Here is a 57671-nt window from a genome sequence, read left to right as displayed (position 1 = left end):
TGTGCCCTCGAGTGCACCGGACGCTGAAGGGGACGGAGTCTCGCGCGGCGAACGGGTCATCGCGACGCCCATTGGTGAACAGAGGGAGTCGCAGGGGTCCGCGGGCTGATTCCGCTCAAAGGAGGAGAGTGGAGGGGTGTATTGCACAACGCATTTCATAGCGGGCGCTATCATCGGGGTGGCCACGCCAAGCCCTGTTCTCGCGGCGGCGGCAGGGCTGGTGAGCCATGCCGTGCTGGATTATGTGCCTCACTCGGACTACAGCCGCGCGGTTCAGGGTGCGCTCGACGTCGCCTGCTCGCTCCTTGTAGCCCTCGGCCTTCTGGCTGCGGGCGCGGACGTGCGCGCGACAGCGGGCGGCTTGGGGGCCGTGCTGCCGGATCTGGAGGTCGCCGCGGCGTTTGTGTTCCCCGGAGCGTACACTCCGCACGGACGGCTCCGGCTCGTGTTTCCCAGTCACAGCGGGGTGATTAGGCACGGACGCCTCGCGCCCCCATGGGGCGTTCTCACCCAGGTGCTCGCGATCCTAGGCTTGACGGCGTTCTTTCTGCGTGCCCTCTAGCGTCGGTCTGCTATCGGGGACAGGCTGCGGAAGTGAGACAGGAGCTATAGAATCGCGTCGGAAGCGCGACGTCCGCCGCGGTGAGATGGGGCGATGCCACGACAAACGTGGACCACTGAGGTCAAGGGCGCCGCGGTCTGGAGGAGCGCGAGCTCGTCAACGATGCCACCGGGGCAGAAAACTCGCTTGACAAAGGGCGAAATAGGGTGATATCTTTATCGCGAGGGCTTAGCACTCAGGTGGTGCGAGTGCTAATGCGAAGGCTGACATAAGGAGGAAACCTGATGAGCTTCCAGCATGTCATGGACGCCAGAAAGAGGCGGATACTGGAAGCAGTCACCGACGATTACATCCATACTGCGGAACCGGTGGGGTCCCGCACGATCGCCCGTAGATACAACCTGGGCGTAAGCCCCGCCACCATCAGAAACGAGATGGCGGACCTGGAGGAGTCGGGCTACCTTGAACAGCCCCACACCTCCTCGGGGCGCATCCCCTCCGAGAAGGGATACCGTTTCTACGTTGACTTCATCATGAAGCAGAGGCCCGTGTCTGAAGAGGAGAGGGGGCGCATCAGGCGGGCTCTGGCCGAAAAGCGCCGAGAGATCAACCTCATCATAGAGGAGACGGCGAGGATTTTGGCGCATCTATCCAGGTACGCCGCCTTCGTGCTGTCCCCGATCTCGAAGGCCGGGGTGTTCAGACGCATCGAGATTCTTCCGGTGGACACGCGAAACGTCCTGGTCGTGCTGGTCACTGACCCAGGGTTCGTGCGTACACATCTCATCGCCACGGGGCATCCTCTGACCGGCGCCCAACTCGCTCGCATCGCTGAGTTCCTGAATTCGCGGCTGGTGAACCTTCCGCTCTCCCGTATCGGAACATCGCTCCTGCGCGAGATCAAAGCGGAGCTCGATGAGTACAACAGCTTCATCGACGCCACGATGGAGGCAATCGCTCAGTCCCTCGAAGACAATCGTGAGGAACAGGTATACGCCGATGGCCAGGTGAACCTCCTCGAACAGCCCGAGTTTCAGGACGTCTCGAAGGCCAGGACCGTGCTGGAGTTCCTCGCGGAAGAAGAGGCTCTCCACGGACTTCTCTCCGGCGCTGTGGGGGCCACGGGTGTAACGGTCACCATCGGCCGAGAGGCGGGGCATCCAAGCATGAATTCATGCAGCATGGTGAGCGCGCCATACGAAGTCCGGGGCATCCCCATGGGCGCGCTCGGGGTCGTCGGCCCGACCCGCATGCACTACTCGCGGGTGGTGGCGCTGGTCGAGTTCGTCGCGGAGAACCTTGGGGATGTCCTCACGAGAATCCTCGTCATGTGACGTATCCAGGTGGGTGCCGAGTGCCATCAGTGGCCTTCGACGCATGGGGTTAAGGCTAGCTTAGCCCCATGAAACTCTTTCAGGGAAAGAGGGGTTCTCTTGAGCGAACAGCGCACGACGAACGACACCGGCGGGAATGAGAGGATAGCTGCTCTCCTCTCGAATGCTTCCGCGCTTCGAGCGGTTGCGTCGGCGGTCGAGGGAACGATCGGTCCCAAAGGCCTCGACACCATGCTCGTTGATAGACTGGGGGACGTGGTCGTGACCAACGATGGGTGGACCATACTCGAGCGCATGGAGGCCACCCATCCCGCCGCGAGGATGCTCATCAACATCGCCCGGGCTCAGCATGAAGAGATAGGCGACGGCACGACCACCGCCACGATCATGGCTAGCGCCCTCGTGCAGGCCGGGCTTGACATGGTGGCCGACGGCGTCCCGGTGCCGCGTCTGATTGAGGGCGTGAGGATCGGGGCGAGGGCCGCCATTGAGGCGCTGGAGCGTTCCGCCCGACCGATTCAGGGGCTTTGCGATCCTTGGCTGGTACGCGTGGCGAACACCGCAGGCAGAGGTCATGAGGACATAGCTGCGCTGGCCGTGGAAGCCGCCAAGGTGGTTGGGTTGGATAACCTCCTTGACCCGGCGTTCAACCTTCGTGACGCAATAGTCGCGGAGGAGGGAGCGAGGAGCGAAGTGTTCAGGGGTGTGATCGTCAGGAAGGCGAGGCACAGCAGACACATGCCCGCAAGCGTGGCTCCGGCCAGGATCCTTGCGCTGGACGACGCGCTCGAGCCGGAGCGGGTAGATGAGGGCGCCCTCGCCACAGAACGGGGGATCGAGAAGCACTTCTCCCTGAAAGAGGGGTTCGAACGCAATCTGAGGCAGCTCGTAGAGTGCGGAATCAACGTCATCCTCGTAAGTGGCGGCCTTGCCGACATCGCAGAGGACATGCTCGTGGACGCGGGAGTCGTCGTCGTCACGCGGATGTCGTGGCGGGACCTGCGAAGGGCTGCGGAGCACACAGGCGCTCGCCTGGTGAAGCGCTCGTGGATCGCCCGGTCCTCAAGCGAGATGGAGAGGGTCCTAGGGGCGGCAGAGAGAGTCTTCGAGGACGAGAGGGTCTCGGAGGTCAGAATAGTCGGGGGTCGTGGGAGGCCGATGGCCACGATGGTCGTGGGTGCCTCCACGAGTGACGTAGTGGAGGAGCGTGAGCGGATAGCCCATGATGCCGTGTGCGCGGTTCAGGCGGCGGTAAGAGGTGGGATCGTCCCCGGTGGCGGAGCTGCCGAGATCGCTGCGGCGAGGTCTCTTGCCTCCGTTAGGCGAGAGGTGAAAGGCATGGCAGCCTACGGAGTGGATTGTGTGTTGGCTGCGCTGAAACGCCCCCTCGCTCAAATCGTACAAAACGCGGGGTACAACCCCCTCGAGAAAGTCGAGGAGGCCATAACGGCTCAGGCGGCGAGTGGGAACGACAGCCTCGCAGTAGACTGCGATACAGGCGCAGTAGCAGACATGTTGTCCCTCGGGGTGGTCGACCCTGCTCAAGTGAAGCTCAACGCCTTGAGAGCAGCGGCCGAAGTAGGAGAGGCCGTGCTCAGGATTGACAGGATAGTAAAAAAGAGAGAGGATCAGTCGGGTGAGGCGAAGGAGGCGGGGATGTGATCGGGGAGCCGTTTGAGACGGAGGGCCGCAAGCCCGACGACGCGACAGGCGGGGAGGAAGCCGCGAGAGGGTGCGACACGGGAGAGAACGGGGCTGCCCTCGAGGACTTGCTTCGACAGGAGACGGCGCTCAAAGAGAAGTTCCTTGCGGGCTGGCAACGGGCCCAGGCCGACCTGGAGAACTTCAAGAAGCGTGTCGCGCGGGAGCAGGCGGATCTCCGCGACGCGGTCGTGGAGTCCGTGGTGAGAGACATGCTTCCCGCTCTCGATAGCCTGGAGCGGGCAGTGAAACACGCTAAGACCAGCGCGGCTGACCAAAGCATAGCGCAAGGGCTGGACCTAGTCATGGGCAAGTTTCTGGAGTTTCTCAGCAGGCAGGGCATAAGGCCGATTCCTGCTGCGGGGGAGCAGTTTGACCCCATGAGGCACGAGGCGGTCTTGAGGGTGGCTACCGTTGAGGCCGAAGAGGGCACAGTCCTCGAGGAGATTCAGCGGGGATACGCGTCAGAGCGTCGGGTCGTGAGACCGGCGCTTGTCACGGTTGCGTGCCGCCCCGCCCTGGAGGGTCAAGAAGGCGCCGCGGCCGAGATCGGGACGGGTCCGGCCGAGGGCGATGGCCAGGCGGGAGACGCCGGACAGGCGGGCGAAGGACGGGACGCTCGCGTAGCGGGCGGAGATGACGACGACGCGAAAGGCGAACGGGCCTAGGCGGCTCGACCGGCCGTGCCTGCGGAAGCGCATGAGACGCGACTGCAGGGCATGCCGGAAAGGGGTGGGCTTTGCGCGAGGCAGCGCTTCATGGCTGGAGTGTGTTTGAATACTGCGAGATAGTGCGCGGATGAGGGGGTAAGACGATGTCACGAGTGGTAGGAATAGACCTCGGAACCACCAACTCAGTCATCGCCGTGATGGAGGGCGGCGAGGCCAAGGTGATCCCGAACGCTGAAGGTTCGAGGCTCACTCCCTCGGCTGTGGCCTTTTCCAAGACAGGGGAGAGGATGGTTGGCCAGGTGGCCAAGAGACAGGCCGTCGTCAATCCTGAGAGGACCATCCTGTCTATCAAGAGGAAGATGGGCACGACCTACAGGGTGAAGATAGACGACAAAGAGTACACCCCTCAAGAGGTATCCGCGATGATCCTCCGTAAGCTCAAGGAGGACGCCGAGGCGTACCTCGGAGAGAGGATCGAGAAAGCCGTCATAACAGTGCCTGCGTACTTCACGGACGCTCAACGCCAAGCGACTAAGGATGCCGGGAGAATCGCGGGTCTTGAGGTCCTTCGGATCATCAACGAGCCCACCGCGGCCGCACTGGCGTACGGGCTCGACAAAGGCCAGGACCACACGATCCTTGTGTTCGACCTGGGCGGCGGCACGTTCGACGTATCCATTCTGGAGCTTGGGGATGGCGTGTTCGAAGTGAAGGCCACCTCGGGGAACAACCTTCTTGGTGGGGACGACTTCGACAGGAAGATCGTGGACTACGTGGCCGACGAGTTCATGAAGCAACACGGTCTCGATCTCCGCAAGGACAGGGTAGCCCTCCAGCGGCTCACGGAGGCGGCAGAGAAGGCCAAGATAGAGCTGTCGGGTCTTCTAACCGCCAGTATCAACCTGCCGTTCATTGCGGCCGACGCGAGCGGCCAGCCTCTCCACCTCGACATGACGCTAACCAGGGCAAAACTCGAGGAGCTAACGCAGGACCTTGTCGAGAAGACTCTCGGTCCGACCCGGAGGGCTCTTGCGGACGCGGGGCTCGAGCCGAAAGACATTGACAAGGTCATCCTCGTTGGCGGCCAGACCAGAATGCCGGCGGTTCAGAGGGCGATCAAGGAGCTCATCGGCAAGGAGCCTCACAAGGGCGTGAACCCCGATGAGGTCGTGGCGCTGGGGGCGGCCATTCAGGCGGGCGTGTTGGCGGGCGAAGTGCACGACGTGCTGCTCCTGGACGTCACCCCGCTCTCCCTCGGCATCGAGACGCTCGGAGGAGTGTTCACGAAGCTGATCGAGCGCAACACCACCATACCAACAACCAAGAAACAGATATTCTCGACCGCGGCCGACAACCAGACCACCGTGGAGATCAACGTGCTGCAGGGCGAGCGACCCATGGCGGCCGACAACGTGTCCCTTGGCAAGTTCCAGCTCACGGGGATACCTCCCGCGCCTCGAGGGGTTCCACAGATCGAGGTGGCTTTCGACATAGACGTGAACGGCATCGTCCACGTGTCAGCCAAGGATCTGGGAACGGGCAGGGAGCAGAAAATCACCATCACTTCTTCCAGCGGCGTGTCGCGCGAGGACATCGAGCGGATGGTCAAGGAGGCGGAGTCGCACGCCGAGGAAGACAAGCGCAGGCGCGAAGAGGCGGAGCTCCGGAACGAGGCCGACTCGCTCGTATACACGTGTGAGAAGACTCTCAAGGAGCACAAGGACAAGATCTCGGCCGATCAGGCGAGCAAGGTCGAGAGGGCGAAAGAAGACCTGCGTTCCGCTCTGGCGGGAAAGGACATCGCCGCCATCAAGGCACGCAAGGATGAGCTTCTCGCAGCGCTCCACGAAGTGACGACCACCATGTACAGCCGTGCCCAGGCGGGGACGGGCTCCGCAGGCGACGGCGCTGGCGGCCGGGACACGACGGGGGCGGCGAGCGGCGGTCCCGAAGGGTCTTCACGGGCAAAGTCTGGCGGGCGAGATGACGTGATCGACGCCGAGTACAAAGAGGTCAAGGACGAGTAGGCCCCCATCTTGCGGCCCGGTTGCCGCATGCTCAGGGGTGTGAAAGTTGGCAAAGCGCGATTACTATGAAGTCTTGGGTGTGGACAGGAACGCAAGCCAGGAGGAGATCAAGAAGGCCTTCCGGAAGCTTGCGAGGAAGTACCACCCAGACATGAACAAAGAGGATCCGTCCGCTGAGGAGAAGTTCAAGGAGATCAACGAGGCGTACGAGGTGCTCTCCGACCCCGAAAAGCGCCGTCAGTACGACCAGTTCGGCCATGCCGCGGATGGGGCAGGCGCAGGACCGGGTGGAGGCATGGGCGGTTGGGATTTCGGAGACTTCGGCACCTCGTTCGACAGCATCTTCGACATGTTCTTCGGAGGCGGTTTCGGCGCACAGAGGGCCGCAAGACCGGGTCCGGAGAGAGGTGCCGACCTCCGATATGATCTCGAGATCTCCCTGGAGGAGGCCGCCTTCGGTCTGGAGAGGGACATCGAGGTGGTGCGGCTGGAGGCTTGCCCGACTTGCGGCGGCACCGGCGCCAAACCCGGGACCTCGCCCATCACGTGTCCGGTGTGTGGAGGCCGGGGCCAGACAGCCCAGGTGCGGACCACCGCGTTCGGAAGGTTCACGAGCATCACGACGTGCCCTCGGTGTGGAGGCGAAGGCAGGGTGATCGATTCGCCGTGCTCGGCGTGCCAGGGACGCGGCAGGGTACGCAAGCGCAAGAAGATAAGGGTGAAAGTCCCCGCAGGGGTCGACTCCGGGATGCGCGTGCGGGTGGCAGGCGAGGGAGAAGCGGGTCTACGGGGCGGGCCGCCAGGCGACCTGTTCGTGTTCATAACCGTGAGGCCTCATGAGGTATTCCAGCGAGACGGCAACGACATAGTGTGCGAGATACCCATAAGCATCTGGCAAGCAGCTCTCGGTGACGAGGTGGAGGTTCCCGCGCTCGAAGGCAGGGCCACGCTCCGCGTCCCTGAAGGGACTCAGACCGGCACGGCCTTCCGCTTGCGGGGGAAGGGTATTCCGGACGTGCGCGGCGGTTCACGCGGGGACCAATACGTGAGGGTGAGGGTGGTGACTCCCACGAGGCTCACGGAGAAAGAGAAAGAGCTCATCCGCGAGCTTTCCAAACTGCGCGGCGGCAATAGAGCCGATGACGAACCAAGAGGCTTCTTCCAGAAGGTCCGCGACGCCTGGGAGCGCCATGCGTGACCGAGAACGTCCGAGGTTCTTCGTGCCGGGGGTCGCCGTACCCGGATCCACGGTTGCAATAACAGGCCAGGACGCCCGCCACATTCTCCGCGTCCTGAGACTCGGGCCCGGCGATGAGATCGCTGCTGTTGACGGGGCCGGGATCGAGCACCGCGGGCTTATCGCGGCGGCCCGGGCCGATGAGGTGTTGGTGGTCTTGGCAGAGGGCAGCGACGTATGCCGCGAGCCCTCTGTATTCATTACCATCGTCCAGGGGCTGCCCAAAGGGGACAAGATGGACGAAGTCGTCAGGAAGAACACTGAGATCGGGGTCAGCCGCTTCGTCCCGGTGGTCACGGAGCGCACAGTGGCTCGGCCGGACCAGGCGGGAGCCGCGAAGCGGTTGGAGAGGTGGAGGCGGATCGCTCGCGAGGCCTCACGGCAGTCCGGGAGGCAGCGCGTGCCGGACGTCCTCGCCATAGAGAGCTTCCTAGACGCCGTCAGGCGGACGGCTTCCATGTCAGGGTCGGGAGAAGGTGCTCCCGGTAGTCGGCTTGTGCTGATGCCCTGGGAGCTGGAGAGATCGAGGGGCATCCGCGACGTTGTCAAGGGGTGTTCTCATGCCCGGGACATAGTGATCCTGATCGGGCCAGAGGGCGGGTTTTCTAGAGAGGAAGTCGCCCAGGCAGTGGAGTTGGGAGCAGTGACGTGTGGGCTCGGTCCGAGGATACTGAGGACGGAGACGGCGGGGCTCGTGGTCGCGTCCATCGTCCTGTACGAGGCCGGGGAGATGGGGTAATTGCCTTCGAGTGCACGAAAATGCGCCTTCTTCACCTTGGGGTGCAAGGTGAACCAGTGCGATACCGAAAGCCTGGCCACGCTCTTCCGGGAGCGCGGTTACGACATAGTGGACTTCGATTCTGCGGCGGACGTATACTGCATAAACACGTGCACCGTCACGAGCGCGAGTGAGAAGAAATCAAGGCAGGCCATCCGCCGGGCAAGGCGCCGGAATCCGTCGGCGGTGGTCGCCGTTGTTGGATGTTACGCGCAGGTAGCACCCGAGGAGGTCGCCGCCATACCTGGCGTGGACGTAGTGGCGGGGATTCTGGAGAGGGGACGACTCGTGGACCTGGTCGAGCGGGTCCTGGACGGAGGGGGACCCGTGGTCGAGGTAGGGCGGGGTCGCCCCAGCGGCCGCTTCGAGGAGCTTCCCGTCGCTGCGGGGGCGCGCGCCAGGACCCGCGCGTTCATCAAGGTCCAGGAGGGATGCGATGAGTTCTGCTCTTACTGTAGGGTCCCACACGCCCGTGGGGCGTCAAGGAGCCGCCGTCCGGAGTGTGTACTATCAGAGGTACGAAGGTTTGTGAACTCAGGCTACAAAGAGATCGTCCTGACCGGTATCCACCTGGGCGCGTACGGAAAGGACCTGGACCCGCTGGACACCGGTGACAGGCCGGGCCTCGCGTGGCTCGTGGAGCGCGTACACGAGGTGGAGGGTCTCGGTCGGGTGAGGCTGAGCTCGGTGGAGCCCCTTGACGTGGACGAGCCTCTGATAAGGGCCGTGGCCTCCCTCCCTAGGGTGGCGAAGCACTTCCACATACCTCTTCAGAGCGGCGACAACGAGGTCCTAGTCATGATGAACAGGAGATACCGGACGTCCGACTACGAGCGTGTAATAGCCCGGATTCGGGACGCGATCTCCCCCGTGGGGATCACTACCGATGTGATGGTCGGCTTTCCGGGCGAAACCGAGGAGAGGTTTGCGCGCTCGTTCGAGTTTGCGAGGCGCGTCGGATTTACGAAGATGCACGTGTTTGCGTACTCCCCCAGGCCTGGCACTCGCGCCGCGCGCATGACGCCTCAGGTGGACCACGCCACAAAACACGCACGAAGCGAGGCCATGATAGCGCTGGGTCGCGAGCTTGGGTTCAGGTTCCACAAGAGCCTGGTAGGACTACGTGAGGACGTCCTCGTGGAGGGTCGGGAGCGAGGCGATCGCGTCGTCGTGGAGGGTCTAGGAAGCACCTACGTGAGGATCCAGTTGCTAGAGGAGGCGACCCGCGCGAGCGAGATCGGGGACATCGTTCCCGTGACCGTCGTGGGTGCCTGTCCGGATGGGGTGACCGCGAGAAGACTTTCTCCACCTGTGGGCTCACAGGGAGGATCGGGGACGGTCAGGGAGAACTTATAACTGACGAGGGGGGGACTACGATGAGGACTGCCGACACCAAGGCTGGCCCGAGCGCGGGGGACGTGTACGGGGGGTGCCTGTTCTGCAGGATCGCGAGGCGCGAGATTCCGGCGGACGTGGTGTACGAAGACGACCGAACTCTTGCCTTCCGCGACATCAACCCTCAGGCGCCCATCCATGTGCTAGTCATTCCGAAGCGGCATGTAAGTGCCCTCGCCGACCTGCGCGAGGAGGACGAGGGCTTGGCAGGACATGTCCTGGTCGTTGCAGCGAAGCTCGCGTCGACTCTCGGGGCCGAGGGCGGCTTTCGCGTGGTCGGAAACTGCGGCGAGCTGGCGGGTCAGAGCGTCTTCCACATCCACTTCCACCTTCTCGGAGGCAGGAGGTTTGGGTGGCCTCCCGGATGAGTCGTCGGCAAGCGCAAACGCAGCTCGCGAGGCATGAGGTCGTGCCGAGCCGCGAACGGGCGCGGCGTGGCGACAGATGGCGGGGTGGCCGCGCAGACACGCGGGCGCACGCGCGCACTGTGCGGCGTTGACATGTGGTCGAGCGCTGGGGTATAATCGGGCGTAGATCTTCTCGGCAAGTGCCCGACTGGTCTCCGCCGCCACAAACGGCTGCGTTGAGTCGCAGCACCGTCGGGTAAACATCGTGGTTGCGGAGGGAGGGAGATCGGATGTCGGAAGTACGTGTAGGAAAAAACGAATCCCTCGATAGCGCGCTCCGCAGGTTCAAGCGGGAGTGCCAGAGGTCGGGAGTCTTCGCTGAACTAAGGAAGCACGAGCATTACGAGAAGCCGAGCGTGCGGAGGAAGAAGAAGTCGGAGGCTGCACGGAAGCGCAGGTTCCGTTACTAGGATTGGCATGGCGGGTGATGCCCGACGTCTTCCGTCGGGCATCACCCATTTCGGGCCGAAACTCAGGGTACTAAGCCAAAGTGGACTGAGGTGTCGCATGACGCGCGCACGCTACAAGACCGGTGCGATTCTTCTCGCCCTCACGTTGGCCGGAGTGCTCGTCCACGTGCCGACGGCACACGTGTGGCCGGGCAACCAGGCCCTCGCGCAGCAGGTCGAGGGCGGTTCGACCGTGTACGTGTTGAAGGTGCAAGGGCCCGTCGAGCCGGGCCTCGCGGCGTACATCAGGAGGGGGATCAGAGCCGCACAGGCTGCCGGGGCCGTTTGCGTGCTCATGGAAGTGGACACTTTCGGAGGGCGCGTCGACGCTGCCATCGAGATACGCGACATGGTCCTCGACCAGGAGGTGCCGTCAATATCCTTCGTAAAAGGAAGAGCGTGGTCTGCGGGCGCGCTCATCACGCTCGCTGCGGAGCGTATCGCGATGGCTCCGGGTGCCAGTATTGGCGCCGCCGAGACCGTCCCGAAGGACCCCAAAGCCATCTCCGCGCTCCGCGGCGAGTTCGAGGCAACCGCCCAGGCTAGGGGGCGTGACCCCCGAGTGGCCGCGGCCATGGTGGACGCTGACGTGGCCATTGAGGGCCTCACTGAGCCGGGCAAGGTCTTGACGCTTACCGCGCAGAAGGCGAGGGAACACGGCATCGCAGACGCGGTGGCAGCCAACAGGATCGAGGTCCTGCGGGAATTCGGGTTCCCCGGCGCGAGGATTGTGGAGGTGCGGCAAACCTCGGCCGAGAAAGTCGCGAGGTTCCTGACGGAGACCACGGTGAGCTCCATCCTCCTTACCTTGGGTTTTCTGGGCCTCCTCTTCGAGATGGCCTCCCCCGGTTGGGGAGTTCCAGGCACCGCGGGCGTGGTTGCCCTGGGACTCTTCTTCGGCGGCAGAATGATCGCGGGCATCGCTGGCTGGGAGGTTGTGGCCCTTTTCGTGCTCGGCTTCGTGCTTCTCCTGGTGGAGGCTTTTGTGGTGCCCGGGTTCGGGGTCGCGGGCTTCGCAGGGGCCGCCGCCACCCTTGCCTCGATCGTGTTGAGCTTCGGGGACTTCCGTCAGGCCTTGCTGGTCATCTCGCTCTCTTCGGCGATCTCTGCGGTGGTCGTGGCGGCGGCCTTTAGGTACCTGAGCGGATCACCGTTCATCGGGCGACTAGTGCTAAAGACGGTCCAGGGCGCGCGCGAAGGCTACATCACGGCGCCTGAGCGCGGCGCATACCTTGGACGCGTGGGAAGGGCGCTTACCGCACTGCGCCCCAGTGGCACCATAATCGTGGACGGCACCAGGCTTGACGCGGTGTCGGAGGGTGAGTTCATCGCGAAGGACGCTGCTGTGGAGGTAGTGGACATCGCAGGACCGCGCATCGTCGTGCGCGTTCACGAGGAGAGCGCAAAATCAGTTGGATAGAGGATTCGTGGATCATCACTGGAGTCTGTACCACAAGCTCAACCGGGAGGTAATGTGAATGGGAGCGGCATACGCCCTAATGATCCTGCCTGTCTTGGTAGTCGCAGGTTTGCTCGTTCTGCTAAACTTCGTGCCGGTCGGCCTGTGGGTGTCCGCGTGGGCAGCCGGGGTGCACGTGGGTATCTTCACTTTGGTGGGCATGAGGTTGCGACGCGTCCCACCCGGGCGGATCATCATGCCTCTCATCAAGGCGGTGAAGGCCGGCCTACAGGTGAGCGTGGACAAGCTGGAGGCGCACTTTCTAGCGGGTGGCAACGTCGATAGAGTGGTCGACGCTCTCATCGCAGCTCAGAGGGCGGAAATCAACTTGTCGTTCGAGCGGGCGTGTGCCATAGACTTAGCTGGTAGGAACGTCCTTGAGGCCGTACAGATGAGCGTGAACCCGAAAGTGATAGAGACGCCCGTGGTGGCCGCTGTAGCGAAGGACGGGATCGAACTCAAGGCCAAGGCGCGAGTGACGGTGCGCGCCAACATCGACAGGCTCGTAGGCGGAGCCGGCGAAGCCACGATAATAGCTCGGGTAGGGGAAGGCGTGGTCACGACTGTCGGATCGGCGGAAAGTCACAAGGAAGTCTTGGAGAACCCCGACAAGATATCCCGCACCGTGCTGAGCAAAGGCCTGGACGCCGGCACGGCGTTCGAGATACTGTCCATAGACATCGCCGACGTCGACGTCGGGAGGAACATCGGGGCGCAGCTCCAGATGGACCAGGCGGAAGCGGACAAGAACATAGCCCAGGCGAAAGCGGCGGAGCGGAGGTTTGCGGCACTCGCCCGCGAGCAGGAGATGAAGGCACAAGTGCAGGAGATGCGGGCGAGGGTGGTTCAGGCGGAGGCTGAGGTGCCAAAGGCGCTGGCGGAGGCGTTACGGTCGGGCAAGCTCGGAGTGCTGGACTATTACCAGCTCCAGAACGTTCTGGCGGACACGCGCATGAGGCAGTCGATAGCCAGCGTGAGCGAGCCGAAAGACGCAGTCGATTCGCGACCGGTGGAAGACGAGAAAGAGAAGTGATGACATGATGGACGCCTTCTTCGGGGTCCTGCTGTTGCTCTACGTGGTGGTCTCCGTCATAGGCGGTCTCGCGAGGGGCCGCCAGGGAGCGGCGAGGGGCGCGGGGGCTCCATGGCCGCAGATTCCGCCGGTTGAGGATCGGGAGGACATGACCGACGCTCTCGGGACGCCAGAGCGCCCTGCGGGATCATCCGAAGCCTGTCCTTCACCTCCTGCCCGCTCTGCGCCCGACATTGGGCAACCACCGTCCGGTGTGCGTGGAAAACCGGGGGAAGGCGGCCAAAGGATGGCGCGTCGGTGCGTTCCTGCCGAACGCCCGTCCGACGAAGGAACGAGCCTCGAATGGGCGGAGGAAGGAATTCGGGAGCGTGACGGCACGCGGTCGTACCTGGAGACCGCGTGGGGCGGGACCTCGCCGGAGCGCCGCCCCACGGAACGCCCCTCCACTACCCCGGCGGGCTCTTGCGGGGCACGGACGAGTAGTGCTGTGGAATCGGCTGGCCGGAGCTTCACCGCGCTGCTTACGTCGGAAGAGCTCGTCCGGGCGATAGTGCTCGCCGAGGTGCTCGGCCCTCCCCTTGCGCGCCGGCGCAGGGCGAGGCTGTAGGCCGCGAGGCAGGAGGTTTTGTCGTCTTCCCCGTGCCCCTGTTTTTCACGCTTCCATTGACTCCACGCGACCCCTCCCCCCTCAGGACTCGGTTGGCTATGACCGGCGATGTCAGCAGCAAGTTGCCTTGCCCGCGGGAATACAAATGAACTGTGCCAGCACCGCGGCAGTGTTCATGGTAACGAGTCTGAAACGCGCAGGACGTGGGAGAGGATGCGTGGGGGTGGCGTGAACGGCATGGCCGGCCGAGTGGAGGAAAAGCTCGCTGACTTCTTCGAGATCCCCAAGAACGTCCTTCTCGATATGCCCAAGCTGGTAGTAATGGGCAACGTGCAGCTTTGCGTGGAGAACCATCAGGGCCTCATCGAGTACTCTCAGGAACGCGTGAGAGTGGCCACTTCCCGCGGCGAGGTCTCTGTGGAAGGCCGAGACCTATCCATCAGCAGGATAACGAAAACAGAGCTGACCGTGGAAGGACGCATATACCGCGTGACACTGTGGGAATGACAGCCACTCGGCACGGGGGAGGGGTGGTTCGTGCTGCTCGCAGCCCTGTGGCCATACTTGAGGGGCTATGTTATAATCACAGTCAAGGGAAGAGCCCTCGAGAAGTTCGTGAACACGGCCCTGGCGCGTGGGATAGATCTCTGGGACATAACCAGGGTTGACGACCGCTCCCTCGTGGCAAGGGCCTATCTTCACGACCTTTCCTCTCTTGGGAAGGCTTTGCGCGAGACGGGGTGCCGAGGGAGGATCGAGGAAAAGATCGGCGTGCCCTTCCTCGTTCGGAGGCTTGCCAGGAGGAAGGGCCTCGTAGCCGGTCTGGTGCTTTTTTCCGTCACCCTTTACGTGGTCTCGTCGTTCGTATGGTTCGTGGACGTCTCTGGAGTCCAGAGGACCGATCCCGCGCTCGTGCTCGAGCTGGCAAAGAAGCACGGACTTCGTCCCGGCGCGTGGAAGAGATCCATCGACTCCAGGGAGGTTGCGAGGGGCATCCTGGCCGACCTTCCCAGCCTCGCGTGGGCAGCCGTCCACATCAAGGGGACCATGGCCAGCATCGAGGTGGCTGAGAAGACTCTGCCCGACGTGAGCCCGGGAGTGGTCGACGTCGTCGCGGCGGAAGACGCGCTTGTCACGAACTTGATAGTGCTATCCGGGGAGCCCCTGGTGAGTGAGGGTGACACGGTAGCCAAGGGCCAAGTGCTGATAGCAGGGCTCATTCGTGGCGCAGACGACCGGCACGGCGAAAGAGAAGCAGTTGAGGTCGTGAACGCTCGAGGCATCGTGGTGGGCAGAGTATGGCGAACCCATTCGGAGGAGCTCAGGCTGGTGCGGGAGGTGGCAAGCGCGACCGGCAGGGTGGCGACGACGCGCCGCTTCACGGTGGGTGCGCTCACATTGGTGGTCGGGCCGAAGGAGCCACCCTTCACCGACTATGAGGAGGAACGGAGTTCGTACCGGGTGCCCATCCGGGGCGGAGTGTGGAGTTCGTTCGGAGTGGACGTCACCACGTATCGCGAGATCGCTCGAAGGGTCGAGGTGCTGGACAGGGAGGCTGTGCTTTCCGAGACGCGCGCCAGAGCGCGAGGTGCCCTTGAGGCAAGGTTACCATCTGGCGCCAAGATCCTTGACGTGAGGGAGGACGTTAGGTACTCTCAAGGCGGAGCGATCGTTTTCACGATGACGATGGAGACCACAGAAGACATAGCTCTGGAGAGGAGGCAAGAGCGGGGAGTTGAACGTTCAGACGGCTCCTGAAAGACTACCACTCAGGGATGTGCACGAGGCCATGGCGCTGTTCGGAAAGCGCGATGAGACCCTTCGGCTCGTCGAGAAGGAGCTTGGCGTCACCATATCGTCCCGGGGGGACGACTTGGCCATCGACGGCGATCCGACTAGGGTGGCGAGGGCCCGCGAGGTGCTCACGGAGCTCTTGGGGATTGTGAGGGCCGGCCACCGGCTCACGTCCGGTGACATTCGGTATGCCATTGACATGGTCAGCGAGGGCTTTGGGACAAGCCTCGTGGAAGTCATGAGCGACGTCGTGCAGGTCACCACCAGAGGTAAGAGGATATGCCCCAAGACCCTCGGTCAGAAGAGGTACATCGAAGCCATGCGTCGGTCGGGCATAGTGTTCGCCATCGGTCCCGCGGGCACGGGGAAGACCTACCTGGCAATGGCGATGGCCATCGCGGCGCTCAAGAGCAAGGAGATTTCCAGGATTGTGTTGACTCGCCCCGTAGTCGAGGCCGGTGAGAAGCTGGGCTTTCTGCCCGGCGACCTCCAAGAGAAGGTGGACCCGTACCTCAGACCGCTTTACGACGCCATATACGACATAGTCGGCGTCGACGCATTCAGAAAACATATGGAGCGCGGTGTCATCGAGATAGCGCCGCTCGCGTACATGCGCGGCCGCACTCTCGACGACTCATTCATCATCCTGGACGAGGCCCAGAACACGACGCACGAGCAGATGAAGATGTTCCTGACGAGGATGGGGTTCGGCTCGAAGATCGTGGTCACGGGCGACCTCACCCAGACTGACCTTCCCAGCAGGAAGTTCTCTGGTCTGGAGGAGATCCAGCACATTCTTCGGGGCGTTGAGGGTGTCGAGTTCGTGTACCTGAGCGACAGGGACGTGGTGCGCAACGAGCTTGTCCAGAGGGTAATCAGGGCGTACGAAAGGTACGAGCACGACAAGGAAGAAGCATAGGGGGGAGACGCGTGCCCACTCCGATGGGAAAACCTTCCTCAGCGCTGTCGAGCGCGCAAGACAGAAAGACCGGGCTGTGGGCAGACCCCGGTCTTCAGCGCGCCTTGGTGGCTGCAGGGGTGACCGCAGCTCTCGTCCTCATCCTGTCGGCGATCGTGGTGCCGAAGCGCGTGGATCTCGAGGTTGGGCAGCCCAGCAAGGTCGATGTCGAGGCGTCGCGCGACATAGTCAACCGTCCTGTCACAGACCGTCTGCGTGAGGAGGCGGCACGAGAGGCCATAAAAGAGGCCAACGCGTCGCCAGCGAACTACGACATCAGCCTCGCCGCGAGCATAAGCGCGGAGGATACCATAGACCTCATATTCGATGCCGTGGAAGAAGAGAGGAGGAAACTAGGTGCCAGTCCGTCGGGCGCAGGCGGCCAAGGAGTTGGGGTCGCCTCGCTCCGCGACGGGGTCGAGGACGCCGTGGCCCGGCTTTCCGCAAAGGCCCTCAGAGACTTGGGCACGAGGTTATCGTCTGAGACTCTGGCCATTCTGATGGTCCTCTCAGAGGAGGAGCTCGACGTCGCGAGGGAGGCGTCGAAGGCAGTAGCCGGACGGACGATGAGAGAAATGCGCGTCAGCAAGGAGACGCTTGACGCGGCCACTAAGCACGCTGCGGACGCCGTAGCTTCGCTTGGCTTGGTCGACGCGACCGAGAGGGCGGTCGCCGAGGTCGTCACGAGCCAGATCAGCCCCAATTTAGTGCTCAACCCCGGAAAGGTGGAGAAAGCGCGCGAGGCCGCCATTCGCCAGGTCAAGCCGGTGATGATCCTCAAAGGCCAAGTGGTGATAAGGCGCGGCGAGATCGCCACCGAAGACCACATCGCGATTCTACAAGATCTGGGACTCCTCGTTCCGAAGTTCAATCCCTTCATGTTCCTCAGCATCGTCAGCCTCGTGGTGTTGCTCGTGTCCGTGATCGGAGCGTACCTGTACCTGCACAGGCGCGACGTTTTCTGCAGCGGCAAGCTCCTCCTATTGCTGGGCACGATCATCGTGATGATTGGCGCGGCAGCCGCCGTGATATGCTCCATCCCGTGGCCAGGGGCTTCCTTCCTCGTGCCGGTGAGCCTTGGCACCATGCTCATTGCGGTGCTCGTGGATGCCAGGCTGTCCGCGCTGTCGGCGGTGCTATTCGGCGCCTTGACAGGCGTCATCGCCGGCGGATCGTTCCCCTCGGCTACCGCTGCGACCGTCTCGGGCCTGGCCGGAACGTTCTGCGTGACCAGGATCTCCGAGCGTTCCGACCTCATGCGGGCGGGAGTGGTGGTTGGGGCCGCCGGGGCTGTGGCCATAGCGACCATAGGGCCGCCGGTCGGCGACCCGTCAATCTCGCGATTCTGGTACCTCGGCCTCATCAACGGGGTCTTGTCGACCGTAGTGACCATAGGCTTCCTGCCGTTCTTCGAGAACCTCTTCCGGATCACGTCCGCCATCAAGCTGCTCGAGCTTTCTAACCCGACCCAGCCGCTTCTCAGAAGGCTTCTCGTGGAGGCGCCAGGGACATACCACCACAGCATAATCGTGGGTAACCTGGCGGAGGCGGCGGCGGAGTCAGTTGGGGCTGACTCGCTCCTGGTGCGGGTGGGCTCATACTACCATGACGTGGGCAAGATGAAGAGGCCCTATTTCTTCGTGGAGAACCAGCTCATGCAGGACAACCCTCACGACAGGATAGCTCCGACTCTGAGCACCCTCGTCATTACGTCTCACGTGAAGGACGGGGTAGAGCTCGCCGTTCGCCACCGTCTGCCGGAAGGCATAGTCGACATCATCCGGGAGCACCACGGGACGAGCCTCGTGCCGTACTTCTACCATAAGGCGACGGACGAAGGGCGCGAGGAGCGAGTCAGCGAAAGGGATTTCAGATACCCTGGCCCCAAGCCCCAAACAAAGGAAGCAGCCATAGTGATGCTCGCCGACTCTGTGGAAGCGGCCGTGCGTTCGTTGGCGAGGCCGACGCCCGGCCGTATCGAGGGGCTCGTGAGGAAGATAATAAAGGAAAGGCTTGCCGACGGGCAGTTCGACGAGTGCGATCTGACTCTGAAAGACCTGGATGGGGTTGCCCGCGCTTTCGTCCGGGTGCTCACCGGCATCTTCCACGCCCGGATCGAGTACCCGGACATGAGCAGCAGAGACCTGGAGGCCAAGCGCGCGTAAGCGGCGCTCTCGTTTGAACGGGCAGTCGCTCGCATGGGGGGTCGTGCATGCCTATCGAGATCATCAACCTTCAGGACAAGATCGACGTGACCGAGGCGCTGACAGTCGCGCTCGAACGTGCGGTGGTGGCGGGCATGACCCGCGAGGGACTCGATCCGTCGAACTTCGAGGTGAGCGTTGCCCTGGTGGACGACGAGCGCATTCGCGAGCTCAACAGGGATTATCGAGCCAAAGACTGTCCTACGGACGTGCTTTCCTTCGCCATGGATGACCAGGACGTTCCGGAAGGCGAAGCCGTTCTCGGAGACATCGTGATATCGCTACAGACTGCGGCCAGGGAATCGGCAGAGATGGGTGGGTTCACGCGGTGCGTCGTCTTTCTTGCCGTCCACGGACTTCTGCATCTGCTCGGGTACGATCACGCTAGCGACGAGGAAGCTGAGGACATGGAAGAGCGCGAGAGAGAGATCATGGCGGGATTGGGCCTTCCGTCGAACGAGGCGCCCCCTGCTGCCTCTCCCAAGGGGAGTGACGCGAGGTGAAAACGAGGTCGCTCTGGGAGAGCTTCCGATGTGCATGGCACGGGGTGATCTCCGTGCTCTCGTCAGAGCGCAACATGCGCATTCACTTTGTCGCGGCAGCACTCGCGCTTGCGGCCGCCGCCTTTCTGGGCGTATCCACGGCAGAGCTTGGGTGTCTCGCTCTCGCGATCGCCCTGGTCATCACGTGCGAGCTCATGAACACGGCTCTCGAGATAATCTGCGACATCGCCTGCCCGGGCTGGGAGGTCCGCGTCAAGACGGTGAAGGACATAGCAGCGGGAACCGTCCTCGTGGGCGCGGTTTGGGCCGCCGTGGTGGGTGCCGCCATCCTCGGGCCCAAGGTCGTCGCAGCCGCGCGCTTCATGTTCCGCGCACTCTGACCGCCGCCGCACTCCGCTATCGCGCCCCGGGGGAGGTCAAAGCACTCTGCGGGCGCCGATGTACTTGGGGCCGTAGTGCGGGTCGTCCAAGCCGATTACGGCGACTCCACCGGTCGCTGACCCGGACTGGATCACCTTTTGGCCGCCGGTGTACACTCCCACATGGGATGCCCCCTTGGCGTACGTTGAATAGAACACGAGATCACCGGGGAGGAGACCCGCGCGGTCCACAGGCGTGCCCACCGCGTACTGGTCGTGAGCGTCTCGCGGGAGGATGACGCCGTTGACGTAGAACACTGTGTACACGAAGCCAGAGCAATCTATCCCATCCGCGCTCATGCCGCCCCACAAGTATGGGGTTCCCAGGAGCTGCTCCGCCGTCTTGATGATGTCTCCCACGCCTCTGCGAGGGGGCCCGTTGTCCCGGTCACAGAGGACGACGGCGTTCTCGGCGATGTACCCGGACTCACCGGCCGGCAGAGCGACCTGCACGAGGTCGCCCTGTCTTCGTATGACAGCGAGGCGCGCCCCCATGGTAACTGCAGCGACTTCCCGTCCGGAACGCCCCTCGTCGCGCAGCACCGTGGCCCTCGCAACTCGCACCAAGGCGAGCTGCTTTGAGGAAGCGAAAGCCGCTGCCTTGCTTGCCGGAACGAGGTCCGCTCTCCTCATCCAACCCAGGTAGTCTCCCTGCGCGGGGATTCGGACCTTGACCCAGTCACCGGAGCCCGCGATGACCACGACCTCAGTGCCGATGTGTGCCTGAGTGACACGCTCTGCGTCGTCTGCAGGCTCTCCACGCACGTCGGCGACATTCCTCCCAACGAACCAGACCTCAGAGGATGGCGCGCCGGCATCCCCGTGCAAGGTCATCAGGGAAGCCGCGAGCATCACCACCACAAGCATGATGACGACGCTTTGCGAAAACGCCATGGTGGAATCCTCCCTCCGGCGGACGCCCATCAGATCGCCTCGCGCGCGGGATCCAGCCGGGCTCCCGTGATGTGGGGACCACGTGGTGGTGGGCCTCGCTGGATTCCCGACGCTTATGAGCGCGTCCACCTCAACCGTACTATACGCTGCCGCCGCACGAAGTCCTTGTTCGCCTCGGTCTGGGCCTTTATGGATGCACCGGCCCTTTTCTGCTATAATGGGGACGAGTCTGGACGAGGGGGGTCTGGCGTGCGAGAGCCTTCTGGCGCCGGGACGAGGATGCTGATAGCAGTCCTTGTCCTGCTCATGGCCGCAAACGTGGCGATGCTGGCCCGTTCCCTTGATCTCCTGAGGTTTCCAGGGGAGATCAGCGACACCGAGGTAGTCCGCGGAGGAGCGAGGGCCCTCGCTGACTACTATGAGTTGACGTGCGCCGATTCAGGCCTTGCACGCAACTCTGCGGTGAGGGACGCCCTTGCGAAGTTCAAGTTCGAGATAGAACAGGCCGTGAGTCGCGAGGAGATCGCGTCGGCTATGATGACGTACGGTCGGGCCCTGCAGGATGTCATAGTCCGCGAGGAGGAGAACCGCCGCAGGGGACTGGTGCTGAGCATCATCAGCGAGGACCCCGCCGTGCGGACGATCGCGGGCCGGACCGTGGTCACCGTATCCCGGGGCCCAGACGGCCAGGTGATGGTTGAGGGCAACGGCGTCGCTATCTCTCCGGAGACGACGGCAAGGCTCCAGGCTGAGACGACGCTCGCCGGCCTCTCCGGGCCGGTGGAGATAGAAGTCACGGGCGGCAAGACGTCCCTGATCGCCCCCAGGACTACCCAAGACGCCCTCAGGTTGCTGCAAGCAGAGGCGGACAACCTCCGCTCCGCCCTCGAGAGCCTCCGGCGTACGGCAGGGTACAGCCCTCTGGAAGGCCAGGGCATCGTCGTGAAGGTGTACGACGCCCCCGGCGGCTATTCGAGAGAAGACGTGGTCCAGGAGAAGGACATCAGAGACATGGTGAACGAGCTGTTCGCCGCGGGCGCCTCCGGGGTCGAAGTAGGGGGGCAACGGCTCGTGGCGACGTCGTCCATTAGGAGCGCGGGCCCGCTGCTGCTCGTGAACCAGCAACCTATCGCGGTGAACCCCGTTGTCATCAGGGCGGTGGGCTCTCCCGAGCTTCTTGCAAGCAGCCTGGAGCTCATCAGGAACAGCCTCAAACCATGGGGCATACGCGTGGAAATCGAGAGACAGGATAATCTCGTGCTGAGCGGCTTCGAGAAGGGGGGCGGTGGCCGTTGACGCTCCGGCGCCACCCGAGGTACGAGAGACGAGAAGATGGCGCGAACACATGGGGCATGCTGCGGCCTCTTCTCGTGTGCGCATCCGTGCTGCTCGCCCTCGATAGCGTGGCTCTCGCCCGGCGGATGTCGCTCTTCCGCCTTCCCGGAGAAATGGGTGAACTCGAGATGCTCCGCCGCAGTGGTTACAGCGTGGCGTTACAATTGCGTTCGCTGGCGGACGCGTTCGAGGTGGAGGATGTACCATACGTCAAGAACGCGCTCACCCGGCTCGAGGCAGCCGTGGGGCTTGCCGCAAGTCCGGTGGAGGTGGCGAGGGCGCTTTCCGTGGAGGCGAGGGACGCCGAAGAGGCCATCGGTTTTGCGCGGGCGGGCTTCGCCTCATGGTCCAGGGTGGAACAAGAGAGACAGAGACGGGACGAGATTCGGCGGCTGCAGGAAGACATCGGGGGGCTCCGTGAAGAGCTCACTAGACTGAGGGAGGCCGCCGGCGCTGCCGAGCTTGCGGGGCCCGGGGTCGTCGTCCGGGCCTACGACGCGCAGGATGGTTACCGGAGCCGCGAGATCGTTCATGAGCGGGACATCAAGGAGATCCTGAACCTTCTGTTTTGCGCAGGGGCGCAAGGCGCGGAGGTGGGCGGGCAGCGCATGACAGCGCAGTCCTCGGTTCGGTGCGCCGGGCCCGTCATTCTCGTGAACCAGCAGCCGATCCCCGTGAATCCCGTGGTGATCAAGGCGGTCGGCTCTCCTGGCGAGCTGGACGCCGCCCTGACCGAGATCGCCGCGCGGTTCGCCCGGGACGGGAAGAGGCTTGAGGTGGAAAAAGCGAGCACGGTCACACTCATGGCGTACGTGAGACGATGACCGCGCTATGGGGGGGTCGGGATGGACCACGCCGGACTTATCGAGATCGCGAGGGCCGCGAGGGAACGCGCGTACGCTCCCTACTCTCGATTCAAGGTGGGAGCCGCGCTCCTCGCAAGGAGCGGCCGGGTGTACGCGGGCTGCAACGTGGAGAACGCCTCTTATCCTGCTGGGATTTGCGCTGAGCGCTGCGCTGTTGCGAAAGCGGTGTCAGAAGGGGAGAGCGAGTTCTCCGCGATAGCGGTCGTTGGAGACACCGAAGGCCCGTGTGCGCCGTGCGGCATTTGTAGGCAGGTCTTGGCCGAGTTCGGCACGGACATCGATGTTGTCATGGCGAACCTCAAAGGGGATGTCAAGGTGGTTAGGGTGGAGGACCTCCTGCCCGGGGCGTTCACGGGCCGAGACATGTCGCCGACGGCGGGAGGGGGCACGCGCGAAGGGTGAAGGTTGCGGACTTCGACTTCGACCTGCCGCCGGAGCTCGTCGCCGAGGAGCCTCTGGAGCGTAGAGACGAGTCGCGCCTGATGGTCGTGCCCAGGGACGGCGAGATAGAGCACAGATCGTTCCGTGACATCGCTGACTACCTCAGGAAGGGCGATGCGCTGGTCCTCAACGATACCCGTGTCATGAAGGCGCGGCTTGTCGGCAAGCGCGAAGGAACGGGCGGAAGGGTCGAGGTCCTCCTTCTGTCAAGGGTGGACGCTCCGGGCGGAAGAGAGGGCGAGGTGGGGCGTGGACCTGAAGAGCGCGGCGAGAGCGCGTCGGAGACCTGGGAAGTGCTCGTGAAGCCAGGGAGAAAGGCATTGCCAGGCACCAGGCTCTCGTTCGACGGGCGCCTGGTGGGTGATGTCCTGTCCAGGACGCCGGCGGGCGGGAGGATAGTTCGCTTCGTGGCGTGCGGTGCCTTCGACCGCGTCGTCGAGGAGATCGGACGTGTGCCTCTCCCTCCGTACATCAGAAGGGAAATAGCCGATCCAGAGAGGTACCAGACGGTTTACGCCGACAGGAACAAACAAGCGTCCGCGGCGGCGCCGACCGCGGGCCTTCACTTCACTCGTGAGCTGCTGGAGAGCATTGAGAGGAAGGGCGTTCGGATCGTCCGTGTGACTCTCCACGTGGGGCTCGGCACTTTTCGACCCGTGAAAGTGGAGAGGGTTGAAGACCACGTGATGCACGCCGAATACTTCGAAGTGAGCGAGGAGGCCGCGAGCGCCCTCACGCAGACCAGGGTAGGGGGAGGTCGCGTGTTCGCGGTGGGCACGACGGCAGTGCGGACCCTCGAATCCTTGAGGACGCACGGGGACGGAAGCGTGGAGCCGCTCAGCGGGTGGACGACCAAGTTCATCTATCCCGGATACCGCTTTCAACTGGTTGACGCGCTTGTCACCAACTTCCACCTTCCGCGGTCCACCTTGCTCATGCTCGTGTGCGCCTTCGGCGGTTATGATAGGATCATGTCAGCCTACGGAATCGCTGTGAGGTCGAGGTACAGGTTCTTCACTTTCGGCGACGCCATGCTCGTCTTGTGAGGCCAAGATTGGGAGGCGCTCGTCACCTTATCGGGGGACGACAGCGACGTGAGGAAGATGCGCTCGTGAGCATAACCTTCAGAATCGTTGGTCGTGCACCGTCCGGCAACGCGCGTGCGGGCGAGATAGTCACGCGTCACGGGGTGATTCGGACACCGGTCTTCATGCCTGTGGGCACCCAGGGCAGCGTCAAGGGTATCTCCCCCGACGAGCTGCTGGAGATGGGGGCGGAAATGATCCTCGCGAACACGTACCATCTCTATTTGCGGCCGGGAGCGGAACTCGTTCGCGAAGCAGGTGGGCTACACGCTTTCATGAACTGGCACAGGGGTATACTAACTGACAGCGGAGGATTTCAAGTGGCGAGCCTGTCGGACCTCCGCAGCATCACCGACGACGGGGTGGAGTTCAGGTCGCATATAGACGGTTCGAAGCACTTCTTGACGCCGGAGAAGGCTGTCGCGATTCAAGAGGCGCTGGGTGCGGACGTCGCCATGGTTTTCGACGAGTGCGTGCGCTATCCGGCTGATCGCGCGTACGTCAGAGAGGCTGTGCGGCGGACGACTGAGTGGGCGAGAAGATGCAAGGTCGCTCACAGAAGGGAGGATCAAGCCCTTTTCGGGATCGTGCAGGGAGGCGTCTTCCCTGACCTTCGAGAGGAAAGCGCGAGGGCCCTGACGGATATTGATTTCCCCGGGTACGCGATAGGAGGGCTATCCGTTGGCGAGCCCAAAGGCCTGATGTTCGAGGCGCTTGAGCGCGCCTGCGCGCACCTGCCTGAAGAGAAACCGAGGTACTTGATGGGAGTGGGGACGCCTGAGGACGTCTTGGAGGGCGTCCGACGGGGAGTTGACATGTTCGATTGTGTCCTGCCGACTCGGATAGCAAGGCACGGAACAGCCTTCACCAGCACAGGACGGATCATTGTCAGGGATGCGTCGTACGCTCGCGACTTCTCACCGCTCGACCCAGGCTGCGATTGCATGGTCTGTCGGAGGTACACGCGTTCATACATTCGGCATCTGCTAAGAGCCGGAGAGATCCTCGGCTTGAGACTGGTATCCTACCACAATCTGTACTTCCTCATTCGTGTCATGAACAGGATACGCGCCTCCATAATAGACGGCTCGTTTAGCGGAGCGAGGCAGGAGTTTTGGGACGTCTGTGGAATTGACTCACGTATTCCCGGAGAAACCGCAGAGCAGAGGTGAAATCCATGCCCGCACAACAAGGGTCGCTCGTCTCGAGTATCATGATGTTCGCGCTGATGTTCGTCGTGTTCTACTTCTTCCTCATCAGACCGCAGCAGATTCAGCAGAAGAAGAGGCGGGAGATGTTGAACTCCCTTCGCAAGGGGAACCACATCATCACCGTGGGGGGCATATACGGTCAGATCGTGGACGTCAAGGAGGACTCGTTGTTGGTCGAGATTGCCGAGAAGGTCCGCATCAAGACGACCCGAGCCGCGGTCGGTGCCGTGCTTGGGAAGGGAGAGGCGGCGCGCGACAAGGAGCCGGAGCTGGCAGGGGGCCAATGAGAAGCGGCTTTCAGGATGCGTGCGCGTTCATCGGCCAGGGCCCAGCGGTCCCCCGGGGTAGGGTCACCCCACACCCGGGGGCGCTTTGGTACCCACATTGGTGCCCGGACGGCTGAGTTCACGCCGTGAGCGATCCCCAAGGCGTCTAGAACGTCGCACCGGGTTGCCACAACATGATGACGGAGTTCGCGTCCACTCCCAGCCACAGCTGATCGGCTGCCATTATCACCGGACCCCACGTCGTCACGAATGCCTCGCTCACAGACCTCGTGACGAATCCCGAGTCAGTGGACGCAATCCACAAGACCCTGCTGCCCTCTGGGGCCTGCTGCCTGAACCACGTGGCTCTCGCAAGAACGAACGTAAGCTGCTGCAGGTCCGCAAGGACCTCCGCCTTTTCCTCCTGAGGGGGCAAGGCTTTGATGTGCTCTTCGAGCTTCATGAGCTCTTCCTTTGTGATCGTCTGCATGCCTTGAGTCACTCCTTTCCCGATGGCGCTTATGGCTCTATCCTGTCTTCCTCTCAACGCTTTCGACAGAGCGCAATGCCAGGATGGCACGCTCCGGTTTGACCCTCACGAGATCGTTCGTTGGGGCATCTGCCATGATCCTCAGCAGGACGCCGCGTAGAAGCGCGCTGTCACCTTCGACGGCGACTACCTTGAAGATGATGTCGCCGCCATGGGACTTCCTGGTGACATAATCACCTACAGCCAGAAGCTCCGCCATCTCCTTCCCTCCATGATCCTCGGAGACTCGCTGCTCGCTGGTGGGAAAATCCTCTACTTCCCGATACAGTCTATGTCCCCGCCCGGCGTCGCGTCACATCCGTCGCGCGTGAGGCCGCCGCTCCCACGCGGAGGTGGCATATCCGTCCGCGACCGCCGGCATGCTATGCGTCGGGACGTGCGACGATGCTTGCCGCGCCTGGGTGAGATGCGCTGCTGTGAGGCCGTGTCACTCCCCGCGGCCGTCCTTGCCCGCACTTTGCGGCGCGGTGCACACGCCGGCGCGCGTTCCACTCGGCGTAGGGCGAACGATCCGCGTCAACGATCCGCGTCGGACGGCCCACTTCAGCGGGAGGCGTAAGGATGGCTCTGGTACTAGACGATGTCAGGAGAATCCCTGAGGTGAGGGTATTCGTGGAAAAGGCGGACGAACACCTCGCTGCCATAGGCCTCACCGAGCACGGGACAAGGCACGCCTCGCTGGTCTCACAGATAGCGCGGAATATCCTGGAGCGCCTCGGCCATTCCGAGAGGGAGGCGGAGCTTGCCGCGATCGCCGGCTTCATGCACGACATAGGCAACATGGCCGGCCGCGATCACCATGGAGCCGTGGGTGCCGCGCTGGCCACGATGATCCTCCTCAAGGTTGAGATGGATCCGTCCGAGGTCGCTCAGGTGGCGGGCGCCATAGGCAACCACGAGGAACAGGTTGGACAGGCGGTCAACAACGTTGCGGCTGCGCTCATTCTAGCAGACAAGTCGGATGTTCACCGTTCGAGGGTGAGAAACGTCGATCCGGCCACGTTCGAGATCCATGACCGCGTCAACTACGCGGTCCTCCGCTCGTTCCTCCGGGTGGACGCCCAGGCCCGCAACGTCACTCTCGAACTCGAGATCGACATGGAGTTGTCACCGGTGATGGACTACTTCGAGATCTTCCTGGCAAGGATGGTGATGTGCAGGCGGGCGGCCCAGTTCCTCAACTGTCGTTTTCGACTCGAGATAAACGGCGCCAAGCTGCTGTAGGACGGTCCACGGGCGCAGCGCGGAGGGGCTCGTTTCGTTGACAAGCCCAAATCCAACTCATATAATGGGGTTGTGTCAATTGGGGCGGGCAAGGGAGGAACCGGATTCATGAGGCCAGGAACCCTCTGGAGGCTCGTCGGAATCGCTGTCCTGGTGATTGCGTGTGGTTTCGCTGTGTACAAGCTGCCCATGAACCTCGGCCTCGACCTGCGGGGCGGCACCCGCATGGTCCTCGAGGCGAGGGACACCGACACGGTGAGAGCCGACGAGGACGCTGTGGCGCGCGCTAAGGAAGTCATAGAGAGAAGAGTCAATCAGCTGGGTGTCGCCGAGCCGGCGATCTACCGGCAAGGCTCAAGGAGGATCGTAGTCGAGCTGGCAGGGGTAAAGGACCCGCAAAGAGCCAAGGAGATAGTCGGCAGAACAGCGCAGCTCGAGTTCAGGGACGAGCAGGGGAAAGTGATAATGACCGGCAACGACCTGAAGAACGCGACTGCGGGATCTGATGAGTACGGGCGACCCGCCGTCCACTTCGAGCTTACGAGCGAGGGCGCGAGGAAATTCGAGAAGGCGACTCGCGAGAACATCGGCCGCCCGATCGCCATATACCTCGACCAGGAGCTTCTGTCCGCTCCAGTAGTGCAGAGCGTTATCAAGGACAAGGGCCAGATCACGGGGATCGGCAGCATGGATAGAGCCAAGGATCTCTCCATGATGCTTCGTGCAGGCGCGCTGCCCGTGCCATTGGACCTTCTTCACAGCGAAGTGCTGGAACCCACGCTGGGCAAGGAGTCCATCGACCAAAGCAAGATCGCGGCCGTCGTGGGCGCGGGACTTGTCGTGCTTTTCATGCTAATGATGTATAGGCTGCCCGGCTTGATGGCAGACGTAGCTCTCGCTGTGTACGCACTCATCGTCCTTGCGGTCTTGGCGTGTGTCCACGCTGTGCTCACGCTGCCGGGCATAGCGGGACTGATTCTCTCCGTAGGTATGGCTGTAGACGCGAACGTGATCATCTTTGAGAGAATCAAAGAGGAGATACGAGGCGGAAAACGCCTGCGGGCGGCGATCGAGGCCGGGTTCACCCGGGCATTCGGGTGCATACTCGACTCCAACGTGACCACGCTTATCACCGCCGGGGTGTTGTACGTGTACGGGACGGGAGCGGTTCGCGGCTTCGCAGTGACCCTCGGGCTCGGCGTACTGGCCAGCATGTTCACAGCGATAGTCGTGACGCGCGTCTTGATGACAACCGTCGTGGACCGGAACCCCGAGAGGTACGCAAGGTACTTCGGCGCGTAAGGAGGTCAAAACCGTGGACATAATCGGCAAGAGGCGCTTGTTCCTTGCCATATCAGGGATACTCGTGGTTTGTGGGATCATAGCGCTCCTCACGCGAGGCCTGAACCTTGGGGTCGACTTCACCGGCGGGTCCCTGCTCAGGCTGAGGTTTGAGAGGCCGGTCAGGGCGAGCGAGGTTTCGGAGGCGCTCACGGGCGCGGAGCTCGCGGACATGCACCTCCAGAAGGCCGTGGTCCAGCCCATATCTGGTACAAACGACGTGCAAGTGAGGGCGCAGGTGGGGGGGCGCCCACTAAATGATGAGCAGATAGGGAGGATCGTAGCCGCGCTTTCCCGCGCGCTTGGTCAGGTCAGCGTGGTCGAATCCCAGTTGGTCGAGGGGGTCATCGGGAGGGAGCTCCTCAGCAAGGCTCTCATGGCGGTCTTGGTGTCGTGGATCGGGATAGTCGTATACGTGTCCCTTCGCTTCGAATTCAAGTTCGCGGTGGCGGCGGTGCTCGCCCTCATACACGATACAATAATAGTACTGGGCGCGTTCGCGGTCATGGGGAGACAGGTGAATAGCCCCTTCATCGCGGCTGTGCTGACGATAATCGGGTATTCCATCAACGACACCATAGTGATATTCGACAAGATACGGGAGAACCTCAGACTTAGGAAGAAAGAGACTCTGGAGGAGCTGACGAACAAGAGCCTACTGCAGACGCTGAGAAGGTCGTTGAACACGGTGGCAACTACCCTGCTTGCCGTGGTCGCTCTATTCCTCTTCGGCGGAGCTAGCATCAAGGATTTCAGCCTTGCTCTGATGATCGGCCTCATCGTGGGGACGTACTCGTCGATATTCGTGGCGAGCCCCGTATGGCTTGAGTGGCGCATGTGGGAGAGGGCCAGGCAGCAGCGGAGGGCCGCCGCGGGGGCCAAGACAAGGGAAACAGGGCCGGCGAGTGCCCGGTGACCAGGCGGCGCCTGGGGAGTAGGCGGTCCCGGCCGAGGCCGCCCTCGTAAGGGATGGAAGACCCGGCGACAGATTCGTAGTTGACGGGCTCGATCTCAAATGGTAGACTAGATGTAAAAGTAAAGAGGACGTATTCCTTTAAGCTGGCTCAGCGAGGCCGGCAAGGAGACTGGATCGCGTGACGTGGCACGTGCGTTTGAACCTTCTTGCCGCCGCGGCAAGAAGGTTTTTCAATGCGGGAGGTGTGGTGAGTGCCTCTAGTCGACAAGGCCCGGATCATGGATGCTGACGGGATGAGGCGAGCGACTGTGCGGATAGCCCACGAGATCCTCGAGAAGAACCAAGACGTCGAGAAGCTGGCGCTCGTTGGCATCAGAACGAGGGGGTTTCCGCTTGCGACCAGGCTTGTGGAAGCCATACGCAAGATCGAGGGGAAGGTCCTGCCGGTCGGAGTGCTCGACATCACTCTCTATCGGGACGACCTCAGCACCATCGACGTGCAACCGCAGGTCCGCAAGACTGAGATCCCCTTCGACGTCTCGAAACGGGACATAGTCCTCGTTGACGACGTGATATTCACGGGGCGGACGGCTCGCGCCGCGCTCGATGCCATCATGGACCTGGGCCGGCCATCAAGGATCCAGCTCGCCGTGCTGGTGGACCGGGGCCACCGCGAGGTGCCGATCAGGCCCGATTTTGTCGGGAAAAACGTCCCGACCTCGCGGAGGGAGATCATCAGCGTGAGGCTCGAGGAAGTGGACGGCAAAGACGAAGTGGTGATCCAAGAGTCTGAGGAATCGGGAATCACGGGCGAACGGCCTTGACGATCCGCCGCGGGTTCCCGACGGCGGCCTAGTCCACACGATTGGCGAACGACAGGCGAAAAGGGCGATAGAGGACCCCTTTAACATGGCCCGGCGAGGCCGGAAGGGGAGGAGCCCCTGGCAAGCCGCGCTTTGCGCGCAAGGAGCCTCCTTTCCGGCGAGCATCCGGAAGGGAGGCTCTTACTGTACCTGTCGCGACGCCGGGCGCGGTGTTGCCGGCTCTTGGAGGGACCAAGTCTCGCACGGGAGCCGCACCCTCACCGACACGTCCACGAGGTGGAACGCAAGACCGTTATCGCGACGCGAGCTCGATAGCGAGCTTCCGCGGCGCGCTCGATGCCAGATTCCGAGCGGGGAAAGGAAGCAAGGAAGGAGGCGTACCATGCAGCTAAGACACAAGGACTTGTTGGGCCTGGAGTACCTGGAACGCGACGAGATCGAGCTCATCCTTGACACGGCCGTGCCCATGAAAGAGGTGCTCGCGAGGGACATCAAGAAGCTGCCGACCCTTCGTGGAAAGACCATGGTGAATCTCTTCTACGAACCGAGCACGAGGACCAGGACATCGTTCGAGCTCGCGGGCAAATGGATGGGCGCGGACGTCACGAACATAGCCACGTCCACCAGTAGCGTCGCGAAGGGTGAGAGCCTGAAGGACACCGCACGAACCCTTGAGTCCTTGGGGGCGAACTATATAGTCATCCGCCACCAGATGGCTGGCGCCCCGCACCTGGTGGCGCGGACGGTGAGGGCTTCGGTGATAAACGCCGGCGACGGCAGGCACGAGCACCCGACCCAGGCTCTCCTCGACCTCTTCACCATCAAGGAGCGCCTCGGCCGAGTGGAAGGCCTCGAGGTTGTCATCGTTGGCGATATCCTGCACAGTCGCGTGGCAAGGTCGAACATCTGGGGGCTCTTGAAACTCGGCGCCCGCGTCACGGTGTGCGCGCCGAGGACTCTCATCCCACAGGACGTCTCACGCTTGGGAGTGCGGGTGACTTGCGACCTCGAGGAGGCGTTGGCCGAGGCCGACGTGGTGAACGTCCTCAGGCTTCAGCTGGAGAGACAGAAGAAGGGCCTGCTCCCCAGCATCAGAGAGTACTCAGAGATGTACGGCCTGACCCGCGAGAGGCTCCGGAGGTGCAAGCCTGGCGTGCTCGTCCTGCACCCCGGTCCCGCGAACCTAGGGGTGGAGATCACGGAAGAGGTCGCGGAATGCCCCAACGCGGCCGTGCGCGAGCAGGTCACCAACGGAGTTGCGTGCCGCATGGCCGTGCTGTATCTGCTATCGGGGGGAGGGAAACCCGGTGAAGCTACTGCTTAAGGGCGGGCGCGTGGTGGATCCACGAAACCGCCTCGACGGAACAATGGACGTGCTGATAGAGGCGGGGAAAATAGTTTCGGTCGGCGCCGGCACCGACGCTCCCACGGGCACAGGGGAGATAGATGAGATCGACGCGCGTGGAAAACTGGTGTTGCCCGGTCTCATCGACATGCACGTACACCTTCGCGAGCCGGGGAGGGAGGACGAGGAAACCATCGAGACCGGAACCCTCGCGGCGGTGAGGGGCGGGTTCGTGGCCGTGGCGTGCATGCCCAACACGGATCCACCCATCGACACGGCAGCGGCGGTGAGCTTCGTGCGGTCGAGAGCGAGAGAATGTGGGCATGCGAGAGTCCTTCCGGTGGGGGCCATCACGAAAGGCTGCGACGGAGCGGAGCTCGCCGAGATCGGTGAGCTGTCTCGAGCTGGGGCAGTGGCGATTTCCGACGATGGGCGTCCTGTTGCGAGCTCCAGAATCATGCGTTATGCGATGGAGTACGCCAGCACGTTCGGCCTCCCGGTGATATCCCATTCGGAGGACTTGGAGCTGTCAGCGGGAGGTGCCATGAACGAGGGCTACTGGTCCACGCGTCTGGGACTCCCGGGGATCCCGGCTGCCGCAGAGGAGATTATGGTGGCAAGGGACATAATCCTCGCTGAGCTTACGGGAGCGAGGCTCCACATCGCCCACGTGAGCACCGCGGGGTCGGTCGAGCTCGTCCGGCGCGCGAAGGAGAGAGGCGCGGCGGTGACGTGCGAAGTCACGCCTCACCACCTCGCCCTGACGGACGAAGCCGTGGCGGGGTACGACACGAACACAAAAGTGAATCCCCCCTTGCGCAGCCGTCGCGACGTGGAGGCGTTGCGCGCCGGCCTCTTGGACGGGACCATCGATGCCGTCGCGTCGGACCACGCTCCCCACACCAGGGAGGAAAAAGAGGTGGAATACGAACTTGCCGCGCCTGGAATGATCGGGTTGGAGACGTCCCTGCCGGTTGTGTTCACCGAGCTGGTGAAGCCGGGCGTTCTCACCTTGCAGCAGCTTGTGGACAAGATGTCCTACGGCCCGGCAAGGATCCTGGGTCTCGACTGGCCGGGAATCGTGCCTGGGGCTTGCGCCAACCTGACGCTGCTGGACCCTGACGCGAGCTTCGTGGTGGATCCAGCTGCTTTCGCCTCGGCTAGTCGCAACACACCGTTCGCCGGCAGGAGGCTCTCTGGAAAGGTGGTCGCGACCATTGTCGACGGGGTCCTGTCCTTCGATGCGCGGACCGCAGCGTGAAGGGGGTGGTGTAGTGGAACGTGGTCAGTCGGCGCCCGCTGCGCTGTTGTCGAGGGTGCTGGAGAACCGACAGGTGGCGCCCGGGTGCTATCTGATGCGGATTGAGAACGAACACGTGGCACGTTGCACGCTCCCGGGACAGTTCGTTCACGTTCGCCTTCCCGGGACCTCCCTTGATCCCCTGCTGAGGCGTCCATTCAGCGTGTGCGGGACTTGCCCGGACGACCGCGACTTCTCCATCGTTTACCAAGTTGTGGGAAGGGGGACGACGCTGCTCTCGACCCTCTGCCCTGGCGACGAGCTGGACGTGCTGGGGCCGCTGGGCAGGGGCTTCGAGATGCCAAGAGCACGCATCGGCCGAGAGGACGGGGGGATCGCGACACGCGAAGCACGCGTGGGCGAGCTCGACGCGGAGGCCCGACTCGACGGCCGGACGCAAGCGTGCGCCGGGCGTGTGGTGCTTGTGGCAGGGGGGCTGGGCATAGCTCCACTGGCGATGCTGGCGGATGCCTTGTGCCGTGCGGGCGAGGGCTTAGTGCTGATCGCAGGGGCGCGTAACGCGGAGACCCTTCGTGGCCTCCTGAGCCTCGTCCACGCTTCCGGCTTGGGGCGTTCTGGGCTATCGGAGAGCGCGACTGGGCGCGAAACGTGCGGTACGGAACGCGCTGCGGCGCCCGGTGCGAGCGAGGCGGATGGCGGACGCGGCTTTGGCCCCCAGGACGCGTGCCCCACGTTCGAGGCGCTCACAGTGACGGAGGACGGCAGCATGGGTGGGCGCGGCCTGGCTACGGACGTCCTTCGAGATGTGCTTGCGCGCGGGCGCGTGACGTGCGTGTACGCCTCCGGACCCGCCGGGATGCTCCGGGAGGTTGCGCGGCTCAGCGAAGCGTTCGGCGTCCGCGCTCAGGTCAGCCTGGAGGAGCGCATGGCTTGCGGCATCGGAGCGTGCCTCGGATGCGTGGTGCGTGCGAAAGGGAAGGGATCGTCCGGGGCTCCGTCGTACCTTCGCGTGTGCGCAGACGGCCCGGTGTTCTGGGTCGAGGAGGTGGACCTCGTTGCCTCCGGCTGACCTCTCCGTTACCATCGGCGGCATTCGGATGAAGAACCCCGTGATGGCTGCCTCGGGCACTTTCGGTTACGGTCGGGAGTTCGGACGCATATTCGACGTGTCCTTGCTCGGAGCACTCGTGACGAAGGGCATCACGCTGGAGCCACGTGCCGGCAACCCGCCCCCGAGGCTTTGGGAGACTCCGTGCGGCCTTCTCAACTCGATAGGTCTGCATAACCCCGGAGTGGAGGCGTTCATCAGGGACGAGGCGCCGAGCCTGGCCGCAATTGGCGTTCCCGTGATCGCGAACGTCTCCGGAGACTCGGTGGGGGAGTTCTGCGAGCTCGCGTCGCGCATGGAGCGCGAACCCGCGATAGCCGGAATAGAAGTGAACGTCTCGTGCCCGAACATCCATGCGGGTGGCCGGCCTTTCGCGAGCGACCCCGAATCAGTGTACGAGGTGACGGCGGCGATCCGGCGCGTGACGGAAAAGACCGTCATCGTAAAGCTCTCCCCCAATGTCGCCGAGATCGCCGACACGGCCCGGGCTGCTGAGATGGGCGGAGCGGACGCCGTCTCGTGCGCCAACACCTACCTCGCGGTGGCCATCGACGCCGCGCGCATGAGACCGGCCTTGCCGCGCGTCTTCGCGGGGCTTTCGGGCCCAGCGATCAAGCCCCTGGCTTTACGAGCCGTGTGGGAGGTCGCGTCTGCGGTACGCGTGCCCGTGATAGGCGTGGGCGGCATCTCCCGGACAGAGGACGCGGTGGAGTTCCTTCTCGCGGGAGCGAGAGCTGTTGCCGTGGGCACGTGGAACCTCGTCTCGCCTGCCGCCTGCGTCGAGATAGTCGAAGGGATAAGGCGCTACGTGGAGCAGCGCGGCGTAGGCGCCGCAGCGGATCTCGTCGGCCTCGCAAGACGGCGCGACAACGCCGCGGCGAGTCCGCCACCGCAGCGCTCCTCGGTCGGGGCGATGACCGCGAACGAGGCGCGCACGCCCGCTGACGATACGAGATCCGCGTTGAGAGCGGGGACCTTCGATGAGGAGGGAGCAAACTCGTGGACGAAAACGGCGGAATCATAGTGGCCCTGGACACACACGACCCGGACGCTGCTGAGACGCTTGTGGATCGGCTCATGCCGGACGTCTCCATGTACAAAGTCGGCATGGAGCTCTTCTATTCCTGCGGCCCGTCGATCGTGCGACGGCTGGCCGCCGTAGGTGCGAGGTTGTTCCTCGACCTGAAACTCCACGATATCCCAACGACCGTTGGACGAGCGGCGGCGGCGCTCGCCCTGCCCGGAGTGGACATCATCGATGTGCACGCCTCGGGCGGGTCGAGGATGATGAGGGAAGCCCTTGCGGCGGTGCGCCGCGCCGCGAGCGCGCGGGGCGCCCGCTCCCCGAAGGTCGTGGCCGTAACCCTCCTCACCAGCATAGGAGAGGAAGAGTTCTCCCGGGAGTTGTTTCCGGGGCGCGGAGCCGTCATCGAGGAGCACGTGGTGCGCCTGGCGCGCCTCGCAAAGGAGTGCGGGCTGGACGGCGCGGTGACGTCGCCGCTCGAGGTGAGCGCCATACGCAGGGCCTGTGGCGACGATTTCGTGACCGTCGTGCCGGGCGTGCGGCCCATGTGGGCGCGCGACACGCACGATCAGACGCGGTGCATGACGCCACGCCAGGCCGTCCTCTCCGGGGCGGACTACCTCGTGGTTGGGAGACCGATCACACAGGCTTCCTCGCCCAAGGAGGCGGCGGCAAGGCTGTTGGACGAGGTGAGGGAGGCGAAACGAGATGCGAGAGACCAGAGCGACAACTGACGGCCCACAGCGCGAGATCACGTGCACCCACGACATACTGGCCATACTGAAGGAGACGGGCGCGTACCTCAGTGGCCACTTCAAGCTGAGCTCGGGGCTGCACAGCCCGGTGTACGTCGAGAAGTTCAGGCTCCTCGAGCGCCCGGAACTTGCCGAGAAGGTGCTTTCCGCTCTCGCCGAGAGGTTCCGAGGAGACGGAGTCGAGGTGGTAGTGGGCCCAACGACGGGCGGAATCATCGTCGCCTACGAGGTCGCCAGACACCTTCGGGCGAGGGCGATCTTCGCGGAGAGGGAAGGGGGCAGGCGGGTGCTGCGTCGCGGGTTCACCATAGCCCCCGGCGAGAAGGTGCTTGTTGTGGAGGACGTCGTGACCACCGGATCCTCGGTCCGGGAGGTCCTCGACATCGTGGAGAGGAGCGGCGGGCAGACGGTGGGCGTGGGAATGATCGTGGACCGAAGCGGGGGGCGCGTGGACTTCGGCGTGAGGACGGAGCGGCTCGTGCGGGTGGAATTTGGGACTTACGTCCCAGAGGAATGCCCCCTATGCAAAGAGAATGTGACACTGACTGACCCGGGTTCAAGGCGCCTTGAGCCCACCCCGGGGAATCGCTGTCGGAGTTCGACGCCGCCCGCGCGTCAGAGCATAGGAGGCGACAACACGTGATAGAACGCTACACGTACCCTGAGATGAAGCACCTTTGGGAGCCGGAGAACCGCTATAGGAAATGGCTCGAGATCGAGATTCTTGCCTGCGAGGGCTGGGCGAGCGTGGGTCGGGTCCCGGCTGAGGCCGTGGAGGTCATCCGGGAGAAGGCCCGCTTCGACTTGGCGCGGATTAGGGAGATAGAGGCCATAGTAGACCACGATGTCATAGCGTTCCTTACGAATGTCGCAGAGAACGTCGGCCTCGAGGCGCGCTACATCCACATGGGCATGACATCCTACGACGTGGTGGACACGGCCCTGTCGCTACTGCTTCGCGACGCAGCCGACATAATCATCCGCGACATACGCAAGGTTACTGACGTGCTCGTCGAGAAGGCGAGGGAACACAAGAATACCCCCATGATCGGACGGACCCACGGCGTTCACGCCGAGCCGATCACCTTCGGGCTCAAGCTGGCGGTCTGGGTCGCGGAGATGCGGAGAAACCTCGCGCGCATGCAGCGGGCACGCGAGGTCGTGAGCGTCGGCAGGATCTCGGGAGCCGTCGGAACGTACGCGAGCATGGATCCCCGGGTGGAGGAGTACGTGTGCAGCAAGCTCGGGCTCGAGCCGGCGAAGGCCTCAACGCAGGTGCTTTCCCGAGACCGCCATGCCGAGTATGTCGCCACTCTCGCGATCATCGCGGGCTCTCTGGAGAAGTTTGCCACCGAGATACGAGGACTCCAACGAACCGAGGTGTTCGAGGTGCAGGAACCGTTCCGGCCGGGCCAGAAAGGCTCGTCCGCGATGCCTCACAAGCGAAATCCCATCGTTTCAGAGCGGATCACGGGCCTCGCGAGGGTCATGAGGGGATATGCGGTGGCTGCACTGGAAAACACCCCTCTCTGGCACGAACGAGACATCAGCAATTCCTCCGTCGAGAGGGTGATCCTTCCCGATGCGACCATTCTCACCGACTACATGCTCCGGAAGTTCGCCGAGGTGATGGAGGGACTCGTGGTCAGGAAGGACCGTATGAGGACAAACCTCGAGCTGACCGACGGCCTCGTTTTCTCAGAAGCGGTCATGCTGGCCCTCGTGGGGCGCGGACTGAGCCGCGAGCACGCGTACGCCCTCGTCCAGCGCAACGCCGCCAGGGCCTGGGACGAAGGGCTCAACTTCAAGGAGCTCGTGTTCGGAGACCCCGAGATCACCGCGGTGCTCAAGCCCGCTGAGTTGGAGGAGTGTTTCGATCTCTCGAGACACCTCGCTCACGTCGACGACATCCTCCGGCGTGTGGGAATCTAGTGGAAGTCGCGCACGCCCTCCCGCTCGTTGACCTCTGACGGCACCCTCCGGTTTCGTGGACGGTAGGTTGCCGAGGCGGCCTCCTGGACGCCTGGCAGCCCTTGTCCGTCCCTTCGCCATGATGGCTCCTCGCCGGTGGCCGCCAATTGAGGCGACCCGGGTGCCCAGGCACTTTACTCGCCGCGCCCCAATATCATGCTGTGTGAATCGTGTCACGCTGTAGCCCGTAGGCTGTGCCTCGCCGCGAAGTCGGCCTGGGCTTGCTGTGGCGGTGCACAGGCGCTGACACTGGCGCCCGGAGGAGGGATATCATGAAGTCTCACGGCAGAGGATGGATCAAGAGAGTATTCCCCGGAGCGAACACGCCCGACGGGTTCTTCTCGTTCTACGACCACGTGATCCGCCCCGACGCCAACAAAGTCGTGATCGTAAAGGGCGGCCCTGGGGTGGGAAAGTCAACTCTCATGAGGAAGATAGGCCAGAGGTTCGTCGACATGGGATACGACGTGGAGTTCCTCTGTTGTTCCTCTGACAATGACTCGCTCGACGGTGTGACAGTGCAGGACCTCGGCCTCGCGCTCATCGACGGCACGGCCCCGCACGTCGTGGACCCCAAGAACCCCGGCGCCGTGGACGAGATCATGAACCTCGGTGAGTTCTGGGATGAGAAGGCGCTGCGCGCGTGCAAGCGCGAGATCATGGAAGCGAACGCCGAGGTCTCTCGCCATTTCCAGCGGGCATTCCGTTATCTGAAAGAGGCTAAGATCATCCATGACGACTGGGAGGCGTGCTCTGTCGAAGCGCTGGACATCGGTTGCACTAACTGCATGGCGGAGGCGGTCAAACGCGACGTTTTCGGGGATATGCCTGTATCTCCCGCCCCCGGTCGGGCGCGGCGCTTGTTCGCCAGCGCGTTCTCTCCCGATGGCCCGGTGCACCATCTCCGCACGATCGTGGATAGGCTCCCGCGCAGGTACATTGTTACGGGCGAGCCCGGGACCGGGAAGTCCACCCTCGTGCGCAAAGTGGGTGACGCAGCCATTGAACGCGGCCTCGACGTCGAGTTCTACCACTGCCCCCTGGACCCTTCGAAGGTGGATCACGTGGTGATCCCCTCCCTGGGGGTGGCCCTTGTAAGCAGCGCGTGGCCACACGCTTTCGATTCTTCCAAGGAGCTCGACAGAACCGTGGAGATGAACGCGGCTCTCGACGAGGAGGTGGCGGGGAGGTACCGCGAAATAGCCGCGAGCGCTGAGGAGCGTTTCCACCAGGCGCTTGAGCGGGCCACTGAGTTCCTACACAAGGCGAAGTTGGTTCACGATGACATGCAAGCGTATTACGTGCGGAGCATGGACTTCGCCGCCGTGGATCGCCTTTGCGAACAGGTGCTCGCACGCATGCTCGACCTCGAGCGGGATGCTGCCGGCAGGGCTTCGGCCGGATGAACGGGACCGTTCACCGGATGCCGCCGCTTGGCGCGCGGATGTTCGGCTGGCGGCTCTCGGGCGGCTCACGCAGGAGGCCTGGGAGCCGCCATGATGGTCTTCTCGTGATCGTACACGACCATCCCAGGTCTAGCGCCTCGTGGCTTCCTCACGTGCCGGCGAAGAGTATAGTCCACCGCAGCCTTGGATGCAGCCCTCGCCTTGCTGTAGTACGCGGCTATCTCCGCCGCACGAAGCAGGACGGCATCGGAAATCCCTCGCGGACCGAGGGGTCCGACCCTGATTACCACGTGAGCCCCGGGGACTCCCCTCGCATGCAACCAGATGTCCTCGGGATGCGCCAGTCTCAGAGTGAGGGCGTCGTTTTCAGCGTTGTTCCTTCCGACAAGCACTTCGTGACCGTCCACGGAGAAAGAGAGAGGCCCTGAGGCGACACGGCCCTTTGGTGTGATGGGGCGTTCGCGTCTTGGCGAAGCGAGGTATCCTTGCTCAGCCAGTTCCCGGCGTATGCCCTCCAGGGCTTCCACCGACTCAGCCTGCTCGATCGTGGTCGATACTTGTTCCAGGTACGCAAGCTCAGCGCGGGTGTGCTCTAGATGCTCCCGCGCCGCGGCAAGGCGCCTCTTCGCGCGCGAGTACTTCTTGAAGTACTCCTGGGCGTTCTCTTGAGGCGAGAGGCGAGGATCGAGCACCACCTCCACCTTGCGGAGTTCCGGGTCGAAGTAGTCCACCACCTGCGCTGTGGAGCGACCCCGTTCGATGAGCTGGGCATTGGCCGCAATGAGCTCGCCCGCCCGTCTGAGCTCGTCGGCTTGCTCCGCTTGCGCGATCTCCGCCTCCTGAGCCGCGAGCTTGCGTCGCAATCTCTCCAGAGCCGTCGCGACTGCGTGCGACACCTCTGCTGACGCGCCAGCCAGCGTCACGGCCTTCTCGCGCGGGGCAAACGCGTAGTCGAGCAAGGCTCCCACCATGGGAAAAACGATCGCTTCCTCCTGGTCCTCCTGGGATGACCCTGGACGAAGACGGTACGCGGACCCATCCGCGTCGCGCCCCTCCCGCATTTGGCGCAGCTCCGCGACCTGCCCCTGGGCGTCCGGCGGTGCCGCCGCAGGGGGGCCTATCACAGATATCCAGGCCACCTCGCGTGTCTCGCGGGCAAACCCCGCGCACGGAGAGAAGTCGCGCTCCCGCACTCTGGTCATGGCCCGAGAGAACTCCTCCCACAGGCGCTTTGCTGAATCGAGGTCCACGCACTCAAGCGGGCTCCCATCGAGTCCCCGCGTCGCGCCACCACGCCCTTCGCCCTCTCTGGCGGCGGCGTGGGACGCGATGACGGCGGCCGAGTCGCGTCCTATGCCCGTGAAGACACGGGTCAGAAACTCATCGCAGCCTAGGTCCGGGCAGGCGCGGGTGAAGCGCGCGAGCTCTTCCATGAACTCCTCCGCGGACACCAGGAGAGGATCGAGCTTCCCCTGAGACGGCGGAGGAACGTACGGCACCCCAGGGCGAACTTGCCGCACCCGGCTCACCGCGGGAGTGACGTGCTTGACGCTGTCAAGCACGAGTCCGGACCCGTCGTCGACGAGAATGATGTTGCTGTGCCTTCCCATTGTCTCGACGACGAGAGTCTTCGGCGGATCGTCGTAAGGTCCCATGAAACCGATCTCCAGGATCCTATCGAGGTTTCGCTGTTCCACCCTAGCTATCCTCGCGCCCACGAGGTGTTTCCGCAAGAGCATGCAGAACGCGGGAGGAAATGCCGGATTCTCACGTTCCGCGCGCGTCAGGTGCACGCGTGCGCAGGATGCCTCGGCAGACATGACCACTCGCACGCTCTTGCCGAGACGGCGCGCAATGAGGAGGACGTCGAGCTTGCCCGGCTGGTAGACGGCATCCACCCTCGCTCCTTCCAGCGACCCGGCGAGCTCCGCGGCCACCGCGGCCATCACGATTCCGTCGAACGTCATCATCCTCACCCCGCTTGCGTCCACGTGTAGTATATGGCCGTCGCGCGTCCTCGTCAACGCAGAGGGGCAGACGATAGACGCGGCTACCTCGCCCCCGGCATGGCAGGGGCGGGCGTGCTCCTCATTCCCAGGTCAGGGAAGCCGAGCTCCCCGGGAAGGCTCGCCTGGGAGACACCATTGCCCCGAGGCATGATCCCTTGGACAAGGGCATATCCATGATCGTGTGACGTCCCAAACCGCCGTCGAGGAGCCAACGCCGTCGGCGGGGACGGTGGGAAGGGGAACAGAGGTGAGCGCCTTGCGGGAGCGCGTCGAGCACGTCTGGCACAGCCTGGGGCCTGCCGAGGTGGCGTCGGTTCTGGAGACGAGCCTCGTCACCGGCCTGTCGTCAAGGGAAGCTGAGAGGAGGCTGGGCCGGAACGGGCCCAACGAGATTCGACAGGTCAAGAGGGTGTCCGCTCTCAGGATGCTTGTCGGGCAGTTCGGCGACTTCATGGTGCTCGTCCTCGTAGCGGCGGCGGGAGTCTCCCTGGCGCTCGGGGAGACCGCCGACGCGCTCGCGATTCTCGCCATAGTCACGCTCAACGGCGTGCTCGGGTTCCTGCAGGAGTATAGGGCGGAGCGCTCCCTCGAGGCCCTCAAGGAGCTCGCGGCGCCCTCGGCGCGCGTCATCAGGGGCGGCGTGCTCGCCGAGGTGAAGGCCAGGGAAGTCGTGCCGGGCGACCTCCTAGTGGTCGGAGTGGGGGACCGCATCCCGGCGGACGCGCGCCTAGTCGACGCCATGGCGCTCGAGGCGGAAGAATCCGCCCTGACCGGCGAGTCGCTCCCAGTGTCGAAGAGAGCGGACGTGCTCTTGCCGGCCGCCACACCCCTTGCGGACAGGCGGAACATGGTGTTCACGGGGACCGTCGTGACCCGGGGCCACGGAAAAGCCTTAGTGGTAGCAACGGGGATGGACACCGAGATCGGCAGGATCGCCCACCTCATGCAGGAGGAGAAGGACGACAAGACCCCCCTTCAACAGCGACTTGAGCACCTAGGTCGCACGCTGGTGCTCGTTTGCGTTGGCACGTGCGCCCTGGTTTCCGCGGTAGGGGTGCTGCGTGGGGAGGGTCTCGTAGAGATGTTCCTAGCAGGGGTCAGTCTTGCGGTCGCGGCGATCCCCGAGGGCCTCCCCGCGATAGTGACGATCGCGCTTGCTCTCGGAGTACAGCGCATGAGCGGCCGAAACGCCATCGTGCGCCGCTTGCCCGCGGTCGAGACCCTGGGCTGCACCACCGTTATATGCTCCGACAAGACGGGCACCCTCACGCGGAACGAAATGACCTTGACCGAGTTCGACCTGGTGGGGAGGGTCATAGGCGTCACCGGCACCGGGTACTCCCCTCACGGTCAGTTCGTTGAGGCTGGAAGGCCTCTAGACCCGACTCGCGACGACCACCTCAGCCTCGCGCTGCGGATCGGTCTTTACTGCAACAACGCCAAGCTCACTCTGGGAGGACGCGTCGTGGGGCCGGAGGTAGTCATGCGACCGGGTCTTGCACGCCCGACGCGCCGGGGGTCTCAAGACCGGTGGGGGATCCTGGGCGACCCCACCGAGGGCGCATTTGTGGTGGCGGCGGCCAAAGCCGGCATGTTTCGCCATTGGCCGCCTGGAAAGCAGCACCCGACGCTCCTGCACGAGATCCCGTTTGACTCCGATCGCAAGATGATGACCGCCATCTACGAGAACCCCGCAGGCGCCGGCACAATCGGGTACGTCAAGGGAGCGCCGGAGGTCGTGGCCGGCGCGTCGAGCTTCATTTACACCGCAGGACGGGTGAGTCCGATGACCGCGCATGACAGAGAGCTCATCCTCTTGAAAAGCTCCAAGATGGCCTCGCGCGGCCTGCGAGTCCTTGCCCTCGGGTACCGCGAGCTGCCCAGGCCATGGAGCTTCCACGAGACCGGCCAGCTTGGGAAGGCCGTTGAGACGAACCTCGTGTTCGTCGGGCTTGCGGGAATGGTGGATCCTCCGCGGGAAGACGTGAAGCGGGCGATCAAACTAGCCCGCGGCGCCGGCATAAGGACTGTGATGGTCACAGGGGATCACGCTGGTACAGCCTTGGCAGTAGCCCGGTCCCTGGAACTCTCTGAGGAGGGCGGCCGGGCCATCACAGGACAAGAACTCGACCGCATGAGTGACGAGGCTCTTTCTCACTCCCTGGGAAGCACCGTGGTGTTCGCGAGAGTGTCACCTGAGCACAAGCTTCGGATAGTGCGGACGTTGAGAGCTCAAGGCCACATCGTTGCGATGACCGGCGACGGCGTGAACGACGCGCCCGCCCTCAGAGAGGCGGACATCGGCGTGGCCATGGGCATGTCTGGCACGGACGTGACCCGAGAAGCCGCTGCCATGGTGCTCGCCGATGACAACTATGCCACGATCGTGGCGGCGGTGGAAGAGGGACGAGGAATATACGACAACATTCGCAAGTTCATCCGCTACCTTCTCGCCTGCAACGCCGGCGAGGTGCTCGCGATGCTCATCGCGGTTCTGGCGGGTCTGCCCCTGCCCCTGGTGCCCATGCAGATCCTCTGGATGAACCTGGTCACGGACGGGCTTCCAGCCATAGCCCTCGGTGTGGACCCTGTGGACCCCGACGTCATGACCCGCAGGCCGCGTAGACCGAAGGAGGGCGTCTTCTCTCGAGGGCTGGGGCTGAAGATCGCGTCCCAAGGTGTGTTCATAGGTGTATGCACCATCGCCGCGTTCCTGACATCGCTTTTCCTCCACGGTGATCTCACGGAGGCGCGCACCGTGGCGTTTACGTGCCTCGTCATGGCACAGCTCTTCTACGTGTTCCACTGCCGGTCGGAGTACCGGTCGGTGGTGGAGATGAACCCGTGGTCAAACCCTTACCTGGTCGGAGCCGTGCTGGTATCGACGGCGATGCAGCTCGCCGCCGTATACTGGCCCGCGCTTCAGGAAGTCTTCCATACGACCGCGCTCGACGGTCTGGGCTGGCTCCTCGTGCTGGTGTTCTCCGGCTGGTCCAGCGCCCTCGCGATCGTGGCTCGCAAGGCTCGACGCGCGCTCTGGCGGAGGATACACGTCGTCCGAGCCTAGCAGCGGCCCACGATTCCCACGTAGATCAACTTGGGTCAACTCACACTGCTGCCACACCGACCCGTTGGCGACTCTCCTGCAGTTGGGCGGGAGGGCGTCGGCGCTCGGTCGCCTGTCCGCGAGGCTGCGCGGTCTGCGCCGCCCTGTTGCTGCCCGGCCGGGAGACCGCCCGCGCAAGGCAGGGGAACACCGGTTTACGCTGGCCGGGAGGACACGCCAGGGGGTTTGCCGTGGTCAAGACGGCAATTCATGCCAAGAACCACTTGTGAACTGCAAATGCTATGTAGTAGAATAGGGGGCGGGAGGCCAGACGCCTGATGCCAAGGAGCATGACGGGATACGGCCGAGGAACGTCCACGGGGGCAGGTCTGTCAGTCACCGTTGAGATGCGTTCCACCAATCACAGGCATCGCGACATCAACGTGCGTGTGCCGAGGGAGCTCTCAGAGCTTGAAGAGAGGCTGCGTGCTTTGGTCGCGGAGCAAGTGGCACGCGGGCACGTCGACGTGACGGTCGCGGTGGAAGAGGACGGCACGCCCCTCAGAGCAGTCGAGGTGAGGTGGGACCTGGCCCAGGCGTACTACGAGGCCGCAAAGGCTCTTTCGACGCGCCTCGGGCTTCATGGGGAGATCGGCATCGAAACCCTCCTCACGCTGCCGGACGTGGTGACCGTCAAGACCGCGCCCATAGACCTCGAAGCTGTATGGAGGGTGGTGGAGGCGGCGGCGCGCGAGGCGTTGGAGGCGCTCGGCCGGATGAGGGCGGCGGAGGGAGACGCCCTTGCGCGGGATCTCATACATAGAACGTCCTTGATTGAGCAGTGTGCCGCCAGGATTTCAGACCGCGCCCCAGCAGTGGTCGAGGGGTACAGGGCGAGGCTCGAGGCACGATTGCGTGAACTCCTTGCAGACGTTCCTGTTGATGAATCGCGCATAGCGATGGAGGCGGCGATGTACGCCGAGAAGGGCAACATCACCGAGGAACTGGTAAGGCTTGCAAGCCACATAGCGCAGGTTCACTCCGTGATAGAACAAACTGAGCCGGCCGGACGTCGGCTCGAGTTCCTTGTCCAGGAGATGCACCGGGAGGCCAATACCATAGGATCGAAGTCGCAGGACATCCAGATCTCCCATATGGTAGTGGAGATCAAGAGCGAGCTCGAGAAAATCCGGGAGCAGATCCAAAACATAGAGTGACCCCGCCCCAGGCTACTCGAGTCTTACAAGCAAGGAGGTGAGATCATGGCTTTGCCCGAGCTCAGCACCGAACAGAAGAGGGCGGCTCTCAAGAAGGCTCAGGAGATGCGCTCCAAGCGGGCTCAGATCCGCGAGAGCCTGAAGCAGGGCACCCTCACGCTGGAGAAGATCCTGAACAGCCCCGACGACAACGTGATATCCCGCATGCGCGTTGCGTACCTGCTTGAGTCGTTGCCACGGATCGGAAGAGTCAGGAGCCGCAAGATTATGGAAGAGATAGGGATACACGAGTCCAGAAGGGTCCAGGGTCTCGGGGCCAGACAGAAAGAGGCGTTGCTCAAGAGACTGGCGAAGTAGGGAGAGGTGCCGGACATGGACGTAAAGCTCATCAACATCGGGTTCGGGAACATCGTGGCGGCAAACCGCATCATCGCCATAGTGAGCCCCGAGTCCGCTCCCATAAAGAGGATCGTCCAAGAGGCCAGGGATCGTGGCAGGCTCATAGACGCAACGTACGGCAGGAGGACGCGCGCCGTGGTCATGACCGACAGCGACCACGTCATCCTGTGTGCAGTCCAGCCCGAGACGGTGGCCCACAGGCTCGGAGGGAAAGACTCGGGCCGCGAAGCTAGCGAGTGACCGGTGTGCGTAGGAAGCGCGGGTTCCTTGTGGTCCTTTCCGGGCCTTCGGGCGCCGGGAAGAACACCCTGGTGAATGAGCTACTGAAACGAGCCGAGGGCATACGTTACTCCGTGTCCGTCACCACGCGCCCGCCGGGCCCTGGGGAAATCGACGGAGTGCACTATCACTTCGTGACGCCCGAACGGTTTCGCGAGATGCAAGAGGCGGGGGAACTGCTGGAGTGGGCCACGGTGTACGGAAATTCATATGGCACGCCTCGCAGGTTCATCGAAGAAACGATCGAACAAGGGGAAGACGTCATCCTCGATATCGACATCCAGGGCGCGCGGCAGGTGAGAGCCAGGTGGCCGGCGGGTGTGTTCGTCTATCTCATGCCGCCCTCCATGGAGGAGCTGAAGAGGCGCGCCACTCTACGGGGCAGGGATGCTCCGGAGGCGCTGTCTCGTCGTCTTTGCGCGGCCGTGGAGGAGCTTGAGGCCGTGTTCGACTACGACTACGTGATCGTGAACGAGGATCTCGGGGCGGCCGTCGGGAGCCTGCAGGCAATCATCGCGGCCGAGCGCTGCAGGATTGCGCGCTGCGACTGCAGGTCGTTCGTGGATCGGTTGAGCCGAGAGGTCCGGCGCACGCCGCGTGAACCTGGCGGCGGGCAATGTGAAGGGCTAGGGTGCGTCGAGGGCGACGCGGGTCTGCGCTGACGGCTGTTTCGAGGATCCATGTGCGCTTACGGGAGGGACTTACCAGGATATGCCTTATCCACCTCTTGATGCGTTCGCCAACAAGGCGGAGAGCAGGTATGCTCTCGTTGTGGCTACGGCGAAACGAGCCAGACAGATAATGAGCGGTGCGAAGAAACTAGTAGATTCCAAGGCGGACAAGCCCGTAACCATAGCCATGGAGGAGATCCTCGCCGGAAGGGTCACGTTCGAGCAGCCTAAGACAGGCGTGAAGTAGACTGTGTGGCGCCCCGCGCGGGGCGCCACACGAATCTCACCGGCCTTGACGCACACGCGCACGCGGGCCGTGAGCGCGATGCCGTTGGCCGGCAAGACGGGGGGCAGCCGCGAAGGATGTGGACCACCCTAAGACACAAGGGGAGCGCGCCGCTTGACGGGAAGACCGTGGTCCTCGGGGTGACTGGTGGAATTGCGGCTTACAAGGCTGCGGAGGTCACGAGCCTCCTGGTGAAGCGCGGGGCGGACGTCCACGTCGTGATGACCGAAGCCGCTACGAAGTTCGTTGCGCCTCTAACCTTCCGCACCCTGTCACGCAACCCCGTGGTCGTCGACATGTTCGCCGATCCCGGCGACTGGAACGTGCGCCACGTGGCTCTAGCCGAGAAGGCGAGCGTGGTGTTGGTGGCTCCGGCCACCGCGAACTGCATCGGAAAGGTGGCGTGCGGCATTGCGGATGACCTTCTGACTACGGTCATCATGGCGACGAGAGCGCCCGTGCTTTTCGTGCCCTCGATGAATCAGGCCATGTACGATAACCCCCTCTTCCGCGGGAATCTCGAGCGCCTTCTGAATCTTGGGTACAGAGCCATGGAGCCGGGGACGGGGTACCTGGCATGCGGCGCCGAGGGCAAGGGCAGGATGCCTGACCCCGAGGACATCGTCGCGGAGGTAGAGAGGATCTGCCTGGCGCGCAAGGACCTCGTGGGGCTCACGGTGGTGGTGACCGCCGGGCCAACAGAAGAGCCCATCGACCCGGTGAGGCACATCTCCAACAGGTCCTCCGGCAAGATGGGGTACGCCCTCGCAGAAGCGGCCAGAGACAGAGGGGCGCGCGTCGTTCTGGTGAGCGGACCCACCGCCCTCGCGGAGCCTTCCGGGGTGAAGCTCATACGCGTACGCACGACTCGCGAGATGTTGGACGCGGTGCTGGAGGTCATGCCGGATGCCAACGTGATAATCGGGGCGGCCGCTCCTGCGGATTGGCGGCCGGCGACGGCGGCATCCCGCAAGCTCGAGAAGGGGCGAGGTCCCATGACCCTGCAGCTGGAAACGTGCGAGGACATCATCGCAACGGTCGGCAGGAACAAGGGTGACCGCGTGATTGTGGGCTTCGCTGCTGAAACCCATGACCTGTTGGCACACGCTAGGGAGAAGATGTCCGCAAAGAACCTGGACCTCGTGGTGGCCAATGACGTGACTTGCCCCGGCGCCGGCTTCGGGTCCGACTTCAACCAGGCGAAGATGCTCCACTCAGATGGGCGAGTCGAGGAGGTCCCGCTGGTCCCCAAAGTAGAGCTTGCGCACAGGATCCTCGATGCGGTAGCAAGCCTGCTGGCCAGGCGGTCTGGGCAAGGCTCGTAGCCTGTGGGCCCGTGCCCTCTTGAGCATCTTCGTCACCGTCACGACTTCGGGAAGACATGCGTTGCCTTGAGGGACTCACGTCGAAAGAGCGCCCCTCGTAGGAGGGCGCGCGGTCTCGAGGTGTTTTTTCTTCCTGTGTGCAGGAATTCGTTGACGGATGTCCAAATAGAGAAAAAATGCCTTATATTGGGCCGAATGACGCCGCATGTGAGTGACGGAAGGTCATGCCATGCGGCGTGGTGGGTCACGGGGTGTTGTAAAGGAGCATGAGCACGGCAGGGGGAGCCAGTGCGGGGCGCGCACCTGTGACCGAGGCCGCCGCGCTGGACACCGAGCACGCGCCTGTTTCGCGTAGGCGCAAACTCGGTGAGATTCTGATCGATGCGGGGGTCCTCACGCAGGAAGATCTCGACAAGGCGCTTTCCGCGCAGAAAGAGAGAGGCGGAAGGCTCGGTTCCGTGTTGGTGTCGATGGGCCTGGTGGATGAGGATTCCATGCTTGCAGCCCTCGAAGCCCAGCTCGGGATAGCTCGTGTCCAGCTCGCGAAGTACATCATCAACCCGGAAGTCGCGCGCCTCCTTTCCGAGTCTTTCGTGAGGTCACACAAGGTGTTTCCCGTCGAGCGGGTCGGCGACAGGCTAACCCTCGCGATGGCCGACCCTCTGGACGTGTTCGCCATAGATGACGTGAGGATCTCCACCGGGCTGCAAGTCGACCCCGTGATCGCTAGTGAGGCAGAGATAGAGGCGGCAATAGCGGAGTCCTACGGCGGAGGTGCTGTGGCAAGACTCGCCAAGGAGGTTCAAGCCCAGGTCGCCGGGGGTGCCGGAAGAGGGCAGAGCTCCAAGGCCGACGAGGCAAGGCGGGCGGCCGACGAGGCTCAAGTGATGAGCGCTCCGGCTGTGAGGCTGGCCAACGCCATCATCTCAGAGGCGGTGAAGGCCAGGGCGAGCGACATCCACATCGAGCCTCAGGAGTCGCAAGTCCGCGTGAGGTACAGGGTCGACGGCGTTCTCAGGAACGTCATGACTTTCCCGAAGGAGCTCGGTCCCGCGGTGGCCTCGCGGATCAAGGTCACCGCGGGTATGGATATAGCGGAGAGGCGAGTCCCGCAGGACGGTCGCGTTGAGATACGAGCGGAAGGCGAGGAAGTCGACCTGCGTGTGTCCACCCTGCCCACGCTCCACGGAGAGAAGGTGGAGATCAGGATTCTGCGGTCGAAGGGGTCGATCGCACGCATCGACGAACTGGGGTTTCTCGAGGCGGACGCGGCACGTCTTAGGCAGGCCATAGCGCGCCCCAACGGCATAGTGCTCGTTACGGGTCCGACCGGAAGCGGCAAGACCATGACGTTGTACGCGGCCCTCCATGAGCTGAACAGCCCGGAGAAGAACATTGTGACCATCGAAGACCCTGTTGAGTTCCGCGTGTCGGGTCTAAACCAGGTGCAGACGAACCCAAAGGCGGGCCTCACTTTTTCAGCGGGGTTGCGGGCCATACTGAGGCAGGACCCCGACATCGTCATGGTGGGTGAGATAAGGGACAGGGAGACCGCGGAGATAGCGATAAGGTTCGCCATGACGGGACACCTGGTGCTGAGCACTTTCCATACCATCGACGCGGCGGGCGCGCTGGTGAGGCTCACCGAGATGGGGGTCGAACCGTACCTCGTGGCCTCGTCAGTGACTGCGGTGGTTGCCCAAAGGCTCGTGCGCAGGGTCTGCTCGTACTGCGCGGAGGAACGCGAGATCGGACCGGATGGCTGGGCGGCCTGGAGCGCCCTCGCGCCTGACACTGCCGCCAAGGTTGAGGCGGAGCGCGGGAGGGTGTTGAGGCGCGGTCGCGGGTGCCGGCAGTGTGCGAACACGGGCTGTCACGGACGAACGGCGATAGCCGAGGTGATGGTGGTCGACGACGACATCCGGGATCTGGTCATGAGGTCCGCTTCGGCCGCGGACATAGAAAACGCCGCGGTGAAGGCCGGCATGACCAAGCTGGTGGTGGACGGGGCGCGCAAGGTGCTCCTTGGGATCACCACGCCGGAGGAGCTCGCGAAGGTTTGCGCGGTGCCGCACTGCGAGGAGGGTGCTCGGTCGTGTCCATAGAGGAGTTGCTGAGACTGGCTGTTCAAAGCGGCGCGTCAGACCTTCACATCACCACAGGCCTTCCTCCCGTGCTCAGGGTGGTCGGGGGCCTGAGGCCTCTGGAGGGTCACCAGCCGCTCGCGCCTCAGGACGCGGAGGCGCTCGTTCTCGCGCTCATGAGCGAGGAGCACAAGCGGACTTTCGCCGAACAGGGACAGGTGGACTTCTCGTACGGCCTGCCCGGGGTGGGACGTTTCAGGGTGAACACGTACCGCCAGAGGGGGACGTGCGGCGCGGCGATACGGATCATCCCGCACGAGGTGCCCACGGCAAGTGAACTCGGGCTGCCCCACGTGGTCGAGACGCTCGCCCGAAAGACCCGGGGCTTCGTGGTCGTGACTGGCCCGACCGGGAGCGGCAAGTCCACGACCCTCGCAGCTATGGTTGATCTCATAAACACCGAGCGGAACTGCCACGTGATGACGATCGAGGACCCCATCGAGTACCTGCACAGGCACAAGAGGGCCATGGTGAATCAGCGGGAGATCGGCCAGGATTCCGCGTCGTTCGCCTTGGCGCTCAGAGCCGCGCTTCGAGAGGATCCCGACGTGATCCTCGTGGGCGAGATGCGCGACCTCGAGACAATGAGCACAGCCATCACGGCGGCGGAGACGGGTCATCTGGTGCTTGCCACGCTCCACACGGGGGACGCGGTGCAGACCATCGACCGGATCATAGACGTATACCCGCCGTACCAACAGCAGCAGGTCAGGATCCAGCTGGCGGCGACGCTCGTTGCCGTGGTCGCCCAGCAACTCGTTCCGCGGAAGGACAAGCCTGGCAGGGTGCCCGCGGTCGAGGTGATGGTGGGTACCCCGGCAGTGCGGAACCTCATCCGGGAAGGCAAGACCCATCAGCTCCGTTCGGTCATCCAGACCGGGGCGAGGTTCGGAATGCAGACCATGGACCAGTCACTGCGGCAGTGGGTGGAACAAGGCGTCGTGAGCCTGGAGGACGCCCTTACCATCGCCGTCGACCAGGACGAGCTCAAGAGGCTCATCAGGGGAGCGTAGAGCGGGGGGCGCAAAGTGGAGCGGGAGTTCACGTACCGTGCGCGCGATGCAGAAGGACGCCTCACCCAGGGGACCATCACGGCAGCCAACGAGGCGGCCGCTGTGGAGCTACTGCGCGCTCAGGGGCTCGTCGTAACCGGCTTCGTCGGCGCGGACAGGAACGAGGTCGGCCGCGGCGGGCAGTCCGCGGCGCCTCCAACCGGAGCGAGGACGTTGAGGGTGCAGAGCCTTGCGAGGCTTTCGCGGCACCTTTCCGTGATGATGCAGGCGGGAGTTGGGCTCTCGGCGGCCCTGCGTACCCTCGCGAGCCAGGCCGAGACGAGGTCGGAAAGACGCGTCCTGGAGGTGGCAAAAGCCCGCGTAGACTCCGGAAACCCACTTGCGGGGGCGTTACGGGAGACCGGAGCCTTCCCACCGCTCTTCATCCACATGGTGGAGGCGGGGGAGGTGACCGGGCGGCTCGACGAGGTGCTTGCGAGACTCGCGGATTACTTTGAGAAGGACCACGACCTCCGTCAGAAGGTCAAGGGGGCGCTCACCTACCCGGCGGTGGTCACGGCCTTTGCCGTTCTGGTGGTAGCGGTCCTCATCACCTTCGTCATCCCGAGGTTCGTGGACATGCTCGCCCAAGCCGGCGTGCCGCTGCCGGGCGTCACCCGCGTCGTATTCGGGATCGGCAGATTCGCCCAGGCGAGGTGGTACGCGGTGCTCGGGGTGCCGGCGGTCATGGCTGCTGGAGCAGCGTATTGGCTCAGGACGGATAGAGGCCGCTATTGGTGGGACTCGACGGTGTTGCGACTCCCAGTGATCGGGAGGTTCACGGAGAAAGTCATCGTGGTTCGCTTCGCACAGACCTTCGCGAGTCTTCTCGCTGCGGGCGTGCCGATCCTTCAGAGCCTCGAGATCGTTGAGAAGGTCGTTGGAAACAGCCGAATAGCGATGGGCCTGCGGCAGGCCCGCGCGGGCGTGAGGGAGGGCGCGGGCGTGGCTCTTCCGCTGGCGCAAGCCGAGATATTCCCGCCTGTCGTCACGCAGATGATGACCATCGGTGAGGAAGGGGGTGCTCTCGACACCTTGCTCACAAGGCTCGCAGGCTTCTATGAGCAGGAGGTCGACCGAGGCATCAAGTCGCTCACGAGTTTGATCGAGCCGGCGGTCATCGTGTTCTTGGGCGTGTGCGTCGCCCTCGTGGCGGCTTCAGTGATACTCCCGATGTTCAGAATGGTGGAGGCTGTATAGCCGGCCTTGCGTCGTGTGTTGGCGCCGGCCCGCCGTCCGGGAGGGGAGGTGGTACGCGGAAGAGCGCCGGCTTAGTGGTGGGAGCTATCGAGATGATATCAAGTCCGAACTATGTAAAGGAGGTCGTTTACAGTGACGAGGCTGGGCGTGTGCGTAAGGCGCGCCGTCCGCAGGGTGCTCTGCGATAGGCGCGGCTTCACGTTGGTGGAGATGCTCATAGTTATCGCCATCATAGGAATCCTCGCGGCGATCGCGGTGCCGAGTTACTCGAAAGTCACCGAAGCCGCTAAGAAGAAGGCTTGCGCGGCGAACCTGAAGATGCTAGCGCAGCTGGTGCTACTGTACCGTGTGGATACGGGCGGCGAGCCAACCGAAATCGACAACTTGTCCGACTATGTTGAGGGCGGCAGCGTGCCCGCGTGTCCCGTGGGAGGGGCCGGCCAGTACACGCTGGTGACGGCTACCGGTGGCAAGGTCACCGGTGTGAAGTGCAACTCGTGCAATATCACTGTGGACGTCGCGGATTGAGCTGGCTTCCGGCTTGCGCCGTCTCCCCGGCGTCGATCTGCCGACATATGGCCAGAACGCGGGGAGCGTCTTCGTTGATCATGCTTGAGTCCTGGAAGGTCGATAGATTGTGCGAGGTCCAGGGGCTCCCGCGGTCCGCGCCGCTCGATTCATGCCGCCGTTCGCCGTGGCCGACGAGATGACGGGGCAGTTCGTCATCGGTCTCGACCGGACGGGTATTTGGGGGAAAACCGGCCGGCCGCGGGGGCCCGGCTGGCCGGGTCGGCGGGTCTTCGATCAGGGACTATCGGGGCGGGCGAGGTGCGTCCGTAGGCGCGTCAGTAGGTGCGTTGGAAAGCAGCGAGGTGACGAACAATCCTCAAGTTGCTGGCGTTCGTTTCGGGAGCGGTCATAGGGAGTTTCCTTAGCGTGTGCATCCACCGAATTCCGCGCGACGGCCAGATCGTGGGGCCGAGGTCGCAGTGCCCCAGATGTGGGGCGGCGCTGGGGCCGCTCGACCTGGTTCCCGTGTTTAGCTATTTGCTCCTTCGGGGCAGGTGCCGTCATTGCCGGGGGAGGATATCTCTTTTGTACCCCGTTCTCGAGGTCGGAATGGGGCTCGTCTTCCTTCTAATGGTCGAGACGCGCGGGGTGGGGGCCGAGACGTTGAGCAGGCTCGCCTTGGCCAGCTTGGTCGTAGTGGCCGCGGTCATCGATCTCAATCACGGCGTGATCCCCGATAGACTCACGCTTCCCTGGACGGCCGTGGGAGTCGCTGTCGGGGCGACAGGCGGCTTTCCACAGGTTGCCGCTCGCATCGCGGGACTCCTCCTCTGCGGCGGACTAGTCCTGCTTATCGCCGTCTTGAGCCGCGGAGGCATGGGAGGCGGCGACGTCAAGATGATGGCGTTGGTAGGAAGCTTTCTCGGACCGTGGGGAGGTCTGGCGTCTTTCATGACAGCATGCGTCCTAGGAGCTCTGACTGGCGTGTGGCTCATCCTTGCCGGTCTCAAGAAAAGGAGAGACGCGATCCCATTCGCGCCTTTCATCGCCGCAGGAGCGATAATAGTGTCCGTCTCGGAGACATGGGTGGTCCGCGTTCTCTTCCCGTGGCTCACCTGGATCGGCTAGGTGGACCACGCTCGTGACCCGGATGCTCGGAAGGGAGGCGGTCGTCTGAGCCCGATGCTCCGATTCTGCGGCGCGAAGCGCGCCGTGGGACTCGACATAGGAACGACCCTCATAAAGGTGGTCGAGATCTCGAAAACAAAGCGCGCGACCGAGATCGTGCGCGCGGGAATCCATCCTACTCCGGAAGGAGCGGTCGCTGACGGGAGCGTCCTCGACCCACCAAACGTCGCCTTCGCGGTGAAGGAAGCCATGAGAGCGGCGGGGATAAGGGCCACCGAAGTATACGCCGCTATCGCCGGGGACGACGTCGTGGTGAGGCACGTGACCTTTCCGCGCATGCCCAAGGAGGAGCTCGCTCAGGCGGTGAAGTGGGAGGCCGGAGCGTACATACCTTACGCTGCGAAGGACGCGAGCATCGACTACCAGGTCGTCGGCCCGGTCCCGCATTTCCCGGACAAGCTCGAAGTCATGATCGTGGCCGCACCAAAGAAGCTGGTAGAGAGCCACGTCCGGACTCTACAGCTTGCGGGGTTGTACCCGCTCGCCCTGGACATCCAGCCGGTTACGCTCGACCGCATCTTCCGCGGGGCAAGCAGCGGGGGCTCGGGCTTTTACGCGGACATAGGAGGGGGGACCACCGACCTCGCCTACACTGAGCACGGCGTGTTGAGGTTTACGCGCATCGTGGGAATAGGCGGAAACGACTTCACAGCTGCGGTCGCGGAAGCCACGGGGCGCAGCTCCAGTTGGGCGGAAAGCGCCAAGCGCGAGCACCGCGTGTCCAAGTCGCCCGGTCCCCCAGGGGTCGGCGTTTCTCCTGCGCCTGGAGACGGTGTACAGGGCGATGCAGAGAGCGACGTGGTCGGACGGGCGCTTGCACGCGTGGCGGCCAGACTCGCGCTGGAGATCAGAAGGTCGATTGACTACTGCGAAGCCCAAGCCAGGACTAGGCTGGGCGAGGACGCGCGCATCACCTCGGTCATCCTCACCGGAGGCGGCTCGAAGCTGGCGGGGCTGGGTGAGTTCCTCGAAAAGTCCGTTTCTGTGCGCATTATCAGTGGTGACCCTCTGAGGAACCCGTCGCCTGCGAGGGCGCCGCGCCTCTCCGACGTGCTTGCCGAGCACGGGCCATCCCTATCCGTCGCGATCGGGCTTGCGCTGCGGGGGGTGGAGGAGTCGTGAAGGTCGGCGTGGACCTGCTCCCCGCGGGAATACCAAAGCCGCCCAGAACGAGCCTGCCTCGGATAGCCGTGGCGGCCTCGGTGTGCGTCTTCTTGATGGGAGTCGTGCTTCTCTATGCGATGAAGGCACAGGAGATCGCTCACCTCTCCCGTGCCGTGCAAGCTCGAGAAGAGGAGTACGCTCGGTATTCCTGGCTCGACCGCGACATACAGGAGACTCGCAAGCGCAAGGACGAATTGCTGGCGAGGATTGCTTCAGCCAGGGGCCAAGTCCAAAGCGGTCTTCCGGCGCGCGAGATCCTCGGAGCCCTTCCGCACGCCCTTCCGTCCGGTGTGCGCCTCGTGCAGTTCACCCTCGCTGGCGACGGGAAGACGGTAATGGAGGGAGAGGCGACATCCTTGGAGGCAGTGGCCTCGTTCATGTTGTCACTCGAGGACACGAGGATGTTCGAGAATGCCCGACTCGCCAGTGTGACCAGGATCAGCGAAAGAGCTGGATTGTTCGTCTTCCATGCCATGGCCACCCTGTCGGGCGCTGGAGGCGGGACTCCATGAGCAGGGCCGCGAGCACTCGGAGTCGCGCCTGGATGCGCCTTGCTGCTCTTGCGGCAGGTTTCCTCATCGCGGGTTACCTCGTCAACGAGTGGATCCTTTCGCCGATGTCGGGGCGGGCCGCGGAACTCGCCCGGCGCCTCGACATAGTGACGAGCAAGATAGGGTCCGTCGCCGAAAAGGGTGAGACCCTCGCGAGTCTGCGGAGAGAGTACGAGCGGGCTCGAGAAGCCCTTCAAGACGTCGATTCGACGATTACGAGGGAGACAGGTCTTCCGTACTTCGTCAGAGATTTGGAGCGCGCCGCATCAGCGTCGGGAGCGGCCTTGCAAGATCTCTCCATTGGAACGCTCACCGCATCCAGCCCGTACTCGGAGATCCCCGTCACGGTGAAAGTCCGTGGAACCTATCGACAAGTGCAGGCTTTCCTGGATAGGACGCTCTCCGTCGGGCGAACGGTGAGCGTCAAGGGCATTCACCTGCTCTCCACGGGAGGGGCTGGCGACATGGGGTCTACCCAAGCCATCGACGCGACGTTTTCCATGGTTTTGTACGTGGTGCCGAAGGGTGGAGGCGACGGATGAGAAACCTCTCGGGCATCAACTCGGGCATCAACATGGGAGGAGACCTAGGCGAGGACACGCAAGCGTCGCCCAGGAAAGCGAGAATTCGCCGTGCGACGGCCATTGTGGCAGGTGTGGCAGTGGCGGCGGGCCTGACGGCCATTGCGATCTTGAAAGGCGTTGTGTGCCCGGTGGTTGTGCGTCCGGCGGAGGATGGCGCGGCTACGCTGCCCCCTGCGGCGTCCGACCGTTCCGTCATTCCACAGAAGTGGCGTGACCTACAGAGACCTCTCCCTGCTCTCGAGCAGAGTGGCAAGGAGGAGGGGGACATTGCCTTCCGCGCGAGGAGCACGGATGATCCATTCGCCGTGGACATCGCTATCGCTGGGCGCTTGCGGGTCACCGGGCCCCCCCTTGCGTCTTGGGATTTGCAGGCGGAAACCGATTCGGGAGTGGTCGACCGATCCGGAGCGGACGCTTCGACCGATGTCGCCTCGCAGGGTTCGGCCAAGCCCGAGGAGTCACCGGACGGTGGGGCGCAGATCCGGCGGCAGGAGGACGCGTCCTTGGGCCTTCCCCGCTCCCCGGCAACATCAGGGCCCGACGCGGCGATCAAGGCGCCGGACCAGGCAGTCGTGGACGCGCCCGCGTCCCACGGTGCGCCTCCTTTGAGCGGGCTCGCCGCCACAGGCGAGGAAGCGCCTGCCGTCCGAATCCATCAGGCGGCGGACACGCGTCAGGGCGTGGG

55 protein-coding genes and 3 pseudogenes (2 of these 58 cut by a window edge) are annotated in these 57671 nt (G+C 63.6%); 54 read left to right on the top strand and 4 right to left on the bottom strand.

Features of this window, described 5'->3' with window-relative positions; genetic code table 11:
* The 20 genes from NUW12_03335 to NUW12_03240 form a co-directional block, all read left to right on the top strand.
* Positions 1 to 109: the 3' portion of a hypothetical protein gene (locus NUW12_03335; GenBank protein MCR4401804.1), read on the top strand. It extends 413 nt beyond the left edge of the window; 109 of the gene's 522 nt are visible here — the last part of the coding sequence; the start codon falls outside the window, past its left edge; it ends in the stop codon at positions 107 to 109.
* Positions 110 to 136: 27 nt separating this feature from the next.
* On the top strand, positions 137 to 562 hold the full coding sequence (locus NUW12_03330; GenBank protein ID MCR4401803.1) for a hypothetical protein: 426 nt from the start codon (positions 137 to 139) through the stop codon (positions 560 to 562).
* 284 nt (positions 563 to 846) lie between these two features.
* Positions 847 to 1896 carry a heat-inducible transcriptional repressor HrcA gene (gene hrcA, locus NUW12_03325; protein ID MCR4401802.1) on the top strand — a complete coding sequence of 350 codons (1050 nt, stop codon included), beginning with the start codon at positions 847 to 849 and terminating at the stop codon, positions 1894 to 1896.
* 99 nt (positions 1897 to 1995) lie between these two features.
* Complete coding sequence (locus tag NUW12_03320) at positions 1996 to 3558, top strand: TCP-1/cpn60 chaperonin family protein (GenBank protein MCR4401801.1); 1563 nt, start codon at positions 1996 to 1998, stop codon at positions 3556 to 3558.
* The gene (locus NUW12_03315; GenBank protein ID MCR4401800.1) at positions 3555 to 4265 is read left to right on the top strand and encodes a nucleotide exchange factor GrpE; all 711 of its coding nucleotides are present in this window, start codon (positions 3555 to 3557) and stop codon (positions 4263 to 4265) included. Before NUW12_03320 ends, NUW12_03315 begins: the two co-directional genes overlap by 4 nt.
* 146 nt (positions 4266 to 4411) lie before the next feature.
* Positions 4412 to 6295, top strand: coding sequence for a molecular chaperone DnaK (gene dnaK / locus NUW12_03310; protein ID MCR4401799.1), 1884 nt, complete (start codon positions 4412 to 4414; stop codon positions 6293 to 6295).
* Positions 6296 to 6341: 46 nt separating this feature from the next.
* Positions 6342 to 7493 carry a molecular chaperone DnaJ gene (gene dnaJ, locus NUW12_03305; protein MCR4401798.1) on the top strand — a complete coding sequence of 384 codons (1152 nt, stop codon included), beginning with the start codon at positions 6342 to 6344 and terminating at the stop codon, positions 7491 to 7493.
* Positions 7486 to 8271, top strand: coding sequence for a 16S rRNA (uracil(1498)-N(3))-methyltransferase (locus tag NUW12_03300; protein ID MCR4401797.1), 786 nt, complete (start codon positions 7486 to 7488; stop codon positions 8269 to 8271). Before dnaJ ends, NUW12_03300 begins: the two co-directional genes overlap by 8 nt.
* Positions 8272 to 9666 carry a tRNA (N(6)-L-threonylcarbamoyladenosine(37)-C(2))-methylthiotransferase MtaB gene (gene mtaB, locus NUW12_03295; GenBank protein MCR4401796.1) on the top strand — a complete coding sequence of 465 codons (1395 nt, stop codon included), beginning with the start codon at positions 8272 to 8274 and terminating at the stop codon, positions 9664 to 9666.
* Positions 9667 to 9686: 20 nt separating this feature from the next.
* Positions 9687 to 10073: a histidine triad nucleotide-binding protein gene (locus NUW12_03290; GenBank protein ID MCR4401795.1), complete on the top strand. Its 387-nt coding sequence runs from the start codon at positions 9687 to 9689 to the stop codon at positions 10071 to 10073.
* Positions 10074 to 10342: 269 nt separating this feature from the next.
* Complete coding sequence (gene rpsU / locus NUW12_03285) at positions 10343 to 10522, top strand: 30S ribosomal protein S21 (GenBank protein MCR4401794.1); 180 nt, start codon at positions 10343 to 10345, stop codon at positions 10520 to 10522.
* A gap of 97 nt (positions 10523 to 10619) precedes the next feature.
* Positions 10620 to 11981: an ATP-dependent Clp protease proteolytic subunit gene (locus tag NUW12_03280; protein ID MCR4401793.1), complete on the top strand. Its 1362-nt coding sequence runs from the start codon at positions 10620 to 10622 to the stop codon at positions 11979 to 11981.
* A 58-nt stretch (positions 11982 to 12039) separates the two neighbouring features.
* Positions 12040 to 13053, top strand: coding sequence for a flotillin-like protein FloA (gene floA / locus NUW12_03275; GenBank protein MCR4401792.1), 1014 nt, complete (start codon positions 12040 to 12042; stop codon positions 13051 to 13053).
* Positions 13054 to 13057: 4 nt separating this feature from the next.
* Positions 13058 to 13660 (top strand): hypothetical protein, encoded by a 603-nt coding sequence (locus NUW12_03270; protein ID MCR4401791.1) that lies wholly within the window; start codon positions 13058 to 13060, stop codon positions 13658 to 13660.
* Between the two features lie 213 nt (positions 13661 to 13873).
* Entirely contained in the window at positions 13874 to 14167 is a 294-nt protein-coding gene (yqfC, locus tag NUW12_03265) for a sporulation protein YqfC (protein ID MCR4401790.1), read from the top strand.
* A 30-nt stretch (positions 14168 to 14197) separates the two neighbouring features.
* A complete protein-coding gene (yqfD, locus tag NUW12_03260; protein MCR4401789.1) occupies positions 14198 to 15418 on the top strand; it encodes a sporulation protein YqfD in 1221 nt (406 codons plus the stop codon).
* A 31-nt stretch (positions 15419 to 15449) separates the two neighbouring features.
* A complete protein-coding gene (locus NUW12_03255; protein MCR4401788.1) occupies positions 15450 to 16373 on the top strand; it encodes a PhoH family protein in 924 nt (307 codons plus the stop codon).
* Between the two features lie 11 nt (positions 16374 to 16384).
* Positions 16385 to 18577, top strand: a complete 2193-nt coding sequence (locus tag NUW12_03250; protein MCR4401787.1) for an HDIG domain-containing protein — start codon at positions 16385 to 16387, stop codon at positions 18575 to 18577.
* Between the two features lie 47 nt (positions 18578 to 18624).
* A complete protein-coding gene (ybeY, locus tag NUW12_03245; protein ID MCR4401786.1) occupies positions 18625 to 19119 on the top strand; it encodes an rRNA maturation RNase YbeY in 495 nt (164 codons plus the stop codon).
* Positions 19116 to 19499, top strand: coding sequence for a diacylglycerol kinase family protein (locus NUW12_03240; protein ID MCR4401785.1), 384 nt, complete (start codon positions 19116 to 19118; stop codon positions 19497 to 19499). Before ybeY ends, NUW12_03240 begins: the two co-directional genes overlap by 4 nt.
* A 36-nt stretch (positions 19500 to 19535) precedes the next feature.
* Here NUW12_03240 and NUW12_03235 read toward each other — a convergent pair whose 3' ends face one another.
* Complete coding sequence (locus NUW12_03235; protein ID MCR4401784.1) at positions 19536 to 20432, bottom strand: C40 family peptidase; 897 nt, start codon at positions 20430 to 20432, stop codon at positions 19536 to 19538.
* 249 nt (positions 20433 to 20681) lie between these two features.
* On the opposite strand from NUW12_03235, the gene NUW12_03230 reads away from it, so the two are divergent.
* The 6 genes from NUW12_03230 to yajC all read left to right on the top strand — a co-directional run bounded on the left by NUW12_03230 (position 20682) and on the right by yajC (position 25657).
* Positions 20682 to 21728 (top strand): DUF881 domain-containing protein, encoded by a 1047-nt coding sequence (locus NUW12_03230; protein ID MCR4401783.1) that lies wholly within the window; start codon positions 20682 to 20684, stop codon positions 21726 to 21728.
* Positions 21725 to 22591: a DUF881 domain-containing protein gene (locus tag NUW12_03225; protein MCR4401782.1), complete on the top strand. Its 867-nt coding sequence runs from the start codon at positions 21725 to 21727 to the stop codon at positions 22589 to 22591. Before NUW12_03230 ends, NUW12_03225 begins: the two co-directional genes overlap by 4 nt.
* Positions 22592 to 22612: 21 nt before the next feature.
* A complete protein-coding gene (locus tag NUW12_03220; protein MCR4401781.1) occupies positions 22613 to 23035 on the top strand; it encodes a cytidine deaminase in 423 nt (140 codons plus the stop codon).
* Positions 23032 to 24120 carry a tRNA preQ1(34) S-adenosylmethionine ribosyltransferase-isomerase QueA gene (queA, locus tag NUW12_03215; GenBank protein ID MCR4401780.1) on the top strand — a complete coding sequence of 363 codons (1089 nt, stop codon included), beginning with the start codon at positions 23032 to 23034 and terminating at the stop codon, positions 24118 to 24120. The genes NUW12_03220 and queA overlap by 4 nt, the downstream gene beginning before the upstream one ends.
* A 65-nt stretch (positions 24121 to 24185) precedes the next feature.
* Positions 24186 to 25331, top strand: coding sequence for a tRNA guanosine(34) transglycosylase Tgt (gene tgt, locus NUW12_03210; protein MCR4401779.1), 1146 nt, complete (start codon positions 24186 to 24188; stop codon positions 25329 to 25331).
* A 5-nt stretch (positions 25332 to 25336) separates the two neighbouring features.
* Entirely contained in the window at positions 25337 to 25657 is a 321-nt protein-coding gene (gene yajC / locus NUW12_03205) for a preprotein translocase subunit YajC (protein ID MCR4401778.1), read from the top strand.
* 145 nt (positions 25658 to 25802) lie between these two features.
* On the opposite strand, the gene NUW12_03200 is transcribed toward yajC, so the two are convergent.
* Both NUW12_03200 and NUW12_03195 read right to left on the bottom strand, forming a co-directional pair.
* Positions 25803 to 26126: a hypothetical protein gene (locus NUW12_03200; protein MCR4401777.1), complete on the bottom strand. Its 324-nt coding sequence runs from the start codon at positions 26124 to 26126 to the stop codon at positions 25803 to 25805.
* A gap of 37 nt (positions 26127 to 26163) precedes the next feature.
* Complete coding sequence (locus NUW12_03195; GenBank protein ID MCR4401776.1) at positions 26164 to 26385, bottom strand: hypothetical protein; 222 nt, start codon at positions 26383 to 26385, stop codon at positions 26164 to 26166.
* 362 nt (positions 26386 to 26747) lie between these two features.
* Here NUW12_03195 and NUW12_03190 point away from each other — a divergent pair, with 362 nt between their 5' ends.
* From NUW12_03190 to NUW12_03135, 12 genes and pseudogenes are all read left to right on the top strand, one after another.
* On the top strand, positions 26748 to 27410 hold the full coding sequence (locus NUW12_03190) for an HD domain-containing protein (GenBank protein ID MCR4401775.1): 663 nt from the start codon (positions 26748 to 26750) through the stop codon (positions 27408 to 27410).
* 108 nt (positions 27411 to 27518) lie between these two features.
* Positions 27519 to 28712 carry a protein translocase subunit SecD gene (secD, locus tag NUW12_03185; protein ID MCR4401774.1) on the top strand — a complete coding sequence of 398 codons (1194 nt, stop codon included), beginning with the start codon at positions 27519 to 27521 and terminating at the stop codon, positions 28710 to 28712.
* A gap of 13 nt (positions 28713 to 28725) precedes the next feature.
* Entirely contained in the window at positions 28726 to 29667 is a 942-nt protein-coding gene (gene secF / locus NUW12_03180; protein ID MCR4401773.1) for a protein translocase subunit SecF, read from the top strand.
* A 251-nt stretch (positions 29668 to 29918) separates the two neighbouring features.
* Entirely contained in the window at positions 29919 to 30491 is a 573-nt protein-coding gene (gene pyrR, locus NUW12_03175; protein ID MCR4401772.1) for a bifunctional pyr operon transcriptional regulator/uracil phosphoribosyltransferase PyrR, read from the top strand.
* 382 nt (positions 30492 to 30873) lie between these two features.
* Positions 30874 to 31815, top strand: a complete 942-nt coding sequence (locus NUW12_03170) for an aspartate carbamoyltransferase catalytic subunit (protein ID MCR4401771.1) — start codon at positions 30874 to 30876, stop codon at positions 31813 to 31815.
* Positions 31799 to 33097, top strand: a complete 1299-nt coding sequence (locus NUW12_03165; GenBank protein ID MCR4401770.1) for a dihydroorotase — start codon at positions 31799 to 31801, stop codon at positions 33095 to 33097. The genes NUW12_03170 and NUW12_03165 overlap by 17 nt, the downstream gene beginning before the upstream one ends.
* A 13-nt stretch (positions 33098 to 33110) precedes the next feature.
* Positions 33111 to 34166, top strand: a complete 1056-nt coding sequence (locus tag NUW12_03160; GenBank protein ID MCR4401769.1) for a dihydroorotate dehydrogenase electron transfer subunit — start codon at positions 33111 to 33113, stop codon at positions 34164 to 34166.
* Positions 34153 to 35055: pseudogene (locus tag NUW12_03155) on the top strand (dihydroorotate dehydrogenase). Before NUW12_03160 ends, NUW12_03155 begins: the two are co-directional and overlap by 14 nt.
* 149 nt (positions 35056 to 35204) lie before the next feature.
* Positions 35205 to 35963: an orotidine-5'-phosphate decarboxylase gene (gene pyrF / locus NUW12_03150; protein ID MCR4401768.1), complete on the top strand. Its 759-nt coding sequence runs from the start codon at positions 35205 to 35207 to the stop codon at positions 35961 to 35963.
* Positions 35938 to 36627, top strand: a complete 690-nt coding sequence (gene pyrE, locus NUW12_03145) for an orotate phosphoribosyltransferase (GenBank protein ID MCR4401767.1) — start codon at positions 35938 to 35940, stop codon at positions 36625 to 36627. Before pyrF ends, pyrE begins: the two co-directional genes overlap by 26 nt.
* A complete protein-coding gene (gene purB / locus NUW12_03140; protein ID MCR4401766.1) occupies positions 36624 to 37916 on the top strand; it encodes an adenylosuccinate lyase in 1293 nt (430 codons plus the stop codon). The genes pyrE and purB overlap by 4 nt, the downstream gene beginning before the upstream one ends.
* 311 nt (positions 37917 to 38227) lie before the next feature.
* Positions 38228 to 39361, top strand: coding sequence for a PRK06851 family protein (locus tag NUW12_03135; protein ID MCR4401765.1), 1134 nt, complete (start codon positions 38228 to 38230; stop codon positions 39359 to 39361).
* A 65-nt stretch (positions 39362 to 39426) separates the two neighbouring features.
* On the opposite strand, the gene NUW12_03130 is transcribed toward NUW12_03135, so the two are convergent.
* Positions 39427 to 41331, bottom strand: a complete 1905-nt coding sequence (locus tag NUW12_03130) for an NFACT family protein (GenBank protein ID MCR4401764.1) — start codon at positions 41329 to 41331, stop codon at positions 39427 to 39429.
* A 286-nt stretch (positions 41332 to 41617) separates the two neighbouring features.
* Between NUW12_03130 and NUW12_03125 the strand changes: the two genes are divergently transcribed.
* The 16 genes and pseudogenes from NUW12_03125 to NUW12_03050 form a co-directional block, all read left to right on the top strand.
* Positions 41618 to 44437, top strand: a complete 2820-nt coding sequence (locus NUW12_03125; protein ID MCR4401763.1) for a cation-translocating P-type ATPase — start codon at positions 41618 to 41620, stop codon at positions 44435 to 44437.
* A 317-nt stretch (positions 44438 to 44754) separates the two neighbouring features.
* Complete coding sequence (locus NUW12_03120; protein MCR4401762.1) at positions 44755 to 45633, top strand: YicC family protein; 879 nt, start codon at positions 44755 to 44757, stop codon at positions 45631 to 45633.
* A 45-nt stretch (positions 45634 to 45678) separates the two neighbouring features.
* Positions 45679 to 45990, top strand: a complete 312-nt coding sequence (locus NUW12_03115; protein ID MCR4401761.1) for an integration host factor — start codon at positions 45679 to 45681, stop codon at positions 45988 to 45990.
* 15 nt (positions 45991 to 46005) lie between these two features.
* Complete coding sequence (locus tag NUW12_03110; protein MCR4401760.1) at positions 46006 to 46272, top strand: DUF370 domain-containing protein; 267 nt, start codon at positions 46006 to 46008, stop codon at positions 46270 to 46272.
* 5 nt (positions 46273 to 46277) lie between these two features.
* Positions 46278 to 46853: pseudogene (gene gmk / locus NUW12_03105) on the top strand (guanylate kinase).
* A gap of 169 nt (positions 46854 to 47022) precedes the next feature.
* Positions 47023 to 47229, top strand: a complete 207-nt coding sequence (rpoZ, locus tag NUW12_03100; GenBank protein MCR4401759.1) for a DNA-directed RNA polymerase subunit omega — start codon at positions 47023 to 47025, stop codon at positions 47227 to 47229.
* A gap of 116 nt (positions 47230 to 47345) precedes the next feature.
* Positions 47346 to 48593, top strand: a complete 1248-nt coding sequence (coaBC, locus tag NUW12_03095) for a bifunctional phosphopantothenoylcysteine decarboxylase/phosphopantothenate--cysteine ligase CoaBC (protein MCR4401758.1) — start codon at positions 47346 to 47348, stop codon at positions 48591 to 48593.
* A gap of 266 nt (positions 48594 to 48859) precedes the next feature.
* Positions 48860 to 50698, top strand: coding sequence for an ATPase, T2SS/T4P/T4SS family (locus tag NUW12_03090; GenBank protein ID MCR4401757.1), 1839 nt, complete (start codon positions 48860 to 48862; stop codon positions 50696 to 50698).
* Positions 50689 to 51750, top strand: coding sequence for a type IV pilus twitching motility protein PilT (locus NUW12_03085; GenBank protein MCR4401756.1), 1062 nt, complete (start codon positions 50689 to 50691; stop codon positions 51748 to 51750). Before NUW12_03090 ends, NUW12_03085 begins: the two co-directional genes overlap by 10 nt.
* A 15-nt stretch (positions 51751 to 51765) precedes the next feature.
* Positions 51766 to 52989 carry a type II secretion system F family protein gene (locus NUW12_03080; protein ID MCR4401755.1) on the top strand — a complete coding sequence of 408 codons (1224 nt, stop codon included), beginning with the start codon at positions 51766 to 51768 and terminating at the stop codon, positions 52987 to 52989.
* Positions 52990 to 53163: 174 nt separating this feature from the next.
* Positions 53164 to 53256, top strand: a pseudogene (locus NUW12_03075) (prepilin-type N-terminal cleavage/methylation domain-containing protein).
* A gap of 624 nt (positions 53257 to 53880) precedes the next feature.
* Entirely contained in the window at positions 53881 to 54627 is a 747-nt protein-coding gene (locus NUW12_03070) for an A24 family peptidase (protein ID MCR4401754.1), read from the top strand.
* Positions 54628 to 54681: 54 nt separating this feature from the next.
* Positions 54682 to 55809, top strand: a complete 1128-nt coding sequence (gene pilM, locus NUW12_03065) for a type IV pilus assembly protein PilM (protein ID MCR4401753.1) — start codon at positions 54682 to 54684, stop codon at positions 55807 to 55809.
* Positions 55806 to 56363, top strand: coding sequence for a PilN domain-containing protein (locus tag NUW12_03060; GenBank protein MCR4401752.1), 558 nt, complete (start codon positions 55806 to 55808; stop codon positions 56361 to 56363). The genes pilM and NUW12_03060 overlap by 4 nt, the downstream gene beginning before the upstream one ends.
* Positions 56360 to 56944 (top strand): type 4a pilus biogenesis protein PilO, encoded by a 585-nt coding sequence (gene pilO, locus NUW12_03055; GenBank protein MCR4401751.1) that lies wholly within the window; start codon positions 56360 to 56362, stop codon positions 56942 to 56944. The genes NUW12_03060 and pilO overlap by 4 nt, the downstream gene beginning before the upstream one ends.
* On the top strand, positions 56941 to 57671 hold the 5' portion of the coding sequence (locus NUW12_03050; protein ID MCR4401750.1) for a hypothetical protein. Its footprint extends 475 nt past the window's final position; only the first 731 of its 1206 coding nucleotides appear in the window; the start codon lies at positions 56941 to 56943; its stop codon lies beyond the right edge, outside the window. The genes pilO and NUW12_03050 overlap by 4 nt, the downstream gene beginning before the upstream one ends.

The organism is Bacillota bacterium (assembly GCA_024653485.1).
Classification (GTDB): domain Bacteria; phylum Bacillota; class SHA-98; order UBA4971; family UBA4971; genus UBA6256.
The sequence above is the reverse complement of the archived record's forward strand: the minus strand, read 5'-3'. Positions and strand labels throughout refer to the sequence as shown.

Coding starts and splice junctions, on each gene's coding strand:
- NUW12_03280 (MCR4401793.1), top strand. CDS start 10,620: ATGACGCGCGCACGCTACAAGACCGGTGCGATTCTTCTCGCCCTCACG.
- hrcA (MCR4401802.1), top strand. CDS start 847: ATGAGCTTCCAGCATGTCATGGACGCCAGAAAGAGGCGGATACTGGAA.
- NUW12_03200 (MCR4401777.1), bottom strand. CDS start 26,126: ATGCAGACGATCACAAAGGAAGAGCTCATGAAGCTCGAAGAGCACATC.
- NUW12_03090 (MCR4401757.1), top strand. CDS start 48,860: ATGAGCACGGCAGGGGGAGCCAGTGCGGGGCGCGCACCTGTGACCGAG.
- NUW12_03300 (MCR4401797.1), top strand. CDS start 7,486: ATGCGTGACCGAGAACGTCCGAGGTTCTTCGTGCCGGGGGTCGCCGTA.
- secD (MCR4401774.1), top strand. CDS start 27,519: ATGAGGCCAGGAACCCTCTGGAGGCTCGTCGGAATCGCTGTCCTGGTG.
- NUW12_03130 (MCR4401764.1), bottom strand. CDS start 41,331: ATGATGACGTTCGACGGAATCGTGATGGCCGCGGTGGCCGCGGAGCTC.
- NUW12_03290 (MCR4401795.1), top strand. CDS start 9,687: ATGAGGACTGCCGACACCAAGGCTGGCCCGAGCGCGGGGGACGTGTAC.
- dnaK (MCR4401799.1), top strand. CDS start 4,412: ATGTCACGAGTGGTAGGAATAGACCTCGGAACCACCAACTCAGTCATC.
- pilO (MCR4401751.1), top strand. CDS start 56,360: ATGAGCAGGGCCGCGAGCACTCGGAGTCGCGCCTGGATGCGCCTTGCT.
- coaBC (MCR4401758.1), top strand. CDS start 47,346: ATGTGGACCACCCTAAGACACAAGGGGAGCGCGCCGCTTGACGGGAAG.
- NUW12_03115 (MCR4401761.1), top strand. CDS start 45,679: ATGGCTTTGCCCGAGCTCAGCACCGAACAGAAGAGGGCGGCTCTCAAG.
- pyrE (MCR4401767.1), top strand. CDS start 35,938: ATGCGAGAGACCAGAGCGACAACTGACGGCCCACAGCGCGAGATCACG.
- NUW12_03255 (MCR4401788.1), top strand. CDS start 15,450: ATGGCGCTGTTCGGAAAGCGCGATGAGACCCTTCGGCTCGTCGAGAAG.
- NUW12_03195 (MCR4401776.1), bottom strand. CDS start 26,385: ATGGCGGAGCTTCTGGCTGTAGGTGATTATGTCACCAGGAAGTCCCAT.
- NUW12_03120 (MCR4401762.1), top strand. CDS start 44,755: ATGCCAAGGAGCATGACGGGATACGGCCGAGGAACGTCCACGGGGGCA.
- yajC (MCR4401778.1), top strand. CDS start 25,337: ATGCCCGCACAACAAGGGTCGCTCGTCTCGAGTATCATGATGTTCGCG.
- rpsU (MCR4401794.1), top strand. CDS start 10,343: ATGTCGGAAGTACGTGTAGGAAAAAACGAATCCCTCGATAGCGCGCTC.
- ybeY (MCR4401786.1), top strand. CDS start 18,625: ATGCCTATCGAGATCATCAACCTTCAGGACAAGATCGACGTGACCGAG.
- NUW12_03190 (MCR4401775.1), top strand. CDS start 26,748: ATGGCTCTGGTACTAGACGATGTCAGGAGAATCCCTGAGGTGAGGGTA.
- NUW12_03170 (MCR4401771.1), top strand. CDS start 30,874: ATGCAGCTAAGACACAAGGACTTGTTGGGCCTGGAGTACCTGGAACGC.
- yqfC (MCR4401790.1), top strand. CDS start 13,874: ATGCGTGGGGGTGGCGTGAACGGCATGGCCGGCCGAGTGGAGGAAAAG.
- NUW12_03270 (MCR4401791.1), top strand. CDS start 13,058: ATGATGGACGCCTTCTTCGGGGTCCTGCTGTTGCTCTACGTGGTGGTC.
- NUW12_03110 (MCR4401760.1), top strand. CDS start 46,006: ATGGACGTAAAGCTCATCAACATCGGGTTCGGGAACATCGTGGCGGCA.
- pilM (MCR4401753.1), top strand. CDS start 54,682: ATGCTCCGATTCTGCGGCGCGAAGCGCGCCGTGGGACTCGACATAGGA.
- NUW12_03220 (MCR4401781.1), top strand. CDS start 22,613: ATGGACCACGCCGGACTTATCGAGATCGCGAGGGCCGCGAGGGAACGC.
- rpoZ (MCR4401759.1), top strand. CDS start 47,023: ATGCCTTATCCACCTCTTGATGCGTTCGCCAACAAGGCGGAGAGCAGG.
- NUW12_03235 (MCR4401784.1), bottom strand. CDS start 20,432: ATGGCGTTTTCGCAAAGCGTCGTCATCATGCTTGTGGTGGTGATGCTC.
- NUW12_03135 (MCR4401765.1), top strand. CDS start 38,228: ATGAAGTCTCACGGCAGAGGATGGATCAAGAGAGTATTCCCCGGAGCG.
- floA (MCR4401792.1), top strand. CDS start 12,040: ATGGGAGCGGCATACGCCCTAATGATCCTGCCTGTCTTGGTAGTCGCA.